This is a genomic window from Kitasatospora sp. NPDC050463 (assembly GCF_040655255.1).
Taxonomy (GTDB): domain Bacteria; phylum Actinomycetota; class Actinomycetes; order Streptomycetales; family Streptomycetaceae; genus Kitasatospora.
In genome coordinates this window covers 57672-115342 of the sequence record NZ_JBFAJO010000027.1, presented here as the reverse complement: position 1 = coordinate 115342, position 57671 = coordinate 57672, and the positions used below count along the sequence as shown (strand labels likewise).

The 57671-nt window shown below is 73.8% G+C and carries 48 protein-coding genes (1 of these 48 only partly in view); 27 read left to right on the top strand and 21 right to left on the bottom strand.

Annotated elements, in window-relative coordinates; all coding sequences use genetic code 11:
- Positions 1–49 precede the first annotated feature (49 nt).
- Entirely contained in the window at positions 50–1009 is a 960-nt protein-coding gene (locus AB0J08_RS19135; protein WP_360635025.1) for a TauD/TfdA family dioxygenase, read from the bottom strand.
- 621 nt (positions 1010–1630) lie between these two features.
- On the opposite strand from AB0J08_RS19135, the gene AB0J08_RS19130 reads away from it, so the two are divergent.
- On the top strand, positions 1631–2476 hold the full coding sequence (locus AB0J08_RS19130; RefSeq protein WP_360635023.1) for an SMI1/KNR4 family protein: 846 nt from the start codon (positions 1631–1633) through the stop codon (positions 2474–2476).
- 304 nt (positions 2477–2780) lie between these two features.
- Entirely contained in the window at positions 2781–3611 is an 831-nt protein-coding gene (locus AB0J08_RS19125; RefSeq protein ID WP_360635020.1) for an SMP-30/gluconolactonase/LRE family protein, read from the top strand.
- 135 nt (positions 3612–3746) lie between these two features.
- Here the strand turns inward: AB0J08_RS19125 and AB0J08_RS19120 are convergent, their stop codons facing one another.
- Complete coding sequence (locus tag AB0J08_RS19120) at positions 3747–3989, bottom strand: hypothetical protein (protein WP_360635017.1); 243 nt, start codon at positions 3987–3989, stop codon at positions 3747–3749.
- Between the two features lie 296 nt (positions 3990–4285).
- Here AB0J08_RS19120 and AB0J08_RS19115 point away from each other — a divergent pair, with 296 nt between their 5' ends.
- Positions 4286–4783, top strand: coding sequence for a cysteine/serine endopeptidase inhibitor (locus AB0J08_RS19115; RefSeq protein WP_360635014.1), 498 nt, complete (start codon positions 4286–4288; stop codon positions 4781–4783).
- 112 nt (positions 4784–4895) lie between these two features.
- On the opposite strand, the gene AB0J08_RS19110 is transcribed toward AB0J08_RS19115, so the two are convergent.
- The gene (locus AB0J08_RS19110; protein ID WP_360635011.1) at positions 4896–5456 is read right to left on the bottom strand and encodes a hypothetical protein; all 561 of its coding nucleotides are present in this window, start codon (positions 5454–5456) and stop codon (positions 4896–4898) included.
- Between the two features lie 213 nt (positions 5457–5669).
- Between AB0J08_RS19110 and AB0J08_RS19105 the strand changes: the two genes are divergently transcribed.
- The 5 genes from AB0J08_RS19105 (at position 5670) to AB0J08_RS19085 (ending at position 9254) form a co-directional block, all read left to right on the top strand.
- Positions 5670–7082: an FAD-binding oxidoreductase gene (locus AB0J08_RS19105; RefSeq protein ID WP_360635008.1), complete on the top strand. Its 1413-nt coding sequence runs from the start codon at positions 5670–5672 to the stop codon at positions 7080–7082.
- A 134-nt stretch (positions 7083–7216) separates the two neighbouring features.
- Complete coding sequence (locus tag AB0J08_RS19100) at positions 7217–7897, top strand: DUF6528 family protein (RefSeq protein ID WP_360635005.1); 681 nt, start codon at positions 7217–7219, stop codon at positions 7895–7897.
- Positions 7894–8160, top strand: a complete 267-nt coding sequence (locus tag AB0J08_RS19095) for a hypothetical protein (RefSeq protein WP_360635002.1) — start codon at positions 7894–7896, stop codon at positions 8158–8160. Before AB0J08_RS19100 ends, AB0J08_RS19095 begins: the two co-directional genes overlap by 4 nt.
- A gap of 231 nt (positions 8161–8391) precedes the next feature.
- The gene (locus tag AB0J08_RS19090) at positions 8392–8715 is read left to right on the top strand and encodes a hypothetical protein (protein WP_360634999.1); all 324 of its coding nucleotides are present in this window, start codon (positions 8392–8394) and stop codon (positions 8713–8715) included.
- Positions 8712–9254 (top strand): thioesterase family protein, encoded by a 543-nt coding sequence (locus AB0J08_RS19085; protein ID WP_360634996.1) that lies wholly within the window; start codon positions 8712–8714, stop codon positions 9252–9254. Before AB0J08_RS19090 ends, AB0J08_RS19085 begins: the two co-directional genes overlap by 4 nt.
- 463 nt (positions 9255–9717) lie before the next feature.
- Here the strand turns inward: AB0J08_RS19085 and manA are convergent, their stop codons facing one another.
- The 7 genes from manA to AB0J08_RS19050 all read right to left on the bottom strand — a co-directional run bounded on the left by manA (position 9718) and on the right by AB0J08_RS19050 (position 20012).
- Positions 9718–10995: a mannose-6-phosphate isomerase, class I gene (gene manA, locus AB0J08_RS19080; protein ID WP_360634993.1), complete on the bottom strand. Its 1278-nt coding sequence runs from the start codon at positions 10993–10995 to the stop codon at positions 9718–9720.
- A 100-nt stretch (positions 10996–11095) separates the two neighbouring features.
- Positions 11096–12064 carry an ROK family protein gene (locus AB0J08_RS19075; RefSeq protein ID WP_360634990.1) on the bottom strand — a complete coding sequence of 323 codons (969 nt, stop codon included), beginning with the start codon at positions 12062–12064 and terminating at the stop codon, positions 11096–11098.
- A 101-nt stretch (positions 12065–12165) separates the two neighbouring features.
- Positions 12166–15216, bottom strand: coding sequence for a glycoside hydrolase family 38 C-terminal domain-containing protein (locus AB0J08_RS19070; protein WP_360634987.1), 3051 nt, complete (start codon positions 15214–15216; stop codon positions 12166–12168).
- 132 nt (positions 15217–15348) lie between these two features.
- On the bottom strand, positions 15349–16674 hold the full coding sequence (locus AB0J08_RS19065; RefSeq protein ID WP_360634984.1) for a glycosyl hydrolase: 1326 nt from the start codon (positions 16672–16674) through the stop codon (positions 15349–15351).
- A gap of 67 nt (positions 16675–16741) precedes the next feature.
- Positions 16742–17644, bottom strand: a complete 903-nt coding sequence (locus tag AB0J08_RS19060) for a carbohydrate ABC transporter permease (protein WP_360634981.1) — start codon at positions 17642–17644, stop codon at positions 16742–16744.
- A gap of 4 nt (positions 17645–17648) precedes the next feature.
- Entirely contained in the window at positions 17649–18521 is an 873-nt protein-coding gene (locus AB0J08_RS19055) for a sugar ABC transporter permease (RefSeq protein WP_360634978.1), read from the bottom strand.
- A 204-nt stretch (positions 18522–18725) separates the two neighbouring features.
- On the bottom strand, positions 18726–20012 hold the full coding sequence (locus AB0J08_RS19050) for a sugar ABC transporter substrate-binding protein (RefSeq protein WP_360634975.1): 1287 nt from the start codon (positions 20010–20012) through the stop codon (positions 18726–18728).
- Positions 20013–20142: 130 nt separating this feature from the next.
- Between AB0J08_RS19050 and AB0J08_RS19045 the strand changes: the two genes are divergently transcribed.
- The 4 genes from AB0J08_RS19045 (at position 20143) to AB0J08_RS19030 (ending at position 28899) form a co-directional block, all read left to right on the top strand.
- On the top strand, positions 20143–21219 hold the full coding sequence (locus AB0J08_RS19045) for a LacI family DNA-binding transcriptional regulator (RefSeq protein WP_360634972.1): 1077 nt from the start codon (positions 20143–20145) through the stop codon (positions 21217–21219).
- Positions 21220–21485: 266 nt separating this feature from the next.
- The gene (locus tag AB0J08_RS19040) at positions 21486–23954 is read left to right on the top strand and encodes a discoidin domain-containing protein (RefSeq protein WP_360634969.1); all 2469 of its coding nucleotides are present in this window, start codon (positions 21486–21488) and stop codon (positions 23952–23954) included.
- Positions 23955–23986: 32 nt separating this feature from the next.
- Complete coding sequence (locus AB0J08_RS19035) at positions 23987–28186, top strand: NEW3 domain-containing protein (protein WP_360634966.1); 4200 nt, start codon at positions 23987–23989, stop codon at positions 28184–28186.
- Positions 28183–28899 carry a hypothetical protein gene (locus AB0J08_RS19030; RefSeq protein WP_360634963.1) on the top strand — a complete coding sequence of 239 codons (717 nt, stop codon included), beginning with the start codon at positions 28183–28185 and terminating at the stop codon, positions 28897–28899. Before AB0J08_RS19035 ends, AB0J08_RS19030 begins: the two co-directional genes overlap by 4 nt.
- A gap of 276 nt (positions 28900–29175) precedes the next feature.
- Here the strand turns inward: AB0J08_RS19030 and AB0J08_RS19025 are convergent, their stop codons facing one another.
- Entirely contained in the window at positions 29176–29769 is a 594-nt protein-coding gene (locus AB0J08_RS19025; protein ID WP_360634960.1) for a DUF4291 domain-containing protein, read from the bottom strand.
- 196 nt (positions 29770–29965) lie between these two features.
- Complete coding sequence (locus AB0J08_RS19020; protein ID WP_360634957.1) at positions 29966–30763, bottom strand: maleylpyruvate isomerase family mycothiol-dependent enzyme; 798 nt, start codon at positions 30761–30763, stop codon at positions 29966–29968.
- A gap of 218 nt (positions 30764–30981) precedes the next feature.
- Between AB0J08_RS19020 and AB0J08_RS19015 the strand changes: the two genes are divergently transcribed.
- Positions 30982–32550 (top strand): APC family permease, encoded by a 1569-nt coding sequence (locus tag AB0J08_RS19015; protein ID WP_360634954.1) that lies wholly within the window; start codon positions 30982–30984, stop codon positions 32548–32550.
- A gap of 29 nt (positions 32551–32579) precedes the next feature.
- Here the strand turns inward: AB0J08_RS19015 and AB0J08_RS19010 are convergent, their stop codons facing one another.
- Positions 32580–33035, bottom strand: a complete 456-nt coding sequence (locus AB0J08_RS19010; RefSeq protein ID WP_360634951.1) for a MarR family transcriptional regulator — start codon at positions 33033–33035, stop codon at positions 32580–32582.
- Positions 33036–33143: 108 nt separating this feature from the next.
- Here AB0J08_RS19010 and AB0J08_RS19005 point away from each other — a divergent pair, with 108 nt between their 5' ends.
- Entirely contained in the window at positions 33144–34121 is a 978-nt protein-coding gene (locus AB0J08_RS19005; protein WP_360634948.1) for a zinc-binding dehydrogenase, read from the top strand.
- A 19-nt stretch (positions 34122–34140) separates the two neighbouring features.
- Here the strand turns inward: AB0J08_RS19005 and AB0J08_RS19000 are convergent, their stop codons facing one another.
- The gene (locus AB0J08_RS19000) at positions 34141–34554 is read right to left on the bottom strand and encodes a MarR family transcriptional regulator (RefSeq protein ID WP_360634945.1); all 414 of its coding nucleotides are present in this window, start codon (positions 34552–34554) and stop codon (positions 34141–34143) included.
- Positions 34555–34635: 81 nt separating this feature from the next.
- The gene (locus AB0J08_RS18995) at positions 34636–35484 is read right to left on the bottom strand and encodes an NAD(P)H-binding protein (RefSeq protein ID WP_360634942.1); all 849 of its coding nucleotides are present in this window, start codon (positions 35482–35484) and stop codon (positions 34636–34638) included.
- Between the two features lie 100 nt (positions 35485–35584).
- Between AB0J08_RS18995 and AB0J08_RS18990 the strand changes: the two genes are divergently transcribed.
- Both AB0J08_RS18990 and AB0J08_RS18985 read left to right on the top strand, forming a co-directional pair.
- On the top strand, positions 35585–36079 hold the full coding sequence (locus tag AB0J08_RS18990; RefSeq protein ID WP_360634939.1) for a MarR family winged helix-turn-helix transcriptional regulator: 495 nt from the start codon (positions 35585–35587) through the stop codon (positions 36077–36079).
- 107 nt (positions 36080–36186) lie between these two features.
- Positions 36187–36447 (top strand): GlsB/YeaQ/YmgE family stress response membrane protein, encoded by a 261-nt coding sequence (locus AB0J08_RS18985; protein WP_360634936.1) that lies wholly within the window; start codon positions 36187–36189, stop codon positions 36445–36447.
- Between the two features lie 147 nt (positions 36448–36594).
- Here the strand turns inward: AB0J08_RS18985 and AB0J08_RS18980 are convergent, their stop codons facing one another.
- Entirely contained in the window at positions 36595–37926 is a 1332-nt protein-coding gene (locus tag AB0J08_RS18980; RefSeq protein ID WP_360634933.1) for a cytochrome P450, read from the bottom strand.
- Between the two features lie 245 nt (positions 37927–38171).
- Here AB0J08_RS18980 and AB0J08_RS18975 point away from each other — a divergent pair, with 245 nt between their 5' ends.
- Both AB0J08_RS18975 and AB0J08_RS18970 read left to right on the top strand, forming a co-directional pair.
- Entirely contained in the window at positions 38172–38876 is a 705-nt protein-coding gene (locus tag AB0J08_RS18975) for a hypothetical protein (RefSeq protein WP_360634930.1), read from the top strand.
- 158 nt (positions 38877–39034) lie between these two features.
- The gene (locus AB0J08_RS18970; RefSeq protein WP_360634928.1) at positions 39035–39871 is read left to right on the top strand and encodes a hypothetical protein; all 837 of its coding nucleotides are present in this window, start codon (positions 39035–39037) and stop codon (positions 39869–39871) included.
- 97 nt (positions 39872–39968) lie between these two features.
- Here the strand turns inward: AB0J08_RS18970 and AB0J08_RS18965 are convergent, their stop codons facing one another.
- Positions 39969–43181 (bottom strand): M28 family peptidase, encoded by a 3213-nt coding sequence (locus tag AB0J08_RS18965; RefSeq protein ID WP_360634925.1) that lies wholly within the window; start codon positions 43179–43181, stop codon positions 39969–39971.
- A 419-nt stretch (positions 43182–43600) separates the two neighbouring features.
- Between AB0J08_RS18965 and AB0J08_RS18960 the strand changes: the two genes are divergently transcribed.
- The 4 genes from AB0J08_RS18960 to AB0J08_RS18945 all read left to right on the top strand — a co-directional run bounded on the left by AB0J08_RS18960 (position 43601) and on the right by AB0J08_RS18945 (position 47634).
- Positions 43601–45010, top strand: a complete 1410-nt coding sequence (locus AB0J08_RS18960; RefSeq protein WP_360634922.1) for a helix-turn-helix transcriptional regulator — start codon at positions 43601–43603, stop codon at positions 45008–45010.
- A gap of 104 nt (positions 45011–45114) precedes the next feature.
- Positions 45115–45579 (top strand): rhodanese-like domain-containing protein, encoded by a 465-nt coding sequence (locus AB0J08_RS18955; RefSeq protein ID WP_360634919.1) that lies wholly within the window; start codon positions 45115–45117, stop codon positions 45577–45579.
- Between the two features lie 673 nt (positions 45580–46252).
- Complete coding sequence (locus AB0J08_RS18950; RefSeq protein ID WP_360634916.1) at positions 46253–46660, top strand: nuclear transport factor 2 family protein; 408 nt, start codon at positions 46253–46255, stop codon at positions 46658–46660.
- A 221-nt stretch (positions 46661–46881) separates the two neighbouring features.
- Positions 46882–47634, top strand: a complete 753-nt coding sequence (locus AB0J08_RS18945) for a hypothetical protein (protein ID WP_360634913.1) — start codon at positions 46882–46884, stop codon at positions 47632–47634.
- A 307-nt stretch (positions 47635–47941) separates the two neighbouring features.
- Here AB0J08_RS18945 and AB0J08_RS18940 read toward each other — a convergent pair whose 3' ends face one another.
- Positions 47942–48973: a saccharopine dehydrogenase NADP-binding domain-containing protein gene (locus tag AB0J08_RS18940; protein WP_360634910.1), complete on the bottom strand. Its 1032-nt coding sequence runs from the start codon at positions 48971–48973 to the stop codon at positions 47942–47944.
- A gap of 101 nt (positions 48974–49074) precedes the next feature.
- Here AB0J08_RS18940 and AB0J08_RS18935 point away from each other — a divergent pair, with 101 nt between their 5' ends.
- Both AB0J08_RS18935 and AB0J08_RS18930 read left to right on the top strand, forming a co-directional pair.
- Positions 49075–50022: a helix-turn-helix domain-containing protein gene (locus tag AB0J08_RS18935; RefSeq protein WP_360634907.1), complete on the top strand. Its 948-nt coding sequence runs from the start codon at positions 49075–49077 to the stop codon at positions 50020–50022.
- Between the two features lie 247 nt (positions 50023–50269).
- A complete protein-coding gene (locus AB0J08_RS18930; protein ID WP_360634904.1) occupies positions 50270–50707 on the top strand; it encodes a hypothetical protein in 438 nt (145 codons plus the stop codon).
- Positions 50708–50850: 143 nt separating this feature from the next.
- Here AB0J08_RS18930 and AB0J08_RS18925 read toward each other — a convergent pair whose 3' ends face one another.
- The 3 genes from AB0J08_RS18925 to AB0J08_RS18915 all read right to left on the bottom strand — a co-directional run bounded on the left by AB0J08_RS18925 (position 50851) and on the right by AB0J08_RS18915 (position 53262).
- On the bottom strand, positions 50851–51489 hold the full coding sequence (locus AB0J08_RS18925; RefSeq protein ID WP_360634901.1) for a hypothetical protein: 639 nt from the start codon (positions 51487–51489) through the stop codon (positions 50851–50853).
- Positions 51490–51624: 135 nt separating this feature from the next.
- Entirely contained in the window at positions 51625–52059 is a 435-nt protein-coding gene (locus tag AB0J08_RS18920) for a VOC family protein (protein ID WP_360634898.1), read from the bottom strand.
- Between the two features lie 312 nt (positions 52060–52371).
- A complete protein-coding gene (locus AB0J08_RS18915) occupies positions 52372–53262 on the bottom strand; it encodes an RICIN domain-containing protein (RefSeq protein ID WP_360634895.1) in 891 nt (296 codons plus the stop codon).
- Between the two features lie 372 nt (positions 53263–53634).
- Between AB0J08_RS18915 and AB0J08_RS18910 the strand changes: the two genes are divergently transcribed.
- The 3 genes from AB0J08_RS18910 to AB0J08_RS18900 form a co-directional block, all read left to right on the top strand.
- Positions 53635–54276, top strand: a complete 642-nt coding sequence (locus AB0J08_RS18910; protein WP_360634892.1) for a sigma-70 family RNA polymerase sigma factor — start codon at positions 53635–53637, stop codon at positions 54274–54276.
- A complete protein-coding gene (locus AB0J08_RS18905) occupies positions 54273–55847 on the top strand; it encodes a hypothetical protein (RefSeq protein ID WP_360634889.1) in 1575 nt (524 codons plus the stop codon). The genes AB0J08_RS18910 and AB0J08_RS18905 overlap by 4 nt, the downstream gene beginning before the upstream one ends.
- Before the next feature lie 282 nt (positions 55848–56129).
- Positions 56130–57671, top strand: partial view of an FtsK/SpoIIIE domain-containing protein gene (locus AB0J08_RS18900; RefSeq protein WP_360634886.1) — the beginning only. 3024 nt of this gene lie beyond the right edge of the window; the window shows 1542 of its 4566 coding nt (coding positions 1–1542); the start codon lies at positions 56130–56132; its stop codon lies beyond the right edge, outside the window.

Here is a 57671-nt window from a genome sequence, read left to right as displayed (position 1 = left end):
AGCCCTTGGGTCAGACCCCACCGGAAAGCGCTCGTCTACATCCTCACTGTCAGCCCTGGAGGGCGGCGGCCTCCAGCTCCGCCGCCGGCACCAGGCCGGCCACCCTCGGGGGCTCGGTCGGCTCCAGCAGCCGGCTCGGGGTGCCGTCCACGCCCACCGGCAGGTCGCCGTCCAGGGTGATCCGGCGGACCAGGCGCGGCTCGTCGCCGTAGTCGTTGACGGCGTAGTGCTGGGTCGCGCGGTTGTCCCAGATCGCCACGTCGCCGACCTGCCAGTCCCAGCGCACGGTGTTCTCCAGCCGCTCCACGTACCGCTGGAACAGCGCGAGCAGGGCCCGGCTGTCGGCCCCCGAGACGCCCTGGACGCGCTGCGCGAACGCGCCCAGCAGCAGGGTCTTCTCACCGGTCACCGGGTGGACGCGGACCACCGGGTGCTCGGTCTTGAAGGCGGTGGAGACGAACACCTGGCGGAACAGCGCGGCGATCTCGGCGTTGTCCGCCAGCTCGGGCCGCAGCGCCAGGCTCGCCGCGTAGTCGTAGTCGTTGGTGTGGACCGCGCGCAGGCTCTCGGCCAGCACCTTCAGCGGCTCCGGGAGGTCCTGGTAGGCGGCGACGGTGTTCGCCCACACCGTGTTGCCACCGGCCGGCGGCACTTCCAGCGAGCGGAGGATGGACGCCTTCGGGTAGGACGGCACGAAGGTGACGTCGGTGTGCCAGTTGTTGGCGCGCACACCCTTGGTGGCGTCCAGCTCGAAGATGAACCGGCCGTCGGCGCTGGGGACGGTCGGGTGCCCGACCGGCTGGCCCAACAGGCGGGCGAACGCCTCGTGTTCGGCGTCGTCCAGGTGCTCCTGGCCACGGAAGAAGAGCACCTTGTGGCGGTACAGCGCGGCCTCGACGGCGGCGACGGTCTCGGCGGGCAGATCGCCGCCGAGGCGGACGTCGTGGACGATCGCACCGATCCGGCCGGCGGCCGGGGTGATGCGGAGGTCGGTGAGGGCAGCGGTCATGGCGGATCCTCGGCTTTCACGGGCACGGGAAGGGGAGGTGGAACAGGCTGGACGCGGGGCGGGCGGCCGCCGCCGGGCACACGGGTGCGCGGCAGGGCGGCCGCACGGCGCGGCGCCGCGCGGGGTGCGGGCGGCGGGCGGATGGCACGGGAACAGGCGGGTGGCACGGGACATGCGGGCCCGGCGGGCCGTGGGAGGGGGCTGCTCCGGCCTACCGGATCAGCGGGTGAGCGCTCCGCGACAACAACGGCGGAGGGCACCGCAGGGGCGGGAACGGGTCGGGCTCTGGACGCGGGGAACGGTGGTCATCGGCCCTCCTTCCGGCGTGCTGCGAGTGGGCTCGGCGCTCATCGTGCTGAAGCCCGAGCCCTGCTGTCAATCGCCGTTCTGCCTGCTGGGCACGGGTGTTGCGACACGATGAAGCCCCGTTGCGGCCGATGTCCGGGCGATGACCGGCGCACGTCCCGACCGTATTCGACCTTGTCGCGGTCGTGTCGCGGTCATTAACTCTCGGAGCGCAAGAAACCCGCCCCTCCTGCCCGGCCCCTTGCGTCCCCGTCACCCTGTCCGACCCGGGCGATATGGTCAGGGCATCCGCATCACGACGAACCGGGGGACGACATGGCCGACTTCGACACCGGTTTCGACACCGGTTTCGACACCGGTTTCGACACCGGTGAGGTGGTCCGGCTGCTGCGGCAGCTCGCCGAGGACTCCTCGGGGCTGATCGTCCTCGATCCCGGCATCGACGACGCCGCGCTGGACGGCTGGCCGGTTCCGGTGCCCGAGGCGATCCGGGTGCTGCTGCGGGCCGTCGGGGGCGTGCGGCTCACCGTGACGCGCTCCGAGGCGAACGGCCACACCTCGTACGAGCACCTGGACTTCGCCCACCCGTACAACACGGGCCGCTACCACGGTCACGACACGAGCTGGTACCTGGAGCACGCCGGCGGTGCCGGCAGTCACTGGTTCGTCTTCACCGACCACGGTGACGGCCACACCTACGTGGACGTGGACCGGGACACCGGCGATTGGGGTCCGGTCTTCCGGTTCTGGGACTACACCGACACCGAGCGCGTCGCGCCGTCCCTGCCGGTCTGGCTCCAGGAGTTCGCGGACTGCGCGCGCCGAGCCCTCGTCGACACCGCGACGACGACCGCGGCCACGGGCGGAACCCCGCCCACCGCCGCCGCGATCAGGGCCTTCGGCAGCACCTTCGCGGAGCACTGGACGGCCCTGGACGCGCAGCCCGCCACCGTGCAGCCGGTCACCGTGGCCGAGGCCCGATCGGGCACCGATCCCGTCCTCCGGGAGGCGGCCGCCGACCTGCCTGGCGATGCGCTGCTCGCCGACCTCCGCCCGGTCGCCGGCTCGGCCCGGGTCGACTTTCCCTTCCCCGTCAGCTGCCGGTACGCCCGCCGGCACGGCGGCGCGGTGCTCATCGCCACCCCCTGGGACGGCGGGTAGCAGGACGCGGACCGGAGCCGCTGCGGCCGGAACCGGCCGCTCTGCCCGCTCTGCCGCCCCTTCGAGTCCCTGGAGGTCCTGGGTCGGGAGCGGACGATCACCCGGCCGCCCCGGGCGGGCGGAGCGACTCAGCACCTGACTGTCGACCAGATCCAGGGGCGGTGGCGACGGATGGCGCCGTGCCACCGTAGCCCCGGCGTTCGCGGCGGCAGGGTGGACCGGGGGATCGGCGGCGGTGGGGGAGTGCGATGCTTCCTGGAGCCCCGCCGTGTCTCCCCCGTCGTCCAGCCCCGAGGAGAAGTCCATGCGTGCCGAACCCGTTGCCGACACCCCCCGCCTCGCCCTCGGCGAAGGCCCGGTCTGGGACGCGGCCGCCCAGAGCCTGCACTGGATCGGTATCCCGGACCGCCGGGTGCTCACGCTGCACCGGCCGAGCGGTCGGGTCACCGTGCTCGAACTGGAGGTCACCCCGGGCACGTTGATGCCGGCCCCGCAGGGGCGGCCGGTCCTCGCGACCGAGCGCGGCTTCGAGGCGCTGGACACCGCCACCGGCCGGACGGAGCTGCTCGCCGCCGTCGAGGCGGACCAGCCGGAACGCCGGATGAACGACGGCAAGCGGGATCCGTACGGCCGACCGGTCGCCGGCACCATGCAGCTCGGCGAGCCCTGGCAGCCGGGGTCGCTGTACCGGTTGGAGCCCGATGGGTCGGTGCAGCCGATCCTGGACGGCCTGGCCATCCCCAACGGACTGGCCTGGCCCGAGCCGGACCGCCTCTGGCACATCGACACCCCGACCCGGCGGATCGAGCTGCACGAGTACCCCGAGCACGGCCCGGTCGGCCGTCGGATCCGCTCGCTGGACGTCTCCCACCTGCCGGGGATGCCCGACGGCATGACGCTGGACGAGGCCGGGAACCTCTGGGTGGCGTTCTGGGACGGCGGGGCCGTGCACTGCCTCTCGCCCGAGGGCCGCCTGCTGGACACCGTGGAGGTCCCGGTGCCGCGCTCGACCAGCTGCGCCTTCGGCGGGCCGGAGCTGGACACGCTGTACGTCACCACGGCCCGCAGCGAGGAACACCCGCTCTCCGGGGCGCTGTTCGCGCTCACGGTGGAGGGCGTGCGCGGCAGGGCCTGAGGGCACGCGGCCGGCGCTAGGGTCCGCGGCCGATCCTGAGTGCGCGCGGCCGGGTCCAGGGTCCGCGGTCGGCCTGGGGGGCGGGGCCGCAGCAGTGGTCGGCTGCTGCGGCGGTGGCGCCTCAGGGCCGCGGGCTCACTGTCCGAGCAGTCGGGCGAAGTCCAGTCCGAGAGTGCCGAGTACGGGCAGGGCGCCGAGGTCGGTGACCGCGCCGACCGGGATGCTGTAGCCCTGGTTCACCTCCCGCGGTGCGGGGGCGGGCGCGGCGGTGGCCGTGGTCGCGGCGGCGCCGGTCAGGACGGCGGCGCCGAGCAGGACGGCGGCGCCGAGGGCGGCGCGGCGCGGGGCGTGGAGCGGGGTGCTGAGTGGGGTGCGCAAAGGGGGCCTCCGGGGAGTGGAACGCGTGACCTGACAACGCGTCACCCCGTGCTGCGGTCACGTATCGTCCTGCCTTCGGCCGCTTTCGTAAAGCTTCCTGCCTTGTGTTCATGACAACACATCAAAGGTATGGACCTCACCTCCGGGTGGGGCATACCGTCCTTCCCTGGGCGGGCCGGACGTGCCCGAACTCCACTGCGCTGCAGTCGATTCGGCCTGGTCTGGGGGTTTCCCCGCAGGGCCGTCGGCCCGCCCGTACTCGGTCATGCCGTCCGCACCGGCAACCGGAGGGAAACATGCGAGTCGTCAAGAACATCAGGATCCTGGCCGGCGCTCCGCTCGCCGCCGCCGCCCTGATCGCCCTGACCGCGGGCTCCGCCAGCGCCGCGATCCCGATCAACAAGCCGATGACCGGCAAGGCGACGTACTACAACGACGCCGGCTACGGGGCCTGCGGCACCCAGATCAACGCCGGGAACCAGATGCTGGTGGCGGTCTCGCACACCTGGTGGACCAGTGCGAACCCCAACAACGACCCGCTCTGCAAGGGCATCTCGGTCAAGGTGACCTACCAGGGCAAGACGGTCACCGTCCCCGTCAGGGACAAGTGTCCGTCCTGCGACTCCACCCACATCGACCTCAGCCAGCCGGCCTTCGCCAGGCTGGCCCCGCTGGGTCAGGGTGTGATCAACGGCCTGACCTGGCAGTTCGTCAAGACCGGCTTCGCGGGGGAGAGCATCCCGCTGTCCGCGCCCGTCGAAGGCTCGACGATCGGCGCGAGCGCGTCCCGCTGACGCGAGGTGGGACCGGCCGGCCCGTGCCAAGGTGCGGCGGGGTCGGCCGGCCCGGGGCGTCGGCCGGTCCGGCCCGTGGTGGCCCGGCACGTCTGCGGCGGTGTCGGCCGGATCAGCCGGCGGCCGGTGCGGCGGGGGTGCGGTCCGCTTGCGTGGAGTGCTCCTTCAGGAAGGCTCCCGCATGGGCGGCGGCCTCCTCCTTCCGGGCGAGGAGGGGTGTGTCGAGCTCCCCGCTGTGTGCGCCGTCGGCGCCCCGGGCGCTCCAGCGCCAGCCGCCCGAGGTCACGTCGGCGAACAACTCGGCCGTGCCGCCGAACAGTTCGAGGACGCTGCCGTCCCGGGGTGCGGCCGCCGGTCCGTCGACGGCGTCGGGCCACTTCCTGCGGGCGCCCTGCCGGGTGAGGCCCCAGGCCGCGCCGAGCCGGTCGTAGCCCGCGCCGTAGGAGGCGGCGGTCCGGGCGGCCGTCGCCGTCAGCCGCTCGACCTCCTGGTCCACCACCTTCCAGGTGCCGAGGACGGCCAGGGCCACCTCGCTGGGGTCCGCCGCCCACATGCGGTCCGCGGAGTACCCGGTAGCCCGGGCGCGCATGGCCGAGGCGAGCGGGTCGAGGGCGTCGAGGAGGATCCGGTCGAGCGCCGTCCGCTCGGTGGTGGTGATCTCAGGTGTCGACATGGCGGTAACTCTAGTTGTCGAAACGCCATTGGGTAACAGTGGTTGTCGATTGGCATATGCCGGATTTCCCGGGGCGCCGGACCGCGGCCGGCCGTCCGGCGGCTCTGACACTGTGCAGGGCCGCGAGCGCGGATCCTGCCACCGTGCCGGTGGCCCGGGTGGTCCGCGGCGGCATAGCGTCCCGGGGAGATCACCGAGCGAAGGCAGGTTCCCGTGGGCCGTAGCGGCGACCAATCCCCGGCCGTCAACGGCGGCGTCTCCTTCTGGTACGCGCGGACCGGGCTGCCCGAGCCCCGGCCCGCGCTGCCGGGCGACGCCGACGCCGACGTGTGCATCGTCGGCGGTGGCTACACCGGGCTCTGGGCGGCGTACCACCTCAAGAAGGCCGACCCCGGCCTGCGGATCACCCTGCTGGAGCGCCGGTTCTGCGGCTACGGCGCCTCGGGACGCAACGGCGGGTGGCTCTACAACGGGTTCGCCGGGCGCGCGGCCTTCGCCCGCCGGTACGGGCACGGACCGGCCGCCGCGATGCAGCGGGTGATGGACGCGGCGGTCGGCGAGGTGGCCGACACCGTCGCCGCCGAGGGCATCGAGGCCGACCTCGTCCGGGGCGGCGTCCTGGAGGTCGCCCGCACCCCCGCCCAGCTCGCCCGGCTGCGGGCCTTCGCGGAGGCCGAGCGCTCCTACGGCGCGGACCGCATCCACCTGCTGACCGCCGCCGAGACCGGCGACCGCGTCCGGATCGCGGGCACCCTCGGCGGCACCTGGACGCCCTACGGCGCGCGCGTCCAGCCGGCCAAGCTGGTCCGCGGGCTCGCCGGGGTGGTGGCGGGCCTGGGTGTCCGCATCCACGAGCAGACTCCGGTCACGGCCGTCGAACCGGCCACCGTCGGCTCCCGGGCCCGCGCCGTCACTCCCCACGGCACCGTCACGGCCGACTACGTACTGCGCGCCACCGAGGGCTTCACCGCGGGGCTGCGCGGCGAGCGGCGCACCTGGCTGCCGATGAACTCCGCGATGATCGCCACCGAACCACTGCCGCCGGCCTTCTGGACCGCTGTCGGCTGGACCGGCCGCGAGGTCCTCGGCGACTTCGCCCACGCCTACATGTACGCGCAGCGCACCGCGGACGACCGGATCGCCCTCGGCGGGCGCGGCGTCCCCTACCGGTACGGCTCGCGCACCGACTCGGACGGGACCACCCAGCCGGCCACCGTCCGCCAGCTGCGCGAGATCCTCGACAGCTTCTTCCCGGCCGCCGCCGGCGCCCGGATCGACCACGCCTGGGCCGGTGTGCTCGGCGTCCCGCGCGACTGGTGCGCCACGGTGGACCTCGACCGTGCCACCGGCCTCGGCTGGGCCGGCGGCTACGTGGGCAGCGGCGTCACCACCGCCGACCTCGCCGGCCGCACCCTGCGCGACCTCGTCCTCGGCCGCGACACCGAGCTCACCCGGCTGCCCTGGGTCGGCCACGGCGTGCGCCGCTGGGAGCCCGAGCCGCTGCGCTGGCTCGGCGTCCACGCCCTCTACGCCGCCTACCACGCCGCCGACCGCCAGGAAGCCACCGGCCGCCCCACGGGCTCCCCCCTCGCCCGCCTGGCGGACGTCATCTCCGGGCGGTACTGAGCGGGGGCGGAGCGGCTCCCGGACGGCCCGGCGGCCGTTCGGGCGTGTCGTGGCGGCAGCGGCGGTCGCCGCGACGCACGGTGGGTCCCGGGACCGGAGACGGCGGAGGGACGGCGCGGGTGCGCCGGTGGCGAGTGGGACTTGTCGGGCTGGCGGTGGCACTGGGGCTCGGTCTGCCGACGACCTCGGCCGCGCCCGTGCGGCCCGGGTGGGCGGTGGTGGTGGACCAGGAGTCGCGCAGCGTGTTCGTCCTGCAGAGCGCCGAGGAGCTGATGGCCTATCGGCGGCCGGACCGGCTGCCGGTGGTGTGGTCGTGGAGCGCGGACCGTGCGCCGGACCTCGCCCCGGCGCACAGCTGGTCGATGCCGGACGAGGCGAAGAGTCGGGTCCGGAACGGTCGCCGCTACCTGCTGACCGCCGCCTCCGGCGGGCTGGTGGCGGCCGTCGACACCGCGACCGGACGCACGTACTGGGCCGCCGACACGGGCGGCGCCAACCCACACAGCCTGGAGCTGCTGCCCGACGGGAACGTCGCCGTCGCGGCCAGCGAAGGCGGGTGGGTCCGGCTCTACGCCGCCTCGCAGGGTCCGCGCAACACCGCCCATGCGGCGTACCCGCTCCCGGGGGCGCACGGGGTGCACTGGGACGCGCGCACCCGGCAGCTCTGGGCGGTGGGGACGACACGCTCACCGCGCTCCGGGTGGACGGCACGCCGGCCGCGCCGGTGCTCACCGCCGTCCGCAGCGTCGCGCTGCCGGAGCGGGACGGGCACGACCTCGCGCCGGTGCTCGCCGCGCCGGGCCGGTTCTGGGTGAGCACCGCCGCGCACCTGTGGCAGTACGACCCGACCGGCGGCCGCTTCACCCGGGTGCGGCTCGGCGACGAGGCCGCGGAGCGCGACATCAAGAGCGTCGGTGACGAGCCCGGCACCGGGCGACTGCTCACCGTCGCGCCCGACCATGTGGGGGCCTGCCCGTGGTGCACCTCGGCCCTGCGGCTCCACCGCCCGGACGCCATCCGGACGTTGCGCGGTACGCAGATGTACAAGGCGCGTTGGTGGGCCCGTTGGGGCGGCTGACCGTCGCCCAGGGTGACCGTCCGGGGTGGCATTCGGCTGATGCGGCAGATTTTATGCCCCGGCAAACTACTCCAATGGTGGGCAGTTTCCCGTAGGGCAGCGCAAACCTCGGATGCGGTGCCCGCCCTGGGATAGCGTCCAGTCCACCGGGGGGTACGTGACTGCGCGAGTGCCGCGCCGGTCCGTTCGAACGCATCCGACAAATGCTCTGACTAATTCGGGAGAAAACTCGTGGGTAATAGCCTTTCGGAAATCCGGCCGGTCGCCGTGGACGACCTGCGGCTCGCCGTGGACTCGCTCGCGGCCTTCCCCGCCCGGGGCGGCATCGGGGGCGCCGACGTCCCCGAGCGCCTGGCGGCGGTGGCCGAGCTCTGCCGCGCCGTCGACGGGGTGCTGGACAGCCTGGTCGTCCAGGCCGCCGCCGAGGCCGCCGAGGAGGGCTGGACGGCCGCCCGGATGGCCTCCGAACACGCCGTCTACTACGCCCGGTTGCGGCGGGCGCTGCTGCCCGTCGGGGCGGGTGGCCAGGGCGATGCCGGGCTGAAGAAGCCGTGAGCGCGCCGCACTCCAACGCACATGTCCTGACCTGCCCCACCCGGTGGAGCGACGTGGACGAGAACGGGCACATCAACAACGCCCGGCTGGTCTCCTACGTCCAGGAGGGGATCTACGACCTCTTCTGCCACCACAAGGTCGCCGTCCGGGAATCCCTCTTTCCGTCCGGATTCCTGATCGCACGGCACGAGATCGATTACCTGGAGCAGTTGCACCACCAGCCGGAGCCATTGCTGGTACGGCTGACGGTGGAGCAGCTGGGCCGTAGTTCCGCGCACGTGGTGGTGAATGTCTGCCGTGATCCGCACACGTATATGCGGGCACGCACCGTGGTGGTCGCGCGGGACCGGGAATCGGGCCGTTCCCGTAAACTCAGCCAGTCCGAGCGGCGGTTCCTCTCGGCGTTCGTACCAGGCGAGCCTCCGTTCGAGCCGCTGCCCTCGGCGCCGTCGCAGCGGGTGCGGGTGCTGGCGTCGCGCGGCCCGCTGCCGGGCTCGGCGCACCGTGCCCGCCGACGCTGTCGCGCCTCGGCGCGCTGACGGCGGCGATGCCGGCACCGATGGCGCTGCCGGCATCCAGGGCGGAGCAGGACCCGTAGCAACCGCGAGGACCGCAGGTCCGGAAGGGCCGCAGCGCCCGCAGGTCCGGCAGGTCGGGCAGGTCGGGCAGGGCTCGTAAGGCTCGCAGCGCCGCGGCGGCCGTGATCGCGGTGACGGCGTCAGGGCGGTCGGGGGCGGTCGGGGGCGGTCGGGGGCGCAAGGGGCGGTTCAGGGGCGTCAGAAGGGTGGCAGCGGCGGCAATGGCGCCGCCGACTGCAACGCGCCCGCCCGGTGTACGGGTTCGGCGCCCGCGACCCCGGACCCACTTCGGGAGGCGGCGTCCGGAGGCGTGCGGGCCACCCGGTGGCCCCGGCCCGGCGGAGCCCCCGCTCGCCCGAGGTACCCCGCTCGCCCAGGTACCCCGCTCGCGCGCCGGCCGCCGGCTGCCTCGGCCGGTGTCGCCTCAGCCGGTGGTCGCGCGGAACAGCTCCGCGCCGGCGCCGGTCAGGAGGACGGGCTCGGCGGACGGACGCAGGTACGCCGATCCGCCCTGCAGCAGGTCGAGGCTGTGGCCGGCCGTGCTCCGCAGCCGGGCCCGCCCGGCCGTACAGAGCAGGATCTGCGGCGCGGCAAGGTCGACCCGGGCGGGGGCGGCGGTGGGCCTCAGCCGGGAGAGCCGGAACTCCTCGGCCGGTGAGGGGAACACCTCCTCGATCCCCTCGCCGGCCCACGAGGCGGCCGGGGCGGCCCCCCGCGCGGCGTCCGGTGAGGAGCCGGCCGGCGATGCGGTGAGCACGGGGGGCTCGCCGGTCCGGAAGGAGGTCACCGCCAGCAGTCCGTCCACGTCGATGTGCTTGGCGGTGAGGCCGCAGCGCAGCACGTTGTCCGAGTTGGCCATCAACTCGACACCCAGGCCGTGCAGATAGGCGTGCGGCACCCCGGCGTCGAGGGCGAGCGCCTGGCCGCGCCGGAGCCGGACGTGGTTCAGCAGCAGCGCGGCGACCATCCCCGGGTCGCCGGGGTAGTCCCGGGCGGCCCGGGCGTAGGCGGCGCAGGCGGCGGCGTACGGCCCGCCGTCGGCGGCGACCCGCCGCAGCGCCCCGGCGACGTCGGCGAGTTCGGCCGGGCCGGGGCGGACGTCCTCCAGGACGTGCCGCAGCATCGCCGGCAGGACCTCCCCGGCGGGCCGGTGGCGCAGCGCGGCAGCCCAGGGGGTGAGCAGCGGGACGGCCAGTGCGTCCAGCAGGTCGGCCGTGGCGCCCGCCGGCCGGAAGCCGCAGAGTGCCTCGAAGTCGCCGAGGGCGCAGAGCAGTTCGGGCTTGTGGCCGCGGTCCCGGAAGGTGCGCTGCGGGGCGTCGAGGGGAATGCCGCGGGCCTCCTCGGCGGCGAAGCCGGCCTCGGCCTGGGCCCGCGAGGGGTGCACCTGGAGCGAGAGCGCCCGCTCGGCGGCCAGCACCTTGAACAGGAACGGCAACTGTGGGCCGAACCGCTTCACGCCGTCCGGCCCGAGTTCGCCCTCCGGGTCCTCGGCGATCAACCGGTCCAGCGGGCGCGGGCCGTCGCCCGCGCCGTCGTCCCGCAGCGAGGGCGCGGACGGGTGGGCGCCCATCCAGAGCTCGGCCTGCGGCTCACCGGTGGGCGGGGTGCGGGTGAGCTCGGGGATGGCGGTGCCGGAGCCCCAGGCGTAGGCGCGGACGGGGTTGGCGAGCGGGGCGAACGGGGGACGGGTGGGTGTGGGCATGCGGGGGTCTCTCGTGAGGGGGCCGAGGGAGAACCGGGCCGGTGCCTGCCGGGCGGGTGCCTGCCGGGCCGGGCCGGTGCCTGACGACCTGGGCCGGGCCCTACGACCCGGGCCGGGCCTGGCGGCAGAGCGCCGCCGCGCCGATCAGGCCCGCGTCGGTGCCGAGTTCGGCCCGGCGGACGTCGAGGCCGCGGATGTACGGCAGCGCGGCGTACCGGTCGAGGTGGCGGGCGAGCGGCTCGAAGAGCGGGGCGCCGGCGGCCGCCACCCCGCCGCCGATCACCACCCGGTCGAGGTCGATCAGGGCGGCGGTGGCGGCGATCCCGGCGGCCAGCGCCTGGGCGGCCCGGTCGAAGGAGGCGAGCGCGATCGGGTCGCCGGCCAGCGCGTCGGCCGCGACGGCGCGGGCCGAGCGGTCCTCGTCCGGGCCCGAGGGTCGCCAGCCCCGGGCCAGCGCCCGCCGGGCGATCGCCGGCCCGGCCGCGATGCCCTCCAGGCAGCCGCGCGAGCCGCACGGGCACGGGTCGCCGTCCAGGTCGACGCTGATGTGGCCGAGGTGCCCGGCGTTGCCGCTCGGGCCGGGCCGTACCGCGCCGTCCAGGACCAGCCCGGCGCCGACGCCGGTGGAGACCACCAGGCAGAGGGCGTTGGCGGCGTCGCGGGCCGCGCCGCGCCAGTGCTCGGCCGCGGCCATCGCGACGCCGTCCCCGGCCAGGGCCACCGGGACGCCGAGCCCGGCCACGGCGGGGTGCGCGGCGATCTCGGCGACCAGGGGGAACGCCCGCCAGCCGGGGATGTTGACCGGGCTGACGGTGCCGTGCAGCAGGTCCACCGGCCCGGCGCTGCCGATGCCGACGGCGATCACCGCGGCCCAGCCGGGCGTGGCGGCGAGGTGGTCGAGCACCCGGTGTACGACGGCCAGTACGGAGGTGCCGGACTCCTTGGCAGGGGTGGGTAGTTGGAGCCGGTGGGAGAGTGCCCCGCGCTCGTCGACGAGCGCCCCGGCGATCTTCGTCCCGCCGATGTCGAGGGCGGCGAACAGCGGGCGGGCGGGCGGGGCGGCGGTCATCGCGGGTGGCTCCAGAACCGGGGGCGGGGCCCCCGCCCGGGCGGGCGGGGGCCAACGGACAGGGTAGAAGAGGTCAGCCTGACACGGACGGGGCGGGCGGGTCAGCCGGCCGCCGCCGTCAGACGCAGCGTGACCAGCTCGAACGGGTGCAGCGCCAGCTCGACGCCGTCACCGCTCACCACCACCGAGCCGCGGGTGCCGTCCCACGGCCGCTCCAGCAGGTCGCAGGGCACCGCCCCGGCCAGCGCGAACGAGGTGGCGAGCCGGCCCCGGGCGCGACCGCCGTGGGCCTCGTAGACCCGGACGACGACGTCCCCGCTGCCGTCGTCGGCCAGCTTGACGGCGCTGACCACCAGGGCGTCCTCGGCCAGCTCGACCAGCGGCCGGACAGCCTCGGCGGTACCGGTCACCCGCCGCTCGGGCAGGCTGATCAGATAGCCCTCGCGCACCGCGTCGGCGATCCCGGCACCCGGTACCAGCGCGTGCCGGAACCGGTGCAGGCCCTGGTCGGTCTGCGGGTCGGGGAAGCGCGGCGCGCGCAGCAGCGAGAACCGCACCGTGGTGGTGGTGCCGCCGTCCTCCTCGCGCACCGTGCGGGTGACGTCGTGGCCGTAGGTGGACGCGGTGACCAGCGCGACGCCCCAGCCCGGCTCGTCCAGGTGGACGAAGCGGTGGTTGCAGGCCTCGAACTTGGCCGCCTCCCAGCTGGTGTTGGTGTGGGTGGGCCGGTACAGGTGACCGAACTGGGTCTCGGCGGCGTACCGCTCGGTGTGCACGTCCAACGGGAAGGCCGCCTTGAGGAACTTCTCCGTCTCGTGCCAGTCCACCTCGGTGTCGATGTCCAGCCGCCCGGCGCCCGCGCGCAGAGTCAGCGTCTGGAGCACCGTGGACGAGCCGAAGGACCGCGCCACCCGGACGGCGACCGCGTCCGGCGCATCGAGCGCCACCGTCACCGCGTCAGCCTCGGTCAGGTCGGTGACGGTGTTGCGGTAGAACTGGTCCACGTCCCAGGCGTCCCACATGTTCGGGAAGTCCGGGTGCAGTTGGAGCAGGTTGGCACGGGTACCGGGCGCCACCGTCTCGCGGCCGGTGGCGAGGTCCACCACCGAGACCACCAGGCCGTCACCGTCCACCGTGACGGACAGCAGGCCGTTGTCGAGCACGAAGCCGCCCCCGTCGAGGGCGGTGACCGCGCAGCCGTCCGCCCGCGCCGCCGAGGCGGGCGCCGCACCGCCGGCGGGCGCCGCCGAACGGGCGTGCGGGGCGCCGTTGAACACCAGCTCGCGGCCGCCCGCCGCGTCCCCGGCCAGCGCCTGCTGCGCCCGGCCGATCAGCGCCTCCAGCTCCTCGCCGAGCGCCGCGTACGTCGCCTCGGCCTCGCGGTGGACCCAGGCGATCGACGAGCCGGGCAGGATGTCGTGGAACTGGTGGAGCAGCACCGTCTTCCAGATCCGGTCCAGGTCCTCGTACGGGTACGCCAGGCCGGTGCGCAGCGCGGCGGTGGCGCACCAGAGCTCGGCCTCGCGCAGCAGGTTCTCGCTGCGGCGGTTGCCCTGCTTGGTCTTCGCCTGGCTGGTCAGGGTGGCCCGGTGCAGTTCCAGGTACAGCTCGCCGACCCAGACCGGCGGATTCGGGTACTCGGCCTGCGCCTTCTCGAAGAACTCGGCCGGCCGCTCCCAACGGACCGTGGCCGAACCCTCCAGGTCCCGCAGCCGGGCGGCCTTGGCGATCATCTCGCGGGTGGTGCCGCCGCCACCGTCGCCCCAGCCGGTCGGGGCGATCGAGTGCCGGGCCACGCCCTTGTCCTTGAAGTTCCGCGCGGCGTGCGCGATCTCCTTGCCCTTCATGGAGCAGTTGTAGGTGTCCACGGGCGGGAAGTGGGTGAAGATCCGCGTCCCGTCGATGCCCTCCCAGAGGAAGGTGTGGTGCGGGAACGTGTTGACCTGGCTCCACGAGATCTTCTGGGTCAGCAGCCACTTGGAGCCCGCGTTGCGGATGATCTGCGGCAGCCCGCCGGTGAAGCCGAAGGTGTCCGGCAGCCACGCCTCCCGGTTCTCGACCCCGAACTCCTCCAGGAAGAACCGCTTGCCGTGCACGAACTGCCGCGCCATCGCCTCCGAGCCCGGCATGTTGGTGTCGGACTCCACCCACATGCCGCCGGCCGGCACGAACCGGCCCTCGGCGACGGCCTTCTTGACCCGCGCGTACACCTCCGGCCGGTGCTCCTTGATCCAGGCGTACTGCTGCGCCTGCGACATGGTGTAGACGAAGTCCGGCTCGTCCTCCAGCAGCGCCGTCATGTTGGCGGTGGTGCGGGCCACCTTGCGGACGGTCTCGCGCAGCGGCCAGAGCCAGGCCGAGTCGATGTGGGCGTGGCCGACCGCGCTGATCCGGTGGGCGGACGGCACGGCGGGCGCGGCCAGCACACCGGCCAGCTGCTCCCGGGCGGCGGCGGCGGTGCCGTTGACGTCCTGAAGGTCGACGGTGTCCAGCGCCCGCTCGACGGCGCGCAGCACGTCCCAGCGGCGGGCGCCGTCGACCGGCAGCTCGGCCATCAGCTCGCCCAGCACCTCCAGGTCCATGACGAGCTGCCAGACCGTCTCGTCGAAGACCGCGAGGTCCATCCGGGCCAGCTTGTACTGCGGCCGGTCGCCGGCGGTCTCCCGGTCGCCCAACTCGGTCGGCAGGAAGGGGTGGTAGTCGAGGATGACCGGGTTGGCGGCGGCCTCGACGTGCAGCAGGACCTGCTCGCCGCCGGCCGCCGGGGCGGCGATCCGCACCCACTGGTTCTGCGGGTTGAGGCCCTTCACCGGGCTGCCGTCCGGGCGGTAGACCAGGCCCTCGCACTGGAAGCCGGGCATGTTGGCGTCGAAGCCGAGGTCGATCAGCGCCTCGACGGTCCGCCCGGCCCACGCCTCGGGCACCGTGCCGGCGACGGTGATCCAGCTGGTGCTCCACGGGGCGCCCCAGGCGTCGCCGACGGCGATCGGCGTGCGCGGCGCGGCGAGGCCCTCGGCGACCGGGACGGGCTCGCCGGGCGCCGTCCAGACGGAGACCTCCAGCGGGACGGACTCCGGGTAGAGCGCCGGGCGGATGCGCTCCTCCAGGACGCGCTTGAGGCGGGACTCGACCAGGCTGCGGTCATCGTGCATGTCAGCAGGCTCCGTTGCGTGACTGAGGGGAGGTGACGGTGAGGTGACGGTGAGTCGGGTGCGGGCTTTCGGAAAGTCGGGAGGTCGGGAGGTATAGGAGGTCGGGAGATACGGGAGGTCGGGAGGGGCTCGTCAGCGTACGTCCTCGGGGCGGACCACCTCGGTGATGCCCCGGGCGGCCAGGTGGGCCCGGTCCTCGGCGCGCTCGGCGAGCACCGCGGTCGGCCGGGCGCCGGCCTCGGTGAGTTGCATGAAGGCCTCGAAGACGGCGCCGCCGGGGCCGCAGACCGAGCGCTTGGGCGAGGTGACGTCGTCGCCGGTGGCCACCACCACGGCGGTGGTGCGCGGACGGGGCGGCCGCCACCCGGTGCGCAGCTCCTCGACGGCGGCGGCGAGCCGGGTGCCGGCCGGCTTGACCCGGCGGTCGGTGGTGAGCAGGCCGAGGCTGTACTCCAGCTCGGGGAAGTCGGCCAGCGAGCGGTCGACGTCGTGCGAGCACCACCAGGTGACGCCCCAGAGGTCGGGGCAGTCCAGCACGGCCGCCACGGTGTCGCCGGTGAACCGGGCGGCGTCCTCGGCGGTGATGTGCGGGGCGGGCGCGCCGACCTCCTGCAGCCAGACCGGGCGGCGCGGGTCGCCCGCCCAGGCCTTGGAGAGCTCGACCAGGTAGGCGGCGTGCTGCGCGGTGGCGGTGGAGTGCGCGCCGTAGCGCTGGGCGGTGCCGTTGAACACCCAGGAGTGCACGGCGGTGGCGGCACCGATCCGGGCCGAGTGCCAGGGGGTGAACGGGTGTTCGTCCAGGTACCAGGCGGCGTCGTACGAGGCGTGCAGGTTGAGCCGGCCGGGCGCACCCTCCTCGCAGGCGGCGAGCATCCGGCGCAGCCAGGCGTCGACCTGGCCGGGGGTGGCCCGGTCCGGGTCGGGGTGCGGGTCGCCGGAGAACTGGTTGACCTCGTTGCCGACCGTCATCCCGAGGAAGTTGGACCGGTCGTTCAGGGCGGCGGCCAGGGCGTACAGGTAGGCGGCCTGGCCGTCGACCACGTCCGGGTCGGTGAAGAGGTTGCGGCGGTGCCAGGTCTGGGTCCACGAGGGCTGGAAGTCGAAGCTCGACAGGTGGCCCTGGAGGCCGTCCACCGCGACGTCCAGACCGCGCTCGCCGGCCGCGTCCACCAGTGCCGTCAGCTGCTCGACGGCGCGCGGGCGGATCAGTGTGCGGTTCGGCTGGAAGACGGGCCAGAGCGGGAAGACCCGGACGTGGTCCAGGCCGAGCGCGGCGATCGAGTCGAGGTCGGCGCGGACGGCGTCGAGGTCGAAGTCGAGCCAGTGGTGGAACCAGCCCGCGCTGGGCGTGTAGTTGACGCCGAAGCGCGGGGCGGCGGGGGCCCGGGTTCGGTCCGTCGTGCGGTCCGTCGTGCGGTCCTGGATGCGGTCCTGCGGGAGGTCCTGGGCGGCGGTCATGCGCGGTGGGCTTCCTCGGTGGGTGCGGCCGTCGCTGGTCCGGCGACGGGTCGGGCGGACGGCGTGGCTATCCCTTGACGGCTCCCTCCTCGACGCCCTTGAAGAAGAACCGCTGGCAGATGCCGAACACCACGACGATCGGGAGGAAGGCGATCATCGTGCCGGCCGCGATCAGCCGGGGGTTGGCGCTGAACGTGCCGTTGAGATACTGGAGTCCGACGGTGAGCGTGTACTTCTGCGGGTCGTTGAGCACGATCAGCGGCCAGAGGAAGTCGTCCCAGGCGCCGATGAAGGTGAAGATGACGATCACGCTGAGCATGCCGCGCACGTTCGGCAGGCCGACGTGCCAGAGGCGCTGCCAGACGGAGGCGCCGTCCACCAGGGCGGCCTGGTCGAGCTCGGCCGGAACGGCCGCGAAGGCCGTCCGCATCAGCAGCACGTTGAGCATCGCGATCGCGCCGGGCAGCGCGACGCCCGTCAGGGAGTCGGCCAGGCCGAGGCTGCGGATCGTCACGTACTGGGAGACGATGGTGACCTCGCCGGGCAGGACCAGCGTGGCCAGAAAGAGGCCGAAGACCAGCCGGGCGCCGCGGAAGCGCAGTTTGGCCAGGGCGTAACCGGCGAGGGTGGTGCCGACCACGTTGCCGAAGATCGCGATCGCGGCGACGATCAGCGAGTTCGCCGCGTACGTCCAGACCGGGATGGTGTCGGCGACCTTGCCGTAGTTGGCGAAGGTGAGGTCCTCGGGGATGAAGCTCGGGTTCCGGGTGTAGACGTCCTCGCCCGGCCCCTTGAGCGAGGTGGAGAGCTGCCAGAGGAACGGGCCGATCACCAGGAGCAGGACCACCAGCAGGAGCAGGTAGCGCAGCGCGGTCTGACCGGGGGAGGGGGTGTTGAAGCTCCGGGCGCGGCGGGTCGGAGCCGGCGGGGCGGGCGTGGCGGGCCGGGCGGGGGCGGCGGTGTCGGTCACGGGGTCAGTCCGCCTTCCGGTTCAGGCGCATCAGGAGCAGCATCGGGCCGAGGGTGATGACGAACAGCAGCAGGCTGAGCGCGGAGGCGTAGCCCAGGTGGCCGGTGAAACCGCGGCTGTACATCTGGATCAGCATGACCACCGACATGTCCCGGCCGCCGGGGCCGCCGGTGCCGTTGGAGAGCACGTACAGCTCGGAGAAGACGCGCAGCGCGGAGACCGAGATCAGCACCGAGATCAGCATCATGGTGGACCGCACCCCGGGCAGGGTGACGTGCCAGAACCGGCGGAAGGCGCTCGCGCCGTCGACGGCGGCGGCCTCGTGCAGCTCGCGGCCGACGTTGGCCAGGGCGGACAGGTAGATCACCATGTAGTAGCCGAGGCCCTTCCAGGTGGTCAGGGCGATCGCGCTGAAGAGCAGCAGCCAGCGGTCGGTCAGGAAGGAGACCGGGGAGTCGGCGAGTCCGGTCTGCTGGAGCAGGCCGTTGACCAGCCCGCGGTCGTCCAGCACCCAGCCCCAGATCAGCGCCACCACGACGGCGGAGGCGATCACCGGGGTGTAGAAGGCGGTGCGGAAGAAGGTGATGCCGGGCAGCTTGCGCTGGACCAGCAGGGCGAGCAGCAGCGGCAGGAAGGTCAGCAGGGGGAGGCAGACCAGCAGGTAGACGATGCTGTTGAGCAGGGCGTCGGCCAACTGTTCGTCACTGAAGACGCGTTCGTAGTTGTCGAGGCCGGTGAACCGGCCGCCGCCCAGGGGCTTGGCGTTGGTGAACGAGAGGATCACCGTGTTGACCGTCGGCCAGAGGTTGAAGACGACCAGCCAGATGATCGCGGGCCCGGCGAGCAGCCAGGGGGTGAACCAACGCCGGTGGGTCATGCCGATGCCTTCCTGGGGCGGGGCGGGGCGGGGTCTGGTCGAGTCGCGTCGTGGTGGAGTCGCGTCGTGGTGGGGTGCGCGGGCGGGTCGGGGGCCCCGGCCGCCCCGGTCCCGGCGGGCGGCGGCTCCTGTGGGGGCAGGGGTGCCGCCGCGTCGCCGGTCCGAGGTGGCTTCGGGGGCCGGACCGCTCCCTCGGGGACGGGGTCAGCCCTTGAGCAGTTGGTTGCAGCGCTCGACGGCGGTGTCCAGAGCCTGCTTGGAGCTCACGTCGCCGCTGATCGCGAGGGCGATCTGCTGCTTGACCACGGTGCTCATCGCGTCGTCGACCTGGACCGGCTGGAGGATCTTCGCCTTGGCCAGCGAGGTGAACGCGACCACCTTGGCGTCACCCGCGTTGCTGCCGTCGCCCTTGCTGAAGAACGGGTCGCCGGCGGACGCCTTGGTGGACGGGAAGATGCTGGTCAGGTGGGCGAACGCGGCCTGGTTCTCCGGGCTGGTGACCCAGCGGGCCAGGGCCACCGCGGCGGCCGGGTTCTTGCTGTTCTTCGGGATGGACAGGCCCTGGACGTAGAGCGGCGGCGTGCCCATCGCGGGAGAGGAGACGATCTTCGGGGCGAGGGTCGGGTTGTCGGTGGCGACGCTCGTGATGAAGTTGGCGCCACCGGTGGTCCAGGCCGCCGTACCGGAGTTGAAGAGCTTGGAGTTGCCCGCGTAGGTGTCGGTCAGGACGTCCTTCGGCAGCAGGCCCTCCTTGAACGCGGCGCGGTACTTGTCGAGCAGTGCGGCGGCCTCGGGGGTGTTGAAGGTGAAGGACTTGCCGTCGTCGGCCATCACCTTGACGCCGGCGTTGACGAGGTCGCCGAGGCCGGGCTTGCGGCTCATCAGGTAGGTCGAGCCGCCGGACTTCTCCTTGAACACCCTGGCCTGGGCGATCAGTTCGTCCAGGGTGGCCGGAAGTGCCTTCGGGTCCAGGCCGTTCTTGGTCAGCAGCTCCGAATTCCAGTAGTTCACGTCGGTGTTGAGGTACCAGGGGTAGCCGTAGGTGCCGTCCTGGCCGGTGAAGCGGTAGGCGTCGATGCCACCGGCGACGTACTCCTCGGCGAGCTTCGGGTCGGCCTTGGCGACGTCCAGCAGCAGGCTCTGCCTGGCCAGCGGGAGGGCGAAGTCAGGTGGGAGGTTGACCACGTCGGGGAGGGTGCCGGCCGCGGCCTGGCTGAGCACCTTGTCCGAGTAGCCGTCGCCGGGCTGGTCGAGCCAGTCGACCTCGACGCCCGGGTACTTCTTCTGGAAGCCGTCGATCACGCCCTGCACGTAGTCGGTGAACTTCGGCTTGAGTGCCCAGGTCTGGAGCGAGACCTTGCCCTTGACGTCACCGGTGGCGGCCGCGCTCGCCGCGGTGTCGTCACTCTTGGGGTCGGAGCTCAGTCCGCAGCCGGTGAGCGCGGCGGTGGTGACCGCCGCCATCGTCAGTGCCGCCCAGATTCTTCGCATGAGGGTCTCCCGTCCAGAGGGTGGGTGGGGGATTGTGCTGACGTACAGAACCTGACTTACTAAACCGGTCTAGCTGTGCAGGGACTATGCTCCCGCCTAAACTTGGATGTCAAGAGAGGAGTCGGATTCTGTGGGCAGACCGACCATCGCCGACATCGCGCGCCAAGCCGGGGTCTCGAAGGGCGCGGTGTCCTTCGCGCTCAACGGGCGCCCCGGGGTGAGCGAGGCGACCAGGGCCCGGATCCTGCGGGTCGCCGAGGAGATGAACTGGCGGCCGCACAGCGCCGCCCGCGCCCTGGGCGGCGCCCGGGCCGACGCGGTCGGGCTGGTGATCGCCCGCCCCGCCCGCACCATCGGCGTCGAGCCGTTCTTCAGCCAACTGCTCTCCGGCCTCCAGGCGGTGCTCTCCGCCCACGCGGTCGCGCTGCACCTGATGGTGGTCGAGGACACCGCCGCCGAGATCGAGGTCTACCGCCGCTGGGCCTCCGAGCACCGGGTCGACGGCTTCATCGTGGTCGACCTGCAGGTCCGCGACCCGCGGCTGGAGACGCTGGAGGAACTCGCGCTGCCCGCCGTCGTGCTGGGCGGCCCCGGCAAGGGCGGCGGCCCGCTGCGGATCTGGGCCGACGACCGGGAGGCGATGCTCTCGATCGTCGACTACCTGGCCGCGATCGGGCACCGCCGGATCGCCCACCTGGCCGGCCTGCCCCACTTCCAGCACACCCAGCGGCGGATCCGCGCGCTGCGCGACGCCTCCCGGCGGCTCGATCTGGAGGAGGCGGTCTCGGTGCCGACCGACTTCAGCGACGCCGAGGGCGCGGCGGCCACCCGGGCCCTGCTCTCCCGCCCCCGGCGGCCCACCGCGATCGTCTACGACAGCGACGTCATGGCGGTGGCCGGGCTGGGGGTGGCCGGCGAGATGGGCGTCGCGGTACCCGGGGAGCTGTCCATCGTCTCCTTCGACGACTCGGTGCTCGCCCGGATCGTCCACCCGCCGCTGACCGCGCTCAGCCGGGACACCTTCGCGCTCGGCGAGCAGGTCGCGCGCAGCCTGCTCGCGGTGATCGACGGGACCGGCCCCGGCCGGGACCTGCAGATGCCCACGCCGCGCCTGACCGTGCGCGAGTCCACCTCCCCGCCGGGGCCCGGATCACCCGCCGGGGTGGCTGTTGCCTGGACCGTTGACACGGGATCTGAACCGGTTTAGCCTCGCAGCGCCGAGCGGGGCCCGCTCGGCGCGCCACCGGGGGCGGAAGGCCGGCGAGCCGCCCACGGGTACCTCTTGCGGCCGCGTCGTTCGCCGCAGCGCGAACGTCCGGCGCCGCGGCCCCGGGGCGATGCCGCGCGACCGCGTCCGGCCCGGTCACCGCCGCGCGTGCCCCCTCCTGTACAGCGCCACCGACGCATGCACCCGAGCCGCCCCGCCACGGGCGGCCTCGCTCCCACCGTCCTCCGCTCGATCGGAGCCACCGCATGTCACGACGCCTCCCCCTGCTGCTGAGTGCCGCCCTCGGGGCCGCCGTCCTCGGCGCCGCGCCCACCGCCCACGCGGACGCCCCGGCCGCCCCTTCGGCCGTCACGGCCGCCGGCGCCCCTTCGGCCGCCACAGCCGCACCCGGCAATCAGCCCTATGCCTCGTACTGGTACCCGAACACCATCCTGAACTGGGACCCGGCCACCGACCCGGACGCCCGCTTCAACCGGTCCCGCGTCCCGCTCCAGCCGCGCACCAGCGACCCGGCGCTCAAGGCGAACCCCAACGCCCGGGCGGGCGAGGGCAAGGTCGCCTCCCTGGTCTCCTTCGGTCCGACCTCCAACAACCCCTCGCAGGGCTCGGCCGACCCGAACTACTACGCCTTCGGCTACTGGCAGTACGTCGACAAGCTGGTCTTCTGGGGCGGTTCGGCCGGCGAGGGCCTGATCCTCGCCCCCAACCCGACCGTCATCGACGCCGCGCATCGCAACGGGGTCAAGGTCTACGGCACCGTCTTCTTCCCGCCCGCCGCCTACGGCGGCCAGCTCCAGTGGGTCCGCGACTTCGTCCAGAAGTCCGGCACCCGCTATCCCGTCGCCGACAAGCTCACCCAGGCCGCCCAGTACTACGGCTTCGACGGCTGGTTCATCAACCAGGAGACCGGTGGCGGGGATCCGGCGCTGGCCGGCGAGGTCCGCAACCTCATGCAGTACACCAAGGCGCAGACCGGTACCGAGTACATGTGGTACGACGCCATGACCGAGTCCGGTTCGGTCTCCTGGCAGAACGCGCTGACCTCCGCCAACGACTCCTTCCTCCAGGACGGTGCCAAGCGGACGTCCGACTCGATGTTCCTCAACTTCAACTGGAGCGCCCGCGGCCTGGATTCGTCCCGCTCGCTGGCCCGGGGCCTCGGCCGCAGCGAGTACGACCTCTACTCCGGCATCGACACCGAGTCCAACGGCTACAACACCGGCGTCGACTGGAACGCGCTCTTCCCGGCCGGCAAGGCGCACACCACCTCGCTCGGCCTCTACCGCCCCGAGTGGACGTGGAAGTCCGCCACCGACCGCGCCGACTTCTACGCCAAGGACTCCCGCTACTGGGTCGGCGCCAACAACGACCCGTCGAACACCACGACCTCGTCGAGCTGGAAGGGCCTGTCGACCTACATCGCCGAGTCCTCGCCGATCACCGCGAAGCCCTTCGTCACCAACTTCTCCACCGGCCAGGGCGACTTCTACAACGCGAACGGCAGCCGGGTCGCGACCGGCGGCTGGAACAACCTCTCGGTCCAGGACGTCCCGCCCACCTACCGCTGGCTGGTCTCCTCCGCCGGCACGAAGCTGACCCCGTCCATCGACTTCACCGACGCCTACGAGGGCGGCTCCTCGCTGCGCCTCAGCGGCAAGCTGGACGCCACCAACACCGTGCGCCTCTACCAGAGCAAGCTGCCGGTCGCGGCGGACAGCAAGCTCTCGCTGGTGCTCAAGACCCCGGCCGCCGGGGCGACCGGCCTGAAGGCGGCGATCTCCTTCGCCGACGCGCCGAGCACCTTCACCACCCTCGACCTCGGCGCCAACACCGGGACCGGGTGGGAGCGCCACACCCTCGACCTTTCCGCCTACGCCGGCCGCACCATCGCCCAGATCGGCCTGCAGGCCGAAGGCTCCAACCCGGCCTACGATCTGAGGATCGGTCAGCTCGCCGTCTACGACGGCTCGGTGGACGCGCCCGCCGCGCCGACCGGGCTCAGCGTGCTCGGCGCCAGTGACGTGGTAGCCGGCTCCAGCCAGTCGCTGCGGCTCTCCTGGACGGCCTCGGCGAGCGGCTCGGTGCACCAGTACGAGCTGTACCGGCGCAATGCCGACGGCAGCCGCGGCTACCTCGGTGCGACGCCGTCCGACGCCTACTTCGTCAACAAGCTGGAGCGGGCCGGGACGGAGAGCAGCACCACCGTCGAGGTGGAGGCGGTCTCCACCGAGTACGGCCGCTCGACCGCCGCCACCACCACGGTCTCCTGGACGGGCACCCCGCCCGTCGGCGGCAACCTGGCGCTGAACCGCCCGGCCACCGCCTCCGGCCAGTGCAACGGCAACGAGACCCCGGCCAAGGCCGTCAACGGCACCGTGAACGGCGGCAACAGCGACAAGTGGTGCACCACCACGTCGAGCAAGTGGCTGGAGGTGGACCTCGGTTCGGCGCAGCCGCTCACCAAGTTCGTGGTGAAGCACGCCTCCGCCGGCGGTGAGAGCTCGGCGTACAACACCCGGGACTTCACCATCCAGGTGCGCAACTCCACGGCTGACGCGTGGACCACCGTCGCCGCCGTCACCGGCAACATCGCCGGGACCACCACCCACCCGGTGACCACCACCGCCCGCTACGTCCGGCTGTCCGTGACCAAGCCGACCCAGGGCTCCGACCCCGCCGCCCGCATCTACGAGTTCGAGGCCTGGGGCGCGTAGCCCTTCCGTACCTTCGTGAAAGGACCCACCCCGTGCCGGTCACCATCACCGCCGTCGAAAGCACGGACCTCTTCACCGGCCCCGAGGACGCGCCGCGCCAGCTGCTGCGCGTGACCCTCGACGGCCCGTCCGCCCGGATCGCCGTCACCGGCCCGGGCGTGCACGGCGAGGCGGCCGGTACGGGGCTGGTCGAAGTCCCCCTGGAGATCACCGGCGCCGCTGTCGGCGCACGGCTGCCGGTCACCGTGACCGCGGACGGCGCCGCGGCCGAGGGTGTCGTCGAGGTCGCCGAACCCGGCTGGACGATGTACCTGGTCTCGCACTTCCACTACGACCCGGTCTGGTGGAACACCCAGGCCGCCTACACCTCGCCGTGGGAGCTGCTCTCCGCCGACGCGACGACCCGCCCGCTCTGGGAGCGCAACGGTTTCGCGCTGGTCGACGCGCACCTGGACCTCGCGCTGCGCGACCCGGTGTACAAGTTCGTACTCGCCGAAGTCGACTACCTGAAGCCCTACTTCGACCAGCACCCGGAGCGCCGCGAGACGCTGCGGCTGCTGCTGGAGCGCGGGCAGGTCGAACTGGTCGGCGGCACCTACAACGAGCCCAACACCAACCTCACCGGCGCCGAGACCACCATCCGCAACATCGTCTACGGCATCGGCTACCAGCGCGACGTCCTCGGCGGCGATCCACGGACCGCCTGGCAGCTGGACGTGTTCGGCCACGACCCGCAGTTCCCCGGCCACCTCGCCGCCGCCGGGCTCACCGGCAGCGCCTGGGCGCGCGGCCCGTTCCACCAGTGGGGCCCGATCCAGAAGAACTTCCGCGAGGCCAAGGACGACGCCCGGGTGATGCAGTTCCCGAGCGAGTTCGAGTGGATCGCGCCCTCCGGTGACGGCGTGCTCACCCACTACATGCCGCACCACTACTCGGCCGGCTGGTGGATGGACTCCTCCGCCGACCTGGCCACCGCCGAGCAGGCCGTCTACGAGCTGTACCGCAAGCTCAAGCCGGTCGGCGCGACGAAGAACCTGCTGCTGCCCGTCGGCACCGACTACACCCCGCCGAACAAGTGGGTCACCGAGATCCATCGCTCCTGGGCGGAGAAGTACCTGTGGCCCCGGTTCGTCTGCGCCACCCCGCGTGACTTCCTGGACGCCGTCCGCGCCGAGCTGGCCGCCACCGGCCGCCGGCCCAGCCCGCAGACCCGGGACATGAACCCGGTCTACACCGGCAAGGACGTCTCCTACATCGACACCAAGCAGGCCCAGCGCGCCGCCGAGGTCGCCGCCGTCGACGCCGAGAAGCTCGCCACCCTCGCCACCGTGCAGGGGCTCGGGCGCTACCCCGAGGCGGCGCTGGACAAGGTCTGGCGCCAACTCGCCTACGGCGCCCACCATGACGCGATCACCGGCTCGGAGTCCGACCAGGTCTACCTCGACCTGCTCGGCGGCTGGCGCGAGGCCTACGACCTGGCCGCCGACGTCCGGGACCGGGCGCTGGACGCGCTCACCGCGCGGATCGACACCGCCGGCATCGGCTCGGCCGTGGTCGTCACCAACACCCTCTCCTTCGACCGCACCGACCTGGTCGCCGTCCGGCTGCCGCAGGGGCAGCCGCGGGCCGTCCGGGTCCTGGACGACACCGGCGCCACCGTGCCCAGCGCCGTCGACCGGGGCACCCTGCGCTTCCTGGCCGCCGACGTGCCCGCACTGGGCTGGCGCACCTGGCGGCTGGTCGGTACCGGCGACGGGGTCGAGGACACCGCCTGGTCGCTCGCCGACGGCCACACCGTCGCCAACGCCCGCTACCGGGTCACCGCCGACCCGGCCCGCGGTGGGGGACTGACGTCCATTCGGGATCTGCTGCACGAGCGCGAGTTGATCCAGCGCTCCCGGATCGGCAACGAGCTGCGGGTCTACGAGGAGTACCCGCAGCACCCCGACTTCGGCGAGGGCCCCTGGCACCTCGTCCCCAAGGGGCCCGTCCTCGGCTCCGGTGAGCAGCCGGCGAGCGTGCGCCGCGAGACCGGCCCGCTCGGCGAGCGGCTGGTGATCGCCGGCACCGTCGACGGCGTCCGCTACGAGCAGACCGTCACGCTCTGGCAGGGCGTCGACCGGGTCGACTGCCGGACCAGGGTGGTCGACTACTCCGGCGCCGACCGGCTGCTGCGGCTGCGCTTCCCGGTCGACCTGCCCGGGGCGCTGCCGGTCAGCGAAGTCGCCGACGCGGTGATCGGGCGCGGCTTCGCCCTGCCCGACGTCGACTCCGCCGAGGCTCCCTGGACCCTCGACAACCCGGCCAACACCTGGTTCGGCCTGGGCTCCACCGCCCGGGTCGTCCTCACCGACCCGGCCGGCGCGCCGCTCGGCGAACGCGCCCTCGGCGTCGCCGAGGTGGTCACCCCCGACCTCGACTCGGCTGCCGATGCCCGCGACCTGGTGGTGGCACTCGCCCGGGTCGGCGTCACCGCCACCACCTCCGGCGCGGACTGGGCCCGCTACGGCTGGCTTGATGTCGACTCCAACCTGCCGGACTTCCGGATCGTCCTGGGTGGCCCCGAAACCAACGCCGGCGCAAGGGAGTTGATCGACCGCGCAGGCGAGGAGTACGCCACCCTGCTCAAGACGCACGGCGCCGTCTGGGTGCCCGCGCTCACCCCGCTCGCCGAGGTCTGGCAGCCCGGCGCCGACCTGCGCGACCTGCGCGCGCTGCCGGCCCTGGTGGTGGCCGACCCGGCTCCGCTCGTCCACGACCTCGCCGACGCCCGGATCACCGCCGTCTGCCCCGGGGTGCGCCACCCGTCGGAGCAACTCACCGACCACACCGTCGGGTTGCTCAGCTTCGGCCTGCCCGGCTTCGCGGTCGACACCACCGGCGCGCTGCACCTCTCGCTGATGCGCTCCTGCACCGGCTGGCCCTCCGGCGTCTGGATCGATCCGCCCCGACGTACCCTTCCCGACGGCGCCTCCTTCCAACTCCAGCACTGGACGCACGAGTTCAGTTACGCGCTGGTGGGTGGCGCAGGGGACTGGCGAGCCCAGGCGCTGCCCGCCCAGGGCCAGGAGTTCAACCACCCGCTGTACGCCCGGATCACCGCCGCCCGGAAGGGGCCGCTGCCCGCCACCCTCTCCTGGCTGCGCGTCGAACCGGCGCGCGAGGTGCTGGTGGGTACGGTGAAGCCGACCGGCAACCCGATCGCGCAGGGCTCGGCCGCACCGACCGGTGAGCAACTCACCGTCCGGCTGGTCGAGTCCACCGGCCTCGGTCGCACCCCCACCCTCGGCGGCGCCCTCGGGCTGACCGACCTCCACCGCGCCGACCTGCTGGAACGGCCGTTGGGACCGATCGACCTGGACCTCGCGGGCTCGCAGATCGCCACCGTGCTGGCCCGGCCGAGCGTGGCCGCCGACCCGGCCGGCCCGGTGCTCGGCGCGGTCACCGAGGTGGCCCAGCCCGTGCATGCCCGGTACTGGCTGCACAACCGGGGCCCGGCGCCACTCGGCTACCTCCCCGTGTCGGTCGGCGCCTCACCCGGCCTGCTGCGGACGGCCGCCTCGGGCGAGCCGGTCGAACTCTCCGTCGCGCTCTCCTCCCAGCTGCGGGACGCCGCCGTGGAGGGGGCCGCGCTGGTGCTGCCCCCCGAGGGGTGGACGGCGAGCCCCGGCGCCCGGCCCTACCGCCTGGAGCCGGGCGGACACCTCCGCTTCCCGGTCACGCTCACCCCGCCGGCAGAGGTCGAACCCGGGCTGTACTTCGCCGCCGTCCGGATCACGCACGACGGGCAGCAGATCGAGGACGTCGTCACCCTCGCCGTCGGCGACCTCCCCGACCTCCTGCCCGTCCCGGGCGAGACCCCCGAGGACTGGACCGCCGCCCAGGGCACCAAGTCCGCCGAGGGCCGCGACACCGGCCTCACCGTGACGGCCGGCTCCGAGTCGCTGAAGGTCGCCCCCGGCGGCCGGGCCACCCTCGCCGTCCACCTCGCCAACCGGACCCGCGGCGAGATCCGGGGCGAGCTCCAGCTGGTCTCACCGTGGGGCACCTGGGAGGCGGTCGGTGCCCCGGTCCGCGGCTTCACCCTGGCCGCCGGCGCCGAGCAGACCGCCGCCTTCGAACTCGCCGCCCCCGAGGACGCCGACCCGGGCGCGTACTGGGCACTGGTCAAGGTGATGTGGTTCGGCCGCTGCCAGTACTCGCCGGCCGTCGCCCTGGTGGTGCAGCCGTGACCGCCGACGCCCTCGGCCTGCTCGACGGCCACCCGCTGCCGCGCACCGAACTCGACCGCCGCCTCGCCGCCCTGCGATCCGGCCCACGCGCCGCCGCCCTGCCACGGCCCGGAAGCTCCGAGGACCGCCAACTCACCCGCTGGGTCGCCCAGGTGGTGCTCACCGAGGAGCTGTGCGCCGCCGTCTGCACTGAGCGCGGTCTGCCGCTCGCGACTGACACCCCCGCCCGGCTCGACCAGCAGGCCGCCGTCGAACTCGGCTCGATCACGGCGGCCGCCTATGAAGACAGCGCGGCGGTACGGGCGGTGTACGAGGCGGTCACGGCGGACGTCCGGCCCCGACCGGACGAGGTGGCCCACTACCGCGCGATGACCGCCGGCCGCCCCACCGCTGTCCTCTGGCACCTCACCCTCCCCGACGGCGGCACCTTCGAGGCCGACCCGGAGACCCTCCCGCTCGCCCTCGCCGCCGCCCTGCGCGCCGCCGCCCCGGGCGAGTGGGTCACGGCGGGCGGCTGGACCGCCGCCCGCCACACCGAGCTCCCCGCACCCACGCACCCCGATCCCGACCCGACCCCCACCGTCCGTGCCGCCGCCCGCCGTGCCACCTTCGTCCGCTGGCTCGACCACGCCCGCGCCACCCGCCTCACCCTCCTCCCCGGCCTCGAACACCCGGGAGACCCCGCCCAACCGGACAACCACCACCGCCACTGAGCCCGCCTGTTGAGGTGCGCCGGGCCCGCCGCGCTCGGCACCGAGCGCGGCGGGCCCGGCGGCACGCCGCTGCCCCATGCTGGCGTCGCCACCACCGGCCGATGGCCGCACGCACTGTTCTCGGCGGACAGCCAGGCAACTCACACTGACGCCCGGAAAGGGCCTGTTGTAGTGCCGACACCGACACCCGCTCAGAGGGCGAGTCATGCAGCTCCATGGACCGTCTCAAGCGGGTGGCGACAGAGCAGCCCGTAGTCCCGGCTGGTCGGGGACGGCTCAGCCACGCAAATGGGCCAGAAGCGTGTCGCTCGCCGGGTAGGGGCGTGCTGCGGGAAGGAGTTGCTGAGCGGCGTCCAGAGCCCCGTCCCTTACGTGGGCATGGATCGCATGCGCGAGCGCGGTGACGTCGTTGATCGAGACGATCCACCTCTCTGCGTAGCGCTCAGCGGCCTCGCCGGCGAGGCCGAGTTGCAGGGAGCGGTGAGGGAGCGGCTGCAGGTGCAGATCGCGTTCGGGGTCCCACTGCACTCGGGCCGGGGCTCGCTTCAGCCGGCGCTTCCAGGTGCCGCGGTCGGGATGCAGCCCGTGTTCGTAGTGGGCCAGGCAAGCGTTGGCCAGGGCCCATTCGAAGCCCTCGCGGGTGATTTCGATCGCCAGGACGGTCTCCTGGCCTTCCTTGCTCGCCCACCCGCAGCGATACATCATCCAGAGGAACGACGGTTTGATCCATGTCATCCGGTCCCTCTGCCAGGCCGCGGGAAAGTGACCGTCCTGTGCGGCGGGCAGGCCGATCTCCCGTGCGTATGCCTGGTAGACGGTCACTGTGGAGGCCGTGTAGAGGGCGCGGATCCGGTGCTTGGGTTCTGACACGGTGACCAGAGTCGACGTTCGGTCGGCTGTGCGCCATCGAATTGCCAGGCCGGATGTCAGCGCCGATGGCAACCGGGCACCGGCCCACCAGTGGGCGGCGAACGTGGACCGTGGTGGACCGCGCCTGGAAGACGCTTCGAGCCGGTGGAGGAGTGGCTCGGAGCGCACAGGCGCGGCCGATCGCCCCCGCTACGTCCTACACCTCCGGCTCCCAGGCGCGGAGCAGGTCGAGCAGCCCTGCGTCTCCGTCAACGTGCAAGGAGGCGGCCGGGATGCGGTCGTACAGGTAGATGATCAACTCGCTGGCCGTGCCATGGATGGAGACGCCGGCTGCGTCCGAGTCCTCGCCGGTCGCGGCGGTGGGCGCGTGGATGCGGGTGGAGCGTGCGCCGTCGCCGTCGACCGTGAGGCGCCAGGAGCGGCCCTCGGTGGCGTGGAAGTCGAAGGTCGCGGGCTTGTGCGGCCAGGCGCTGGACGTCGCGACGCAGGTGAACAGGAACTCCTCCACACCGTCGAGTGCCACCTCGACCGGCAGCGGCTGCGGAGCGCCCCCGGCGAGCTGGGCGTCGTAGGTGTGCACCGCGCTCTCCTGGACCCGGTGCCGGGCGACTCCGCCAGAGGTCCGCGGCGTCTGCAGGCCACTCCACCACGCCCAGCAGTCGGCGTCCGGGCCTGCCTCGCGCAGGGTGCTCAGCAGAAGCTGCGTCGAGGCGGCCAGCCAGGCCAGCAGGGCCTCGCGCTCCCGCGGTACTTCCAGAGCGGCGCGCGCAGCGACGGCCTCGGCCGGGGGACCGTCGGCAGGCCCCGCGCCGACGATGGCGGCCCAGAAACGGTCTCCCCCACCCAGGTGCTTCACCAGGTCGAACAGCGTCCACCCGGGGCAGGTCGGCACCTCTGCGTCGAGAGTCGGCGCGGCGGCGACCGCGGAGCGGAAGGCGGTCGACCGTTCATCGATCAGTCGCAGCAGGTCGGGGAACTCAAGATTCTTTTCCACGCCGAATGTCTATCACCGGGCTCCGGTGATCGGACAGCGATTTTCACGGTCGCCGCCGGTCGGCCATGGCCGCGACGGCGTGGGATCCGTCGATCGGCCGCCGCCGGCCGGGCGGGCCGGGCACGGGCGTCGGCAGTATGGTCGGTTCAGGGTGATTTGTCTTACCCCGTGACCGGGCCCGACGTCCTCGGGCCGGTCGGGGGGAGGAGGTGGGACCGATGGCGCGCTCCTCCGACGGCCCGGCCCGGAGTGTCGCGCCCCTGGCGACCGGCTCCGGCGCGGGCGAGAAGGGGCTCAAGACCGGTGCGCTCGGTCTGGTGTCCTCGATCGCCATCGGGCTGGCCTCCACCGCCCCCGCCTACAGTCTCGCCGCCACGCTCGGCATCATCGTGGTGGGCGTCGGGTTCCAGGCTCCGATCGTCACCGTCCTGGCGTTCATCCCGATGCTGATGATCGCCTACGCCTACAAGGAACTCAACGCCTCCGATCCCGACTGCGGCACCACGTTCACCTGGGCCGCCCGGGCGTTCGGGCCGCGTACCGGGTGGATGGGCGGCTGGGGGATCATCGTCGCCGACATCATCGTCATGGCGAACCTGGCGCAGATCGCGGGCGTCTACGGGTTCCGGCTGGTGGGGCTGGACTCGCTGGCCGACAGTACGGTCTGGACGTCGATCGCCGGCGTGGTCTGGATCATCGTGATGACGGCGATCTGTTACATCGGCATCGAGATCTCCGCCGCCCTGCAGCGCTGGCTGCTCTCGATCGAGGTGGTGATGCTGGTCCTGCTGTCGGTCACCGCCCTGGTCAAGGCCTACGGCAGCGGTGCGCCCGCCACGGCGGCCCACGTCAGCGGCTCCTGGTTCAACCCCTTCGACATCCCCTCGGCCGGTGCCTTCACGGCCGGGATGCTCGCCGCGGTCTTCATCTACTGGGGCTGGGACACGGCCGTCTCGGTCAACGAGGAGACCGCCGACGCGAAGCGCACCCCGGGGCGCGCCGCGGTGATCTCCACCGTGCTCTTGCTGTTGATCTACACCCTGGTGTCCACCTCGGCGCTGGCGTTCGCCGGGATCGGCACTGAGGGCATCGGCCTGGGCAACGAGGAGAACTCCGGGGACGTGCTGTCCGGTCTCGGTGACGCGGTCTTCGGCACCGCGGGTTTCGGCGGGTTCCTCAGCAAGTTGCTGATCTTCATGGTGCTGACGTCGGCTGCCGCCTCCACCCAGACCACCATCCTGCCCACGGCCCGGACCTCCTTCTCGATGGCGACGCACAAGGCCGTCCCCGCCGTGTTCGGCCGGGTGCACCCCCGCCACCTCACGCCGACCTGGTCCACCATCGGCATGGGCCTGGCGTCGATCGCCTTCTACGTGCTGCTGACCGCGATCAGCGGCAACGTGCTGGCGGACTCCATCGCGTCGGTCGGGCTCGGCATCGCCTTCTACTACGGTCTGACCGGTTTCGCCTGTGTCTGGTACTACCGGCGGGTCCTGACCAGGAGCGTCAAGGACTTCGTCTTCAAGGGGCTCGTACCGCTGGCCGGCGGCCTGGTGCTGCTCTACTTCTTCTGCTACGCCGCCTTCGACGTCTACGCCGACCCCGACTACGGCTCGACCTCGATCGATCTGCCGCTGATCGGGGAGACCGGCGGCGTGACCGTCATCGGCATCGGCGCGCTGGTGCTGGGCGGTGTGCTGATGCTGGTCCAGTGGGCGGTCCAAGGCTCCTGGTTCCGCCACCCCGACGTGCCGGTGAGCGCCGCCGGCCCGGCCGACGCGCCGTAGCCGGCCGGGCACCGCGTGCGCGAACCCGGTCAGCGGCTCCGGCCGGCCGGGGTCTGGTCGACGAGGACGGCGGTGGCGCGCTCCAGGAGTTCGACGAGCGAGGCGTGTTCGGCGGGCGTGAACGCGGTGGTGAGGGCGCGTTCGAGCACGATCACCTCGTCGTACGCGCGGTCCAGGACGTCCCGGCCCTGGTCGGTCGGGGTGGCGATCTGGACCTTGGCGTGCGTCGGGGAGGGTGCGCGGCCGATGAGCCGCTTGCCTTCGAGGTTGCTCAGCACGCTGGCCATGCTCTGCTGGGTCACTCCGCAGGCGCGCGCGAGCTGGGCGGCGGACATCCCGCCCTCGCGGGAGAGGGTCAGCAGCACGGTGTACTGCGTCATGGTCAGACCGTGGCCGCGTAGGACCGCCTCGTGGTGCGCCATCAGGGCCTGTTCCGCGCGCCGGATCCGGGTGCAGAGGTACTCGTCGACCGGGACGTCCGGCATGTTCCCACTCCTTCGACTCAGCTTCCTGTGTTGACACAGGATCCTGTGATACCTAGTGTCGCCCGTGCTGTGAAACAGGATACTGAGTCAACGCAGGGGGCTGTCACCATGAAGGCGATCATTCTCGACATCGACGACACGTACCGGGTCGACGAGGTCGGCGAACCCGTACCCGGCCCCGGCGAGGTGGCGGTCCGGGTGGCCTTCGCCGGAATCCAGTGGGGGGACACGATGGTCCGGGACGGCCACTTCGCCGTGCCGCGCCCCTTCGTCCCCGGCTTCGAGGCGTCCGGCCACATCAGCGCCGTCGGCGCGGGGGTGCCGCGGAGCCGGGTGGGCGAGCGGGTGGTCGCCCTGACCACGGCGGGCGCGTACGCCGAGACCGTGGTGGCGCCCGCGGCGCTCGCCCTGCCGATCGGCGACCTCCCGCTGCGGACGGCGGCGGGATTCGGTTGGGGGACGCCCACCGCCCATGACCTCGTCAACGACGCCGCCCGGGTCCGGCCCGGCGAGAGCGTGCTGATCCACGCCGCCGCGGGCGGGGTCGGCACGCTCGCCGTCCAGTTCGCCGGGCTCGCCGGTGCGGCCCGGATCGTCGGTGTGGTCGGCAGTGCGGCCAGGGCCGAGTACGCCGCCCGCTTCGGCTACCACCGGGTGCTGCTGCGCGAGGAGTTCCCGGACGGGCTCGGCGAGGAGCGGTTCGACGTGATCCTCGACCCGGTCGGGGGTCGGACCCGCCGCCACAACCTGCGCCGGCTCGCACCGCACGGCCGGCTGGTGGTGTTCGGCAACATCGGCGGCTACGAACCCGTCGAGGTCGACGCCAACGGCCTGCTCATGGACGGGAAGTCACTGGTGACCCACAACGGCGACCTGCTGGCGCGCACCCACCCCGAGCGGCTCGCCGCCACCGCCCGCCGGGCGCTGGACCTGCTGGCCCGGGGGGAGGTCCGCCTCGACATCACCGCCGAGTACGGGCCGGACGAACTCGGCACCGCCGTCCAGCGGTTGCTCGACGGCCGGACCAACGGGAAGAGCATCCTGCGGGTCGAGGGCTGGGGCGACGGCGCGGCGGCGCAGAGGTAGCGGGCCCCCGCGGGCCGGTCTACCGGCCCGCGCCGGTCTCCAGATTGCGGGTCATCCGCTCCAGGACCGTCACGGCGGTGCGGTACTCCTCGGGGGAGATTCCGGCCGCCGACCGGGCGCGGAAGGCCTCGACGCGGACGGCGACCTCGGCGAGGCGGGTGCGGCCGATCTCGGTGAGGGCGAGGTGGCCCGGGGCCGGGCGGGCGGCCCAGCCGTCGGCGAGGACGGCCGTGACGGCGGCGGTCAGGTCGGCGGCTCGGGCGTTGGCGGCGAGCACGGCCAGGACGGTGGCGTCGGTGGCCTGCGGGTCGTCGTCGACGACGTTGAGGACCTGCCAGCGGAGCCGGGTGAGGCCGAACTCGGCCAGCAGGGCGTCCATGGCGCCGGTGAGGGCCTGATCGGTGCGGTTGAGCCAGTAGCCGATGGGTTTCATGCGGGACTCCCTGGGTGTCGCGGGCGGGGCCGGGTGGCGCCCGGCGGGTCGGTGCACGGAGCCGGGCGGTGCCCGGCCGGGTCAGTGCGCGGCGGTGAAGGCGGCGGCGTTCTCGCGGGCCCACTGCCGGAACGGGCGCGCGGGCCGGCCGAGCAGCGTCTCGGTGGTGTCGGCGACGACGGCGGGGCCGTGGCGGTCGGCGGCCTCCCACAGGTCGAGCAGGGAGGAGACCATCGGCGCGGGCATGTGGTGGCCCAGCTGCTGCTCGGCCTCCGCGCGGGTGATGTGCTCGACCGGGACGTCGCGGCCGAGGGTGTCGGCCAGGATGGCGAGCTGCTCGCGGAAGCTGAGCGACTCGGCGCCGGTCAGGGTGGGGGACGTGCCCCGCAGGGCCTGGCCCGTCAGGGCGGCGACGGCGATGTCGGCGATGTCCTCGGGGTGGATCGGCGCGATGTGCGCGCCGGGATAGGCGAGCTGGACCGGCATCGACCGGCCGATGGACCAGGCCCAGCCGAGGGCGTTGCTGGCGAAGGCGTCCGGACGCAGGAAGGTGCAGGTGAGCGCTGATGCGGCGAGAGCCTGCTCGACCCGGAGGCTGTGGCTCGCGAGCGGGTCGTCCGCGGCGTCGGGGCCGAGGACCGAGGAGGAGGAGAGCAGGACGACGTGCTCGACGCCGGCGGCCTCGGCGGCCGTGATCAGCTCGTGGATGCCGGCGGGCTGCGGATAGAGGAAGACCTGGCGGACGCCGCCGAGTGCGGCGGTGAAGGTCTCGGGCCGGTCGAGGGCGAGTTCGGCGACCTCGACGCCGGCCGGAACGGTCAGTTCGGCGGGGCTGGCGCTGGCGGCGCGGACGGTGTGGCCGGCGGCGTGGAGGCGGTCGACGACGGCTCGGCCGATCTTGCCGCGGGCGCCGGTGACGAGGGTCTTCATGAGTGGCTCCATTCGTTGCTGTAGACATATGCATGCTGACATGCATGTAATTTCATGTCAACACATGTCTTCGAAAGGTCATCCGGATACGATGGGCGGCATGACCAAGCACGAGCCGCAAACGGCCGATGAGCTGCTGAACGCCGTCGGCCCGGCCTTCGGGAAGCTGCGCCGTTCCTCGCTCCTGGAGGTCGAGAATCCGATCTCCCAGAAGGACCTGAGCCGCACCCTGGTGCTCAACATCGTCCTGGAGGCCGAGCAGGGCGACGCGGGTGAGGTCACCGTCGGCGCGGTGGCGGAACACCTGGGCGTGGACCCTTCGGTGGCCAGCCGGATGGTGTCCGACTCCATCTCCGCCGGCTATCTGGTCCGCGCCGCCTCCCAGCAGGACGGCCGCCGCACCGTCCTGCACCTCAGTCCCGAGGGCCGGGAGCTGATGAGCCGCTTCCGCCGGCACCAGCGCGCGGCCTTCGAGCAGGTCACCGGGGACTGGACCGAGGGTGAGCGCCTGGAGTTCGCCCGCCTCATGCTGCGCTACGTCGCCGCGCAGGAGGGGCTCCGCCGGCGGACCGCCGAGCGGGACGCCGCACGCTGAGCCGCCCGGCCGAACGACGGGCAGGCATGACGGGGGTGACGGCGGGGCAGGCGAGGGGGCGTCCCGGTCGACCGGCCGGGAGCCCTGCCAACAGGGAGGTTGTTCCCATGACGCTGATCTGGGCGCTCGTCGTCGGACTCGTTGTCGGTCTGCTCGCCAAACTGGTGCTGCCGGGCCGTCAGCCCGTTCCGCTCTGGCTGACGATGCTGTTGGGGCTGGTGGGCGCACTCGCCGGCAACGTGCTCGCCTCCGCGCTCGGGGTACGGCACACGGGCGGCGTCGACTGGATACGGCACCTGCTCCAGGTGGCCGTGGCCGCCGCCCTGATCTCGGCCGTCACCCCGGCCTACCTCGGCCGGCGCCACTGACGCCGCAGCCATCGAACGCGGACGTCACCCACGCCCGGAGGGGAGCGGCCCGGCCGCTCCCCTCCGGGCATCGCCCGCGTGGTGGTTCACCGCCCCCGGTGGGCGGTGAACACGTCGGCGGAGCGCCGGCCCCGGCCCCGGCCCCGGTCACTCTCCCGCGAGTGTGGCCGGGGCCGGGCCGTCGGGCCGGACGGTGATGCTGTAGGCCGCTCCGCCGGGGGTGCTCAGGAAGCGGGGTGAGAACGCCGGGAGGAGGAGTTCGAGCAGGGCGGTGGTCTCCCGCAGGGCGAACTGGGTACCGAGGCAGGCGCGGGCGCCCAGCCCGAAGGGGTAGTAGGCGCCCAGGTGGGCGGGCTTGCGGCCGGGAGAGGTGAACCGGGCCGGGTCGAAGCGCTCGGGGTCGGGCCACAGCTGAGGGTCGCGGTGCGTCAGATAGGGGCAGACCAGCAGATCCGTGCCGGCCTCGATGCGGTGGCCCGCCAGGGTGTCGGCCTCCAGCGCGTGCCGGGGCAGGATCCAGGCGGACGGGTAGAGCCGCAGCGTCTCGCTCACCAGCGCCTGCACCGCCTCGCGGCGCTCGGCCGAGCCCTCGGGGCCGGCCGCCAGCGCCCACGCGCGGGCCCCGGGGTTGCCGTCCAGCAGGAGGAAGAGCCAGGTCAGCGTGGTGGCGGTGGTCTCGTGCCCGGCGACCAGCAGGGTCACCAGCTCGTCCCGGATCAGCCGGTCGGTGTACTCGGGGTGCTCGTCTGCGGCGTCGATCAGGACCCGCAGCAGGCCGTCCCCCGCCGGATCGCGCCGGGCGGCGTCGATCGCGGCGTGCGCGACGGCGTCGATCCGGGCCAGGTCGTCGGTGACCGCCTCCCGGGCGTCCGCGCCGTCGGCGGGCAGCGTCGGCAGTGCCGCCACCACGCGCGCCACCGAGGCGAGTTCGCGGTCGGTCCGGTCGTCCAGCGGGCGGCCGGTGAGGGCGCGCCAGATGGTGTCGAGGGCGAAGTGCCGCATCTCCTCGCCGACGTCGAACTGCTCCCCGGTGCGGGCGTACCCGGCCCAGCGGTCGGCGGCGCGGCGGGCGGCCTCGGCGATCCGCTGCTCGTAGCGGCGCATCCCGGTCCCGGTGAACTGGGACTGCAACAACCGCCGTTGGCGCTTCCATGCCTCGCCGGTGGCGGACAGGACCCCCTCGCCCGCCAGCATCCGGGCCCGGTGGGAGCGCTTGACGTAGCGGTCCGGATGCCGCCCGAGCACCTGCTGTACCGCGTCCGGGTCGGTGACCAGGACGGTGGGTTGCGGCCCGAGCCGGAACGCCGCGACGCCGCCGAGCCGTTGCCGCGCCACGGCGAGCAGCTCGATCAGGTCGGACTGCTCGGCCCGCCACCGCGCGACGGTCTCGGCCGGCAGCTCGGGCACGGGCCGGGCCGCCCCGTGGGCGGGTGGCGGCCCGGGGACGGAGGCGGGGGCGGGGTGGGCTTGGGTGGCCACGGCGTGCTCCTCTGCCGAAGGGACCGACCACTCGGACGGCTGCTGCGCGCACCTGACTGTACGTCAACGTGCGGTCACCGGTCAGGCCGTGTCCCGGACCGCACCGCCGCTCCGGCCCCGGGCGGGGCGGGACGGGCGGGGCGATGCCACCCGGGCGGCGGACAGTCACAGCGTGTGCGAACCGGTAACCTTCGGCGAGGCCGACCCGGCCCGCACCGTTAGTTGCCCACCGATGGGAGAAACGCATGCCCGGGACCCCGCCCAGCACGCCCCGTCCTCGCGTCGGCAGACCGGCCCGGTGGCTGGCCGCCGCCCTGCTGCTGCCGGCGCTGGCCGCCTGCGGCGGGGGAGGCGGCGGCTCCGGGTCCGGGGCGGCGAGTTCGGCGGCCGGCGGCGCCGAGCCGGCGGACACGCCCCCGGCGGAGGGCTCGGGGCAGCAACCCCAGGACAAGCGGACGGAGGCGGGCGGCAACCAGGGCGGGTTCACCGGCGCGGGCAATGTGTCGGCGAGCGCCACCGGAATCTGGCCGACGGCCCATCTCACGCTCACGAGTTCGGTGACGAGCGCCTTCACCGCCAAGGTGACCCAGGTCAATGACTGTGCCGGTGGCGCGAAGTCCTCGGGATCCACGAGTGTGGAATTCGACGGAGGCAAGGCAACCGCCACGGTCTCCCTGCCGGGCCCGAAGCCGACCACCAGCAGCGTCAAGGTCTGCTTCACCCTGACCGCGGGCGGAAAGAGCCAGTCGATCCAAGCCACAGAAGGGTTGACGGTGCCGGACACAGGCGCCGAGAACGGGGGTGGTGAGAACGGCGGGGGTGGTGAGAACGGCGGGGGCGGTGAGAACGGCGGGGGCGAGAACGGGGGGAGCTCGGCGGGCAGCACCGCCGGGGGTGACGCCGGAACCAGCGCCGGCAACGTGTCGGCGGGCAGCGGGAGCACACCCTGAGCCCTGCGGAGGAGGAGCCACCCGCCGCCGAGCCCGCCGCCACGGCCGAGCAGCCCGAGCCCGCCGCCACGGCCGAGCCCGCCGCCACGCCCGAGCCACCCGAGCCCGCCGCCACGGCCGAGCAGCCCGAGCAGCCCGAGCCGTCCGCCGGCCGCTCGTTGAGCAGCTGGCTCGGCCTGATCACGACCTGGGTCGCGCCGACCACCCTCATCACCGCACTGCTGTTCTTCTTCGGCTTCGCCTACACCGACTCGCTCTACAACTACTTCGGCCTGGACGCCGCGACGATCGGCTTCGGCACCCAGGACCTCCTGCTCCGTAGCTCGCCCGCGCTGTACCTCCCGGCCGGGGTGCTGCTCTGCGGCGCCCTGCTGGCCGCGGCCACCTACCACCTGGCGACCCGTGCCGTCCGGGCCGGGCCGGACACCGGCAGGGTCGTCGGCCGGGCGTGCCGAGCCGTCGCGGTGCTGGTCGTCCCGCTGGTGGTGCTCGGCTTCCTGGCCGGGTTCGAGGTGATCGACGCGGGGCCGATGGGTACTCCGCTGTTGCTCGGCGGCGCGCTCCTGCTGGTCGTGCTGGCCCGGCTGCTCGCCGTCCGCACCACCGGCGCCCCCTATCCGCTCACCGGCGAGCGGGCGGCGCTCGGCATCAGCACCGCGCTCATCGTGCTCTGCTCGTTCTGGGCCGCCGGCGGCTTCGCCCATCAGAAGGGGAAGGCGGACGCCGAGCGGCTGGCCGCCAACCTGGCGCTGCGCCCGGCAGTCGTCCTCGACACCACCGAGCGGCTCTACCTCCAGTGGTCCGGGGTGGACGAGCGGACGCTGCCGGACGCCGCGGCGGGACAGCGGTTCCACTACCGCTACCGCGGCCTCCGCCTGCTGGCGCAGGCCGACGGTCGGATGTTCCTGATCCCGCGGGACTGGACGTGGGAGGAGGGCAATGTGCTGATCCTCCCGGTGGACGCCAACGTCCGGATCGTCTTCCACCCGGGCTGATCCGGTGCCCGCGCGCGGACGCGGCCGTGCCGCGGCTCGTCCCCCTCGACGAACCGCGGCACAGCCTGTCCCGCACCTCAGGAGCGGATCCGTCCGCTCAGATCTGCTGCCAGAGGGCCGGGACGATGTTGGGCTCCCAGCCGACCTGGGCGGTGTGGCCCTGGATGCAGCGGTAGCTGACGCCGTTCCAGGTGACCACGTCGCCCGCCTGGTAGGTGGTGCCCGGCGTCCAGGTGCCGCCCGGGTTGCCCGGGTCGGTACCGACCACCAGCGAGTAGGTCGTGCCGTGGACGGTCGACCCGGTGCCGGTCACGGTGAGGGTGTAGGTGCCGGCCGCGGTGCCGGAGCCGACCGCGACGGAGAGCGTCGCGGAGGAGCCGGACTGCACCGAGGACGGGCTGACGGTGGCCGTGACACCGGCCGGGGCGCCCGAGACGGACAGGTTCACCGTCTGGGCCGAGCCGGAGGTGGTGGCCGTGGAGACGGTGGCGCTGGTCGAGCCGCCCGGAGTGGCGTTGCCGGTGGTGGGGCTCACCGCGACCGAGAAGTCGTTGGTCGGGATGGGACCGCTGCCGACCGAGGTCTTCCACAGGGTGTACGCGACGCCGTCGGCGCTGCGGTCCAGCGCGGTGGCGTTGATGTTGCTCGTGGTGTCGCACGCCTGGTGGTAGCAGGAGTCGTACGCCCGGTTGGCGGTGCCGCCCCACTTGGCCGCCTGGGCCGCCGTCTTGACCGCGCTGGCGCCGGCCGCGTAGCCGGAGGTGGGGATGCCGCCCTGCTGGAAGGAGTAGTCGTCGGAGCGGCCCTGGCCCTCGACGTTCTCCTCGGGCTGGATGCCCAGGGAGTCCCAGTAGGCCTTCATCGGGGCGGAGGCGGTGGAGTTGATGTTGTTGATGAAGTAGCCGGCGTTGGGCGAGCCGACCATGTCGAAGTTGTAGTAGCCCTTGATGGCGCCGCGCTGGGTGGAGCCCAGCTGGTTGACGTAGTACTGCGAGCCCTGCAGGCCCTGCTCCTCACCCGTCCACCAGGCGAACCGGACGTGCCGGGTCAGGGTGGGGTTCTGCTGGGCGAGCGTCAGCGCGTTCTCCAGCAGGACGGCGGAGCCCGACCCGTTGTCGTTGATGCCGGGGCCGGCGCCGACGCTGTCCAGGTGCGCGCCGAACATGGTGACCTGGTCGGCCGGGCCGCCCGGCCAGTCCGCGATCAGGTTGTTCGAGCTGTAGGTGCAGGAGGTGCAGGTCTGCTCGCTGACGGTGTAGCCGGCGGCCTGCAGCTTGCCCTTGAGGTAGGCGAGCGACTGGCTGTGGCCGGCCGTACCGGCCCGCCGGGTGCCGCCGGTCTGGGTGGCGATGGTGTTGAGCTGGCTCAGGTGCGCCTGCACGTTGGCGACGCTGATGTCGGGAACGCCGGGGTTGGGGTTGCCGCCGCCGACGGTCAGCGTGTACTGCGCGGTGTGCGTGGCGGAGCCGGTGCCGGTCACCGTGATGACGTAGGTGCCGGGCGTGGCCGAGGAGGAGGCCGAGGCGGTCAGCGTCGCGGACGAACCGGCCTGCACCGAGGTCGGGCTGACCGAGACGGACACGCCGGCCGGGGCGCCGGAGACGGCCAGGTTGACGGCCTGCGCGGTGCCCGAGGTGACCGCGGTGCTCACCGCGGCCGTGGTCGAGGCGCCGGGCTGGACGGAGCCGGACGCCGGGTTGACGGCCAGCGAGTAGTCGTTGTTCCCGCTCGGCGTGCAGGTCGGCTCACCGCTCTGGGCGGTGATGCTGACCGCGTCCCAGGCCGCCTTGGCGCGGGTGTACAGGGTGCAGCCGGGGTCCAGGCTCTTGGCCGCGGTCAGGGTGGCCACCCGGTACTTCTTGTGCGTCATGCCGCTGGTCTTGAGCAGCATGCCGCCGTAGAAGATCCGCCCGGCGTCCTTGATGCCGACGCCGGTCACCGAGGAGTTGTTGCAGGTCGGGCTGGTGGGCTTGCCACCGCCCGGGTTGGAACCCTCGGAGAGCAGGTAGAACCAGTGGTTCAGCGGGCCCGCCGCGGCGTGCACCTCGGTGTTCGGGATCGAGGCCGAGTAGCAGTTCGGGTTGTTGCCCACCAGCGAGGGGTTGTACATGTTGCGGATCGGCCCGTTGCCGACCAGGTTGATCATCTCGCCGACGGTGTAGTCGGGATTGTCGTACGGGGCGGGCTCGTTGGCGTACGCCTCGGTGAGCGCGCCGAAGATGTCGCCGGTGGCCTCGCCGAGGCCGTTCTCGTTGTTGGCGCCGCCGGGCGTGAACTGGTCGATGCCGTGGCCGAACTCGTGGCCGACCACGTCGACGGCGGCGATCCACTCGTTGGCGTTGTTGTGGCCGATCGAGACGGAGGAGCCGTCCCAGTAGGCGTTGACGTCGTTCAGGCCGACCTTGACCGGCCAGCTGCCGCCGTTGCCGTTGTGGCCGTTGCGGCCCAGCCAGTCGCGGAGCATGTCCCATTCCTTCTGCGCCGCGAACATCACGTCGGCGCAGCCGGTCTCCTTGCTGGTCGGGTTGCCGGTGCCCCAGGAGTCGCTCGACTTGGAGAACACCTGGCCCGAGCCGTAGTCCGCACAGCTCAGCCCGGAGCGGTTCGGGTCGCGCAGCGAGTAGGTGCTGCCCGAGGCGGTGGTGCTGATGGTGACCGGGGACGGGCCGTTCCACTTGCTGTTCGCGGTACCGGCCTTGACGTCGTCGTACTTGTCGATCACCTCGCCGGTGCGGGCGTCGACGAAGACGTGCAGCCGGCTCGGGGCCGCGGCGGTCCGGCCGGTGAGCACGGTCTCCCAGGCGAGCCGCCCGGTGCCGTCCTGGACCTTGACCACCAGGCGACGGGTGTCGACGCCGTCCACGGCGGCCAGTCCGGCGCGCGCGGTCTTCTCCGCGTCGGCGGCGCTGATCAGCGGTGCGGTCGTCAGCGGGGAGACGGCGGCCCCGCCGACCGGCCCGGTGGCCGCGGACTGGAGGCCGCGGACCTTGCCCTGGCCGTCGGCTATGACCACGGCGTCGCCGCCGACCACCGGCAGGCCCCGGTAGCTGCGCTCGTAGGCGACCGAGTAGAGGCCGCCGAGCCACGGGGTGACGGACTGGCGCTCGTACGTCTCGCCCGGGCCCTTGGCCAGGGCGTCCAGGCCTGCTGCGGCCGCCTGGTCGGCGGCGGACACGGCGGCGGCCAGCGCGCTCGGCGGAGCGCTCACGGCCGGACCCGGCTCGGCGGCGGCCTGCCCGACCGCGGTGGCGGTGAGCATGCCGGCCAGGACGGTCAGGGTGGTTCCCGCCGTCAGTAATCTGCGTTTCATTCCGGGGCTCCTCGAACGTGGGGGTGCTCGACCGCGGACGACGTGCCTGTCCGGCGCTCACCGCGGGCCGCATCGGGGGACGGCCGTTGCGGGCGTCCGCGTTCGGGTGCCGGAACCCTCACACGCCGTCATGCCCCGGTCAACGGGTCCGGCATGGCATTCGTGCGGTTGGCAAGTTCTGTCAAGCTGCGGGTTTTGTGGAGAGGTTGAGACCAAGAGGTTGAGACCACCTCATGTACGGAGGGCGTCCGGTCCAGTACCGTCCTGTTCATCGGAGGGACCGGAACCGACCCGCCGGGACCGTTGGCCGGTACCGAAACCCGCCGGGACCGTTCACCGGAACCGGCCCGCCAGGACCGTTCACCGGAACCGGCCCGCCGGTACCGACCCGCCGGAACCGATCTCGGGAGGGCAGCCCCGTGCACCGGAACCACGCCGACGCACCGCCCGCCGGTTCGCCGCCGGCCGACGCGCTCTGGCGGGCCTTCGGCGCCCGCCTGCGGCACTGGCGCCGGCGCGCCGGCCTCACCCAGGCCCAGCTCGGCGCCGAGATCGGCTACGACCACACCGCCGTCAGCAAGCTCGAACACGGCGCCCGCCGGACCACCCTGCGGATCGCCGAGCGACTGGACGGCCTGCTGACCGCCGACGGCGAGCTGCGCACCGCCTGCCTGCGCGCCGAGGAGGGGGACGCGGGGGAGTGGGACCGCCCCGCGCCGCCGGCCCCGCCGGCACCGGCGGGCTGGGCCCGCCACCCGCTGCCCGGCGGCCCCGCCACCTCCGAACCGGCCCTGCCACCGTTCGCCGCCGGCGGACCGCCCCGCCGCCTGCCCGACTACGGGCTGCTCTGCCCGCTGCACGGCGCGGCCGGCTGCGCCGTCCCCGAGGCCGGCGAACTGGCCGTCCTGCACGCCGCGTTCTGCGCCGCCGACCCGGACACCGCGCCGCCGCTGGACCCCGACACCGCGCACGCCCTCACCGGCCTGCTCGCCGCCCACCTGCGGGCCGGCGAGGCGCCCGCCGGACCGGGCACCGCCGCCGTCGAGGAGACCCTGCGGGTGATCCTGCGCCGGCTCACCGGCACCATCGACGCCCGGGCCCGCCGCCCGCTGGCCCGGCTCGCCGCCGAGTACGCGCACGCCGCGGGCGGGCTGCGCATGCAGCACGGCCGCAACGCCACCGCGATGGCCTGCTTCGACCGCGCGCTCACCTGGTCCGAACTGGCCGACGACCCGGCCACCCAGGTTGCCGCGCTGAGCGACATGAGCACCCTGGCCCGGCTCGACGGGGACCCGGCCGCCGCGCTCGGCTACGCCCGCGAGATCGCCCGTGCCGCGCCCGGCCGGCACTGGGCCGGCGCGATGTCCCAGGTCGGCCAGGCCCGGGCGCACGCCCTGGCCGGGGACGTCCGCGCGACGGTCCGGCACATCGCCCGCGCCCGGCTCCACCTCGACCACATCGGCGAGCACGACGAGACCGACGCGCCCTGGCTCTCCATCGCCTCGATGCGGCTGCGGGTCGAGTCGGGTGCGGCCGCCGCGCTGCGCGACGCGGCCGCCGCCGTCGGGGACCACCGGCTCGCGCTGCGCGCCGTGGACGCCGCCGACACCGCGCTGCGACTGCTGGCCCCCGACCAACTGCCGACCACACGACTGCTGTTCACCATCCGAATGGCCGACTGCCACCTGTGCGCCCACGACCCGCAGACCGCCGTGGCCCTGCTCGCCCCGGTGCTGGACGACGCCGCGACCGCGCTGCCCGCCCTCGCCCGGCACGAACTGCGCGGGGTGCGCGCCCGGCTGGGCGCTCACGGGTTGGCGGTATCTTGACGAAGGTGGGCGATCACGCCGCTCGAGGACCCCGCCCCCGGTGGGCGAGGATCGAACCACCGCCGAACAGGGCGGGCCCCGGTACGAGTTCGAGGAGCACCCCGATGACCGCCAGCGCCGTTCTCAGCGTCCCCGCCGCCGACCCGGCCGTCGCCGCCGCGCACTTCCTCGCCCGCCTCTCGTTCGAGGCCGACGTCTCGGATGTGCACGCCGACCTGGCCGCCGGCGTCCCCGGCGTGGTGGTGGTCGACTCCCGCAGCGAGGCGGCCTGGGCACAGGGCCGGATCCCGGGCGCGGTGCACATTCCCACCGCTCGGATCGCCGAGCTGGCGCCGCTGCTGATCGACCCCTCGGCCACGGTCGTCACCTACTGCTGGGGCCCCGGCTGCAACGGTGCCACCCGCGCCGCCCTCGCGTTCGCCCGGCTCGGCCACCCGGTCAAGGAGATGCTCGGCGGCTTCGAGTACTGGGCCCGGGAGGGCTTCGCCTACGACACCGACCACGGCACCGAGCAGCGGCCGGTGGACGACCTGACCGCCCCCCGCTCGGGGATCTCCTGCGCCTGCTGACCCGATCGGCGGTGGCGGTGGCGGTGGCGGTGGCGGTGACCAAGGCCCGGGCCTGGCGGCCCGGGCCTTCCGGCTGCCCGGGCGCGGTGGCCGTTCGGGGCGCTTCGCGTCGTTCAGGCCGTTCGGTGGGTGCGAGGGGTGAGGGGGTGCGAAGGGTGTGAGGGGTGCGGTCGGGGCAGGGCCGGGGCGCCGTTCCACCGGGCCGGTGTGGCCGCGGTGTTGCGGCCCTGTGGCGCGCGGTTGCGGGAGGCCGCGCAGGCGTTGAATCGCTGGTCGGGGCGTTGATTGATCGTCTCCGGCTTCCTAGACTCGGGGACGGCGAAGAGCGCCGGTCGCAGGCCCGGACCGGTTGACCGGCAGCCGCCGTACCGCGATGCGGCGACCGGGGCGAGCGTGGTGACACGGCGTCATGTCACAGGCGGCCATGGTCGAGGCCCGGGTGGGCGGAGGACGGAGAACGTCGTGGCACAGCGGACGGGCGGGCCGATCGCCGTGGCTCTGAGGCTGGTGGCCCGGCTCGACGTCGACCTGCAGCGGTGCGCCAGCTCGCTCTGTCGCTGACGACCGGCCGGTCGTCCACCCCGAGACGATCCGGCCTTCGGCCGTCCTGCCTGCCTCCCGCCTTCTGCCAGCCTTCCCTGTCCTTCCCCGACTTGTCCGCCGAGGAGACCGTATGGCCACCGACCTGTCACCGTCCGACGCCGAGCAGATCCGCCAACTGCTCGCCCGCTTCTCGCACGCCTTCGACAACGCCGACACCAAGGCGCTGGGCGAGGTCTTCGCCACCGACGGGGTGCTGGAACTCGCCCGTACCGGTGCGGTGTTCAGTGGTCTGGAGAAGATCCGGGTGTTCAGCCGCGACCTCGGCAGCCGCTCTCCCGACCAGCACACCCTGGACAGCGTGCTCACCGCCGAGCCGGACGGCACCGTCCGGGGCCGCAGCCGCTACCTGGCGATCCAGTCGGACGGGACCGTCCACAACGGGGACTACTTCGACGTCTACGTCCGCACCGAGGACGGTTGGCGGATCGCCCGCCGCCGCTCCGTCCCGCGCTACCCGCTGCGCGCCGGAGAGGCGTAGGGCGCGGACACGCTGCCCGGGCGGGCGAGCGGGGCGGCGGGTGCCCGGGGCGGGTGCACCGGTACCCCTGCCGGACGGCAGGGGTACCGGGCTCTGACAGGTGTTCAGAACCTGCCGAACGGCACATGTGCCGCCCGGTGGTCAGGCGAGAAGCTGGACCCGTCAGCAAGGGAGCAGCCCCGGCCACGGGCCGGTAGGCGCGCCAGACGAGGGAGTTCGGCATGTCCGTCATCATCAACACCGCCCGGGTGAGGGCCACCACCGGGGCGATCGTCGTCACCGCGCTTCTTGTCGCCGTGGGCGGTTGCGCGTCCTCCTCGCCGGTCGCAGGTGCCGGGAGCGTGTCACCGACGGTGGGCACGTCCGGTTCCTCGGCCTCCCCCTCGCCGGGGGCGGGGGCACCGGCGGCGAGGGCGGGGGTGGGCGGCTCTGCGCGGATCACCTACGCCTACTCTCCCGACGACGACATACGCTTCACGTTCGAGGTGGAGGCCGTGCCGTTCAGCCGTCCCGTGCCGGGGGCGCCGCAGGGGCTGCCCTCCGATGCGCGCGGCACGGTGCGGATCTCGCACCACGTCGCGGCGCTGGACCGTACGGTGACGTCCGAGGCCGCGGTGGACTGCCTGCTGACCGGTGACCGAGCGGCCTCGTTCAGTGCCATCATCACCCGGGCAGACCCGGAGGTCGCCGACACCATCGGCAAGCGCCGGGGCTTCAGCGTCCTGGACGGTGGTTCACCGGAGCGCCCCGACCGGGTCGGGTTCTCCTGGGGCGTGGCGAACCTGGACACCGACGCCACCGGCGAGGCCGTCGAGGGCCGGGTCGGCACCTGCATGGCACCGGCCCCCTTCGCCCCGGTCGTCACGGGGGACTTCACCGTGCGGCCCGCCGAACTGCCCCCGCTCCCCGCCGCCCCGAGCACCCCGGCCGCCCCGAGCACGCCCGCCGGCCCGAGCACCCCGGCCGGTCTGTGAGCAGACCCCGGTCCCAGCCGGCTCCCGCTCTCCGCCGCCGATCCCCGGAGCGCCCGCATGAGCAACGCACGCACCCTCGGCTGCCCGGCCGACGACCTGCCGGCGCCACAGACGGCGGGTCCGTATCGACAGCCAGCCCTACCTGCTCGCGCAGCTCTCGGGCGGAGCGCGGCAAGTGGCGTCTCGCCGCGCTCGACGCCTCCGCCGGGCGCCGCCCATAGGACCGTGCGACCGGATCGGGGACGGCGAAGCGGCGACACGAGAGGACGCGGTCGCCCCCGTCGCGCCGAGGAGCCGTGCGCCGAGGTCAGTGCGAGAGCTCGATCGACAGGTACGGGCTCAGCGCCCGCAGGAAGTCCGCCGCGTCGAACATCGCGCCGGCCGAGGCGACGCCCGTGGTCCGGGTCCGCCCGGTCAGGATGCGGTCGACGGCCTCCACTGCCAGGGGCGCGGTGATCGCGTAGATGTCCTGGCCCCGGGCCGTGGCACGGCGCTCCACGCCATCCGCGGTGACCAGGACGTCGACCAGGAACGTCTGGTCCGACCGGCCCAGGTCGTCGACGGGCTGGGGTGCCGGCGTGTTCTCCCCGGCCAGGTCCCCCGCGGCCTCGACGGTCATGTAGGTGCGGACCTCGGGCACGGCCAGGTGGCTGGGCAGGGTCACGACGTCGGCCATCGTGAACTCCCCGATCACCGAGCGCCGGCCCAGCGGAGCGGGGAAGAGCCAGTCCTGTTCCCACGGCTTGTCGTCGTGGTACTGCAGTTCGCCGTCCGCGAACCGCACCCGGCGGCCCGCGCGGCGGTCGTGCGACACCACCCCGGCCTCCCGGGTGCCCGGGGTGGGGTGCCAGCTGTCCAGCCCGTAGGCGACGTGTGCGGTGTCCGCGGACGTCCACTCGCCCATCACCGCGGTCGCCAACAGGTCGCCCAGGCCGCCGTAGAAGGCCATCGCCGGGACCACCGGGACGCCGGCCTCGCGGGCCGCGTCCGCGTGGTCGGCGAACATCGCGACGTTGGCCTCGATCTCCGCGGCGACGTCGACGTAGGGGATCCCGGCCCGCAGGGCGGCCTCGACGACCGGGCCGCCCGTCACCGCGAAGGGTCCGGCGGCGTTCACGACGGCCGCCGCGCCGGCGAGGGCGCGGTCCAGCGACGCCGGGTCGTCCACGGTGGCCGGCCGGGGTTCCACGCCGGGCCACTCGGCCGCCAGTGCGTCCAGCTGGGCCGCGTTGCGCCCGGAGACGATCGTGGTGAAGCCGCGCCTCCGCAACTCGGCGACGATGAAGCGACCGGTGTGCCCCGTTGCCCCGTAAACCACCACTGCAGCCGTCGTGCTCATTGTCGCTTCCCCGTTCTCGTCGTTCTGTTGATGATCAGTCTGGCCGCCGACGGGACCGGACCGTGATGGTCCGGAACGACAACACCCGTACACTTTCGGACATGCCCACTGTCGCGCTGCCGACCGCCGGCCACCTGCTCCACTTCGAACTGGCGGTGGCCTACGAGATCTTCGGCAATCCCCCGCGCGAGGCCACGGACGGCTGGTACGAGGTGTTGCTCTGCGGGCCGGGGCCGGTCCGGGTCGGCCCGTTCACGGTCGAGCCCGACCACGGACTGGAACGCCTGGTGGAGGCCGACACGGTGATCGTGCCCGCCTGCGCCGACATCGACGATCCGCTGCCGGCGGAGCTGGTCGAAGCCGTGCGCGCGGCGCACCGGGCGGGTGCCCGGGTCGCCTCGCTCTGCACCGGGGCGTTCGTGCTCGGCGCCGCGGGCCTGCTGGACGGCCGGCGGGCCACCACCCACTGGGCCCACACAGAGGAGTTGAGCGCACGCCACCCGCTGGCCGAGGTCGACTCGGACGTCCTCTACACGGACAACGGCAGCGTGCTGACCTCCGCGGGCAAGGCCGCGGCCGTGGACCTCTGTCTGCATCTGATCCACCTCGACCACGGCGCGCGCATCGCCAACTCCGTTGCCCGTCGCCTCGTCATGTCGCCCCACCGGCCGGGCGGTCAGGCCCAGTTCGTGGCGACGCCGGTGCAGGCGACGGGCGACCACGTGCTGTCCAACCTGCTCGCCTGGGCCCAGCAGCGGCTGGACCGGCCGTTGACGGTGACCGACCTGGCGCGGAAGGCCAACACCAGCCCGCGCCATCTCGGACGGCAGTTCCGCTCGGTGCTCGGGCAGACGCCGATCCAGTGGCTGCTGAACCAGCGCGTGCGGCGCGCCCAGGAGTTGCTGGAGGCCACCGACGAGAGCATCGAGGCGGTGGCCCTCGCCACCGGCATGGGGACCGCCACGACGCTGCGGCGCCAGTTCAAGCGGATCGTCGGTGTCCCGCCCAACAGCTACCGGCACTCGTTCCGCAGTGCGAACCCCGGCTGACCGGTCCGGACGCGGCGCAACCTCCGCCCGCCCGAAGAGGGTTCGGGGACATCGGGGGCGGGGGGTGACTGGAGGGCTCATGACAGGTCGTTCAGGTCAATCGGTGGCCGATACCGATGAGTGGGGAGCCCTTCGTACCGGAATCGGATGTCACATGCCATGGGCACTGCCATGATGCCGTCAGAACGATGTGACATTGCACATTGCTCTCGCCGTGCGTCGAGGGCAATGACGAGGGAGGGACCCGATGAAGAGTCTTACCGCTGTACTGGCCACCGCCGCGACCCTGGCCACGCTCGCCACCGCCCAGCAGGCCGTCGCCGCGCCCGTCGCCGGCCCGGTGGGTGCCACCGTGACCTGCGGCAGCCCGGGTGCGCCCGGCTTCCTGCTGACGAGGGCCTGCGTCGAGGTGACCGGCAACCAGGTGTACTTCTACGGCCAGGCCACTCCCACCAACCCGGCCTGGCAGCCGCAGCAGGTCGGGTTCAGGGTCTCGGGCACCGTCGTCGGCAGTGCGCCGATCGCCCCCGTCGCCCTGACCACCCTCGTGACGGCGGGCGGGACGCGCGTCGGCGGTGTCACCGCCACCGCGCCGTGCGGCTCGACGGTGGTCGCCAACTTCTCGGTGGACCAGTGGGGCTGGCCCACCTCGGACGCGACGGTCTCGGCCGTCGTGACCTGCTGACCGAAGCCGGCAGCAGTACCGGGCAGGCCGGTGCGGGCGGGGGCGGCGGCCTCCACCCGCACCGGCCGTTCCGCCTCGTACGGGCCGCGTCGTAGGGGCCGCGACCCGCCGATCGGGCCACGCCTGCGGGCCCGGCCCGGCGGCTACTGAGGCGTCCGCCGGCCGAGCAGTGTGCGGACCTCGGTGCGCAGACGGAACCAGCCGCCGGCTCCCGCGACGGCGCCGGCGACGAGGGCGGCCACGGTGTGGCCGATGAGGGCGAACAGCGGATGGTCGGCGATCTCGCCGGTGCGTGGACTCATCCACATCGACACGCGCCGGCCGTCCGGGTGGACGTCGGAGTCACGCCGTTCGGTGCGCTCGCCACCGTCGAACGTCCAGCGGTAGACGCAGGTGTGGTGGTCGAAGCCGATGGTGTCGGGGGAGTCGAACGAGCCCTCCAGTCGGCAGTCGGTGACCTCGGCGGTGATCGACTGCGGGGTTCGCACCCAGTCGCGGATGCCGGTCGCGGCGATGTCCGCCGCCGACGCGCCGAGCCAGAGCGCGAGGGTGAGCAGGAAGGTGGCCACCGTGCCGAGCGAGATCCGGTCGCCGCTCGGCAGGCCGAACGAGGCGGCCACCGCCACCAGCAGGCCGACCGCGCCGGTGATCCAGAGCGGGAGGACGGGCAGCGGGGCGAGCGGCGACCCCCAGGACCAGAAGAACAGCGCCCCGCACACCGCGCCGGTCAGTGCTCCCGCCACGGTGAGTGCGCGCCAGTGGAGCGATCGGTCGTCTTCCATCGGATCCCCCTTGCCGTGCCGCCGGGTCCACCCCGTCCATGCTGCCCCGCACGGAGCCGCTCGACCGGCCGCCCGGCGCGCGGCCCGCACACCGGGCTGCCCCGACCGCCGGTCTGATGCCGTGTTCGCGGCCGCTCAGTCGAGGCAGAACTCGTTGCCCTCGATGTCCTGCATCACCTGGCACGACTCGTTCTCGTCATCGGCGAGCAGAAGTTGCCCGCGTACCGCGCCGAGCGCGACGAGTCGTGCGCACTCGGCCTCGAGCACGGCCAGGCGCTCGTCCCCCACGAGCCCGGTGGCGATCCGGACGTCGAGGTGCACCCGGTTCTTGACGACCTTGCCTTCGGGTACCCGCTGGAAGAACAGTCGCGGCTCCGTACCCGTGGGGTTGATTGCCGCGAATGCCGGACCCTGATGCCCGGGCGGCTGCGCGCGATCGAACTCGTCCCAGGTGGCGAACCCCTCCGGGGCCGGCGGCACGACGTACCCCAGCACCTCGCGCCAGAAACGGGCGACGCGCTCGGGGTTCGCGCAGTCGAAGGTGATCTGGACCTGCTTGATCGACGCCATCGGTCCATCGTAGAGGTGAGTCTTCCGTCGCCTCCAGGGGCCCCGTCCTGGTCGGGGCGTGGCGCGATGCGGCCGACTCCTGGCGACGGGTGGGGTCTTGAGCGATCGGATGACGATCCTGACGAAGCCTCACCGGAGGAGGCGGCGGCGGACGTGGGGAACGTCGCACGGACGCGACGCGTCCGCCCCGGCGGCAGGGCCGGGGCGGAGGCGGGCAGGCGGTTCGAGGCGGGCGGGTGCCGGGGGCGGTGCGGGCGGGCCGGGACCCGGCGGGGCAGGTGGACGGTGGCGATCGGCGGGGCGGCCGGCGGATCAGCGCACGTACCACTTCTGGTTGGTGGTGCCGGCGCAGTCCCACAGCTGCAGAGGGGTGCCGGCCCCGGTGCCCAGGTCCTTGGCGTCCACGCACTTGTCGGCCTGCGGGTTGACGAGGTCCCCGGCGCCGGACAGGACGAACCGCTGGGCCGGGCCGTTGTTGCAGTTGGCCACCTGGATCGCCGCGCCGCTGGCCACCGACCCCCAGGCGACGTCCATGCAGAGACCCTGGGCGCGGACCGTGCCGTCGGGGCGGAAGTCCCAGGTCTGCCAGGCGCCGCCGGCGCAGTCCTGGAGCTCCAGCCGGGCGCCGTCCGTGACGTTGCGGGCGATCGCCCCGATGCACCGCTCGGAGGCCCGCCCGGCGATCGGTCGGCCGACCGCCGGCGGTGCGGCCACGGGCGCGGGCGGTGCGGCCGGCGCGGGCGCCGCCGGTGCGGGTGTGGCCGGCGCGGGGGCGGCCGGGGCCGGCGCGGCGGGTGCCGGCTGGGCCGACGGAGCGGACTTGGCGGCCGGGGCGGACGGCGCGGGTGCGGCTGCGGCGGTGCGGTACACGGTCGGCCCGGGCGCGGCCGGGGCCGGTGGGGCGGCCGCCTCCTCCGGCGCCGGGGGCTGGACGGTGACGGTCGCGGCCGGATCGGATGCCGGCTCCGCCGGCGGGGGAGCGGTGGCCGCCTGGTCCACCGGTGCCGCGGCCGTGGTCTCCGGGGCGGTCGTGGCCGGGCCGGAGGGCGCGGCCGAGGCGGCATCGGTGACCGGCGCCTGACCGGCGCCCACGGGCGCCCGGTGCGGGTCGTGGTCCGGCAGCTGCGCCGTGCCGAACGCGACGGCCCCCACCAGTGCGGCGGCCGCGGCGGTCGCGCCCCAGACCCGTGCACCCGGCACCATCCCCCGGGGTGGTGAGGGGGTACGCCGCGCGAAGGTGTCGGCGAAACGGTCGACGGGCTGCGGTCGCGTCGACGGGAGATCGGACGGGGACACCGGGGGCCTCCAAGGAGTGTGCGACAGCGGACGGAAGGCTCCTCCGTCAACACCACGGCGATGTGAACGCCCCACGCGCAGGACATGACGATTGGTCAACTCGGCGACCAACTTGTTCGGTTGGGCACAATGACGTGAACTTCTGTTCACTCTGTGATGGGTTGGTGGCCGAGTGGCGCCACTACCGTGACCACCGGTCGGGGCTGCGCGCCACGCGCATGACAGGGGGGCTCCGCCGCTGCCGCTCACCGCGTGATCAGGGAAGAGAAGAGCAGTGTCATGGAGTACAGCGCCTCGACAGCCCTCCGACGGTCCGAGGGTGGGTCCGAACGCCTGTCCGCCGAACGACGATCGGTGCCGCCGGTGCCTGCCGTCCCCGACGGAACTGCCCCCGACGGAACTGCCCCCGACGTCCGGGCCGAACTCCTGCTGGCCGAACGCGAGAGCCTGCACCGGTTCATCACGGGTCTGATCCGTCAGGACCCGTACCACGTGGAGGACATCGTCCAGGAGACCCTGCTGCGCGCCTGGCAGGCGGGCGACAGTCTCGACTGGCATGACCGGCCGATCCGGCTCTGGCTGTTCCGGGTCGCCCGTCGCCTGGTCATCGACGACTGGCGCAAGGACCGTACCGTCCCGGTCGGCATCGCCGCCGAGGGCTTCCCCGCCGCCGACGCGGTCGCCGACCGTACGGCGCAGGTGCTGGACCGCCAGGTGCTGGTCGAGTCACTCCGCTCCCTCGACCGGGTCCATCAGGAGGCCGTCGTACGCGTCCATCTCCTCGGCCAGAGCGGGGTCGACGCGGCCCGCGCCCTGGGCATACCGGGCGGGACGCTGAAGTCCCGGACGCACTACGGGGTGCAGGCCCTTCGCCGGCACCTCGCCGACCGGGGCGTCCTCGCCCGGGGAGTCGCCTCGTGACCGCCGCAGCCGCACCCGCCTCGACCCTCGCCCTCGCGGTGCCCCGGGGTGCGCCCGGGCTGATCGGCCTGGGCGGGCTGCTGCTTCTGCTCGCCGTCCTCGCCCACCTCGCCGTCCGGCGCGGCGGCGGGTGGAGGGCGGCGCGGCGCAGGGCGCGGCGCGAGGTCGCTGCCACGGGCGCCGCGTTCGCCGCACCCGTCCGGGCACACCTGCGCTTCCGCCGCGACGTGCGGCTCGTCCTGCGGCTGCTGGGCGGCCGGGAGGGCTGGGCCGACGCGGAGCGGGCGGTCCTGAACGCCGGGCTGGTCCCGGACGTCCGGCCGTACGCGGCGCTGCTCGGCCCGGCCCTGGTCGGGGTGCTGGTGGCCTGCGGGCCCGGCACACCGCCGCAGCCGCCGGAGCCCTGGACCGTGGACGACGCCGACCCGCGGCTCTGGTGGATCGCCCGGGAGGACGTGGCCACGTCCCCGACCGGGGTGGGGCGGGCCGCGCCGCTGCTGGCCGTCCTGGGCACCGACGGGCGGCACGCCGTCCTGCTCGACCTGGCCGACGGACCCGCCGTCCTGGAGTTCGGCGGCGAGCGGGGTCTGGCCCGGGCGGTGCTCCAGGCCGTGGCGGCGCAGCTGGACACCCGGCTGCCGGTCGGCGCGGTCACCGTGGCCGACGGCGTCCACCCCCAGCACCATGGCCCCGATTCGGCCGCCGCCCTGGTGGCGGCCGAGCGGGCGGCCGCCGGTGGGCACCAGGCGTTCGCGGTCTGCGCCACGGTCGTGGACCAGGAACGTCCGGCGGCCGGGGTGCGCGTCCTGACGCTCGGCGGGGCCAGGGGTACCGCGAGACTGCTGACGGCCGACCGGGACGGGCTGCGGATCCGGGGCAGCGGGCTGCGGGTCGAGGCCGTGGCGCTGGCCAGGGCGACCGCACGGATCCTGCCGAGCCTGCCGCCGCACCCCGCGTTCGACGCCGCTCCGGCGGACGACGCCGACCTGGTCGAGCCGGACCTGGTCGGGCAGGACCTGGTCGGGCAGGAGCCGGTTGAGCCGGACCGGACCGAGCCCGCCCCGGACGAGCCGGAGCGGCCGGTCGCGCCCGGGACGGCTGCGGCCGCCGCGTCTCCCGCGGTCGGGCCGGCGCCCCTTCCGGCGCCCGCACCCGTGCTTCCCATGCCCGCCGCCCCCGAGCCCGTCGATCCCACACCCTCGCCGCCGCCGGGACCCGCGGCGCCCCCGGCGGTCGTGGAACCGGCCCCGTTCCGGGTCGGTCCGGTGGCCCCCGCCCCGGACCGGGACAGCCCGGTGCAGGCCGGATGGCAGCGGTTCGCCCGGCGCACGCCCGGCGTGGACGGGGCCGCAGCCGCAGCCACTCCGCAGGGCATCGAGGACCCGGTGGCCTCGGGGGTCCGGAGCCGGCTGGGCCGCCTGAGCCCGGTGAGCGGCTCGGACGAGGGGGCGTTCGGCCCCGTCCGCGCACCAGCCGCCCGGCCCCCGGGCGAGCCGCCGGAGGTGGACGACCTGGCCGAGCCGGACCGCGCCACGCGCGGCCCCGGGGTCTCCGCCGCCGTCGCGGACTGACCGGCCGGCCGGGGCGCCTCCCGGCCGGCCCACCGGCCGCCGACCTGCACCGCACCGACCTGCACCGACCTGCACCGCGCCCGACCTGCACCGCACCGACCCGTACCGCGCTGGACCCGCACCGACCTGCACCGCGCCCGACCTGCACCGCACCGACCCGTACCGCGCTGGACCCGCACCGACTCGCACCGCGCCCGACCTGCACCGCGCCCGACCCACCGCGTCCGATCCCCGCCCCCGCCGCCGAGTCCCCGTCGAGCCCGACCCCCTGGAGAACACCCGGTGAAGCTCACCGTCACCCTCGTCGACGCCGCCGACCGCCGCCGCGACCACGTGCTGGACCTGGCACCGTACGCGACCGTCGGTGAGCTGGCCGCCGCGGTGGACCGCGACCCGTCCGGGCCGCAGACCCCCCGTCAGGAGGCCGGTCGGGCCGGCGGGGTGGAGGCGTTCCTGGCGGAGGAGGGCTCGGCCCCGCCGCGCGGACTCCACCTGGGGTCCGCGCCGCTGGACCCGGAGGCCCTGGTCGCGGAGTCCGGGGTGGTCGAGGGCACCGTCCTGGGGCTCGGCGCACCCGTCCGGGCCCCGGACCGGATCAGGATCCCCCCACCCGACGGCCCGTCCGACGGTCCGGCGCACCTGGAGCTGCACCTGGTCTCCGGCCCCGGCGCCGGGCAGACCTGGCGGCTGGGGCCCGGCAGTCACGAGATCGGCTCGGATCCGGCCTGCGCTGTCCGGCTGCGCGGCGCCGACGTCCCGGCCGGCGGCCTCTGGCTGACCGTCGGCCAGGACGGCTCCGCGACCTGGCACCGGACGGCCGGCGCCCCGGGCGAGGTCCGCAGCTGCACCCCGGGCCCGCCCCCGGCCCCCGGCGCCGAACCCGCCCCCGCCGCACCCGCCCCGCGGCACGGGGTCGTCACCGCCTGGCCGCTCGGCGGTGACGTCGCGGTAGGCGCGGCGCTGCTGCGCCTCGTCGAGCCCGTCGAGCCGGACGCCGCCGTGGTGCCCTCCGCGGACGGCGTCGGCGTGGACTACAACCGCCCGCCGCGGATCGCCCCGCACCTGGACGCCGAGCGGCTCCGGCTGCCGCTGCCCCCCACGGCGCCCGCCCGGCGCCCGTTCCCGCTGTTGCTGATGCTGGCGCCGGTGGTGCTCGGCATGGTGATGGTCGCGGTCTTCCATTCGTACTTCTACCTGGTGTTCATCCTGTTCAGCCCGGTGATGGCGCTTGCCAACTGGATCGGCGGCAGGCGCAGCAACCGCCGGCAGCACGAGCAGGACGAGGCCCGCTACCGGGCCCGCCGCCGGACGCTGGAGCGGGAGATCCGGGTGGCGGCCGACCGCGAGCGGGAGGTGCGCGGCCTGGCCGGGCCGGACCCGGCGACGGTCGGGCTCACCGCCGTCGGCCCCGGCAGCCGGCTCTGGGAGCGGCGTCGCCGCGACCCGGACCACCTGGTGCTGCGGCTCGGCACGGTCGACCAGCCGTCCGTGAAGGAGCTGGACGACCCCGCCCGCGACGAGAACCACCGGGCGGTGCGCTGGAACATCCCGGACGTGCCGATCGGTGTCGAGGTCGCCGAGCACGGCGTGGTCGGCGTGGCGGGCACGGAGGAGCCCGTCCAGGCGCTCGCGCGCTGGCTGGTGGCCCAGTCCGCCGTCCTGCACAGTCCGCGCGACCTGCGCGTGGTGGTCCTCTCCGACCAGGCCCGCGCGGACGGCTGGGCCTGGGTGCGCTGGCTGCCGCACCTGCGCCCGGCGGCCCCGGGCGGCCCGCTGGTGTCCATCGGCAACGACCCCGAGTCGACCGCGAACCGGATCTCCGAA

Excerpts from the sequence above, each read along its gene's own strand:
- AB0J08_RS18920 (WP_360634898.1), bottom strand. The coding sequence starts at position 52,059 with ATGGCGTCGATCAAGCAGGTCCAGATCACCTTCGACTGCGCGAACCCC.
- AB0J08_RS19010 (WP_360634951.1), bottom strand. The coding sequence starts at position 33,035 with ATGCCGGACGTCCCGGTCGACGAGTACCTCTGCACCCGGATCCGGCGC.
- AB0J08_RS18910 (WP_360634892.1), top strand. The coding sequence starts at position 53,635 with ATGGAGTACAGCGCCTCGACAGCCCTCCGACGGTCCGAGGGTGGGTCC.
- AB0J08_RS19015 (WP_360634954.1), top strand. The coding sequence starts at position 30,982 with ATGGCGCGCTCCTCCGACGGCCCGGCCCGGAGTGTCGCGCCCCTGGCG.
- AB0J08_RS18930 (WP_360634904.1), top strand. The coding sequence starts at position 50,270 with ATGAAGAGTCTTACCGCTGTACTGGCCACCGCCGCGACCCTGGCCACG.
- AB0J08_RS19110 (WP_360635011.1), bottom strand. The coding sequence starts at position 5,456 with ATGTCGACACCTGAGATCACCACCACCGAGCGGACGGCGCTCGACCGG.
- AB0J08_RS19115 (WP_360635014.1), top strand. The coding sequence starts at position 4,286 with ATGCGAGTCGTCAAGAACATCAGGATCCTGGCCGGCGCTCCGCTCGCC.
- AB0J08_RS19055 (WP_360634978.1), bottom strand. The coding sequence starts at position 18,521 with ATGACCCACCGGCGTTGGTTCACCCCCTGGCTGCTCGCCGGGCCCGCG.
- AB0J08_RS19130 (WP_360635023.1), top strand. The coding sequence starts at position 1,631 with ATGGCCGACTTCGACACCGGTTTCGACACCGGTTTCGACACCGGTTTC.
- manA (WP_360634993.1), bottom strand. The coding sequence starts at position 10,995 with ATGCCCACACCCACCCGTCCCCCGTTCGCCCCGCTCGCCAACCCCGTC.
- AB0J08_RS18945 (WP_360634913.1), top strand. The coding sequence starts at position 46,882 with ATGTCCGTCATCATCAACACCGCCCGGGTGAGGGCCACCACCGGGGCG.
- AB0J08_RS18925 (WP_360634901.1), bottom strand. The coding sequence starts at position 51,489 with ATGGAAGACGACCGATCGCTCCACTGGCGCGCACTCACCGTGGCGGGA.
- AB0J08_RS18995 (WP_360634942.1), bottom strand. The coding sequence starts at position 35,484 with ATGAAGACCCTCGTCACCGGCGCCCGCGGCAAGATCGGCCGAGCCGTC.
- AB0J08_RS19050 (WP_360634975.1), bottom strand. The coding sequence starts at position 20,012 with ATGCGAAGAATCTGGGCGGCACTGACGATGGCGGCGGTCACCACCGCC.
- AB0J08_RS19065 (WP_360634984.1), bottom strand. The coding sequence starts at position 16,674 with ATGACCGCCGCCCAGGACCTCCCGCAGGACCGCATCCAGGACCGCACG.
- AB0J08_RS19070 (WP_360634987.1), bottom strand. The coding sequence starts at position 15,216 with ATGCACGATGACCGCAGCCTGGTCGAGTCCCGCCTCAAGCGCGTCCTG.
- AB0J08_RS19040 (WP_360634969.1), top strand. The coding sequence starts at position 21,486 with ATGTCACGACGCCTCCCCCTGCTGCTGAGTGCCGCCCTCGGGGCCGCC.
- AB0J08_RS18965 (WP_360634925.1), bottom strand. The coding sequence starts at position 43,181 with ATGAAACGCAGATTACTGACGGCGGGAACCACCCTGACCGTCCTGGCC.
- AB0J08_RS19075 (WP_360634990.1), bottom strand. The coding sequence starts at position 12,064 with ATGACCGCCGCCCCGCCCGCCCGCCCGCTGTTCGCCGCCCTCGACATC.
- AB0J08_RS19135 (WP_360635025.1), bottom strand. The coding sequence starts at position 1,009 with ATGACCGCTGCCCTCACCGACCTCCGCATCACCCCGGCCGCCGGCCGG.
- AB0J08_RS19125 (WP_360635020.1), top strand. The coding sequence starts at position 2,781 with ATGCGTGCCGAACCCGTTGCCGACACCCCCCGCCTCGCCCTCGGCGAA.
- AB0J08_RS18975 (WP_360634930.1), top strand. The coding sequence starts at position 38,172 with ATGCCCGGGACCCCGCCCAGCACGCCCCGTCCTCGCGTCGGCAGACCG.
- AB0J08_RS18935 (WP_360634907.1), top strand. The coding sequence starts at position 49,075 with ATGCCCACTGTCGCGCTGCCGACCGCCGGCCACCTGCTCCACTTCGAA.
- AB0J08_RS18955 (WP_360634919.1), top strand. The coding sequence starts at position 45,115 with ATGACCGCCAGCGCCGTTCTCAGCGTCCCCGCCGCCGACCCGGCCGTC.
- AB0J08_RS18950 (WP_360634916.1), top strand. The coding sequence starts at position 46,253 with ATGGCCACCGACCTGTCACCGTCCGACGCCGAGCAGATCCGCCAACTG.
- AB0J08_RS19000 (WP_360634945.1), bottom strand. The coding sequence starts at position 34,554 with ATGAAACCCATCGGCTACTGGCTCAACCGCACCGATCAGGCCCTCACC.
- AB0J08_RS18940 (WP_360634910.1), bottom strand. The coding sequence starts at position 48,973 with ATGAGCACGACGGCTGCAGTGGTGGTTTACGGGGCAACGGGGCACACC.
- AB0J08_RS18990 (WP_360634939.1), top strand. The coding sequence starts at position 35,585 with ATGACCAAGCACGAGCCGCAAACGGCCGATGAGCTGCTGAACGCCGTC.
- AB0J08_RS18985 (WP_360634936.1), top strand. The coding sequence starts at position 36,187 with ATGACGCTGATCTGGGCGCTCGTCGTCGGACTCGTTGTCGGTCTGCTC.
- AB0J08_RS18915 (WP_360634895.1), bottom strand. The coding sequence starts at position 53,262 with ATGGTGCCGGGTGCACGGGTCTGGGGCGCGACCGCCGCGGCCGCCGCA.
- AB0J08_RS19005 (WP_360634948.1), top strand. The coding sequence starts at position 33,144 with ATGAAGGCGATCATTCTCGACATCGACGACACGTACCGGGTCGACGAG.